Genomic DNA, 55,715 nt, shown 5'->3' on the forward strand with positions numbered 1-55,715 from the left:
GTAAAACGGGCCGAAACGGCCCGAATTTTTCACCCTTGGCATCTTCGCGCGGAATTTAGGAGCCGCGCTCGTCAGTGCGGTGGATCAGACGCTCGTATCAGCATTGCAGCGAATTCGTCGTGCGCGTCAGATCAAAAACAGCAATAGAATCATATTGATGCTATTGTCCCGTTGTTTCCAGCGTTCGTATAAGCGCCCGCTGCGATGGAATACGAATGTTGGAAACGGGACACTAGTCAGGCGACAGTCAGGCGACGGCGCGGGCGCCGAAATCGGTGAACAGGGGAGCCAATGCCCTCGCCAGCGCTGGCGACGGACGGGCGCCGGAGGTGAAGATGAAGCGGGCCGGGCGGCGCGGCTGGCTGCCGCCGCGGGCGAGGTCGGCGGTACGCCGGGCGATGGCCGGCGCCGGGTCGATCCAGTCGACGGGCCAGGGGGCCAGCGTCACAAAGCGCTCGAGCAGCAGCGGATAGTGGGTGCAGGCCAGCACCACCGTGTCGGTTCGCGCCGGCCCATCGAGGAAGCATGGCGCAATCTCCACCGCGATCGCCGCGTCGGCGACATCCTCGCCGTTGAGGGCGGATTCGGCCAGCGCGGCGAGCTTCGCCGAGCCCACCAGGTTGATCTCGCAGCCCTGGCCGAAGTCACGGATCAGGGCCTTGGTATATTCGCGCCGCACGGTGCCGCTGGTGCCCAGCACCGAGACGCGGTGGGTCTTTGAGGCCGAGCATGCCGGCTTGATCGCCGGCACGGTGCCGACAAAGGGGACCTGATAGGTGCTGCGCAGGTTCGGCAGCACCAGGGTCGAAGCGGTGTTGCAGGCGATCACCACGACGTCGGGGGCATGAGCGGCGATCAGTTCGCCCATCAGGGGAACCACCCGCCCGATCACGGTAGCCTCGTCATGCTGGCCGTAGGGGAAGAAGGCGTCGTCGGCCACATAGATGTAGGAGGCGTCGGGACGCGCCTTGACGATCTCGCGAAACACGGTGAGACCGCCGAGACCGGAATCGAACACCAGGATCGTTGGCACGCTGGACACGTCGGTCATTGTAGCGGGCTGATGGTTACGATCCGGTTGCACGTGCCACCCCGGCGCGCAGCCGCGCCGATGGCGACGTTGTCCCTCATGCCTCGCCGAAGACTCGGCGGAAAATCGTGTCGACGTGCTTGAGATGGTAGCCGAGGTCGAATTTCTCGGCAATCTCGGCATCGCTGAGATACTTCGTCACGTCGGGATCGTTCTTGAGCAGCGTCTGGAAATCACCTTCGCCGCGCCAGACCGGCATGGCATTGCGCTGCACCAGGCGATACGCTTCCTCGCGGCTGGCGCCCTTCTGGGTCAGCGCCAGCAGCACGCGCTGCGAATGGACGAGGCCACCCAGCCGATCGAGGTTCTTCTGCATGTTCTGCGGATAGACCAGGAGCTTGTCGACGACACCGGCGAGGCGGTTGAGGGCAAAATCCAGCGTCACGGTGGCATCGGGCGCCATCATGCGCTCGGCGGAGGAGTGCGAAATGTCGCGCTCGTGCCAGAGCACGACGTTCTCCAGCGCCGGGGTCACAAAGGCGCGCACCATGCGCGACAGGCCCGAGAGATTTTCGGTCAGCACCGGGTTGCGCTTGTGGGGCATCGCCGAGGAGCCCTTCTGGCCCTCCGAGAAATACTCTTCCGCCTCGAGCACTTCGGTGCGCTGGAGGTGGCGAATCTCGGTGGCGAGCCGCTCGACCGAAGCCGCAACCACGCCGAGCGTGGCGAAAAACATCGCGTGACGGTCGCGCGGAATCACCTGGGTGGAGATCGGTTCGGGGCTCAGGCCCATGGCCTTGGCGACATGCGCCTCCACCCTGGGATCGATCTGGGCGAAGGTGCCGACCGCACCGGAGATGGCGCAGGTGGCGATTTCCTGGCGGGCTGCGACAAGGCGCTGCCGGGCGCGGGTGAATTCCGCATAGGCATAGGCGAGCTTCAGGCCGAAGGTAATCGGTTCGGCATGGATCCCGTGGGAGCGACCGATGCTCGGGGTCATTTTGTGTTCGAAGGCACGGCGCTTGAGAGCCGCCAGAACCTTGTCGACGTCGGCGATCAAAAGATCCGCGGCACGCACCAGCTGGACACTGAAGCAGGTGTCGAGCACGTCGGAGGAGGTCATGCCCTGGTGGACGAAACGCGCCTCGGGGCCGACGATCTCGGCGAGATGGGTCAGAAAGGCAATGACGTCATGCTTGGTCTCGCGCTCGATCTCGTCGATGCGCTCGACATTGAAGGTCGCGTCCTTCGCCTTCGCCCAGATGGTGCGCGCCGCCTCCTTGGGAATGACGCCGAGTTCGGCCATGGCGTCGGCGGCGTGGGCCTCGATCTCGAACCAGATCCGGAAACGGGTCTGAGGCTCCCAAATCGAAGCCATTTCGGGGCGGGTGTAACGAGGGATCATGCGATTTCTCCGCGCGCTTCGGCCGCGGCGCGGCGGATGGCGGCGATGTTGTTGCGATAGGATTCGATGGTGCCGCCCTTGAAGACGGCAGAGCCGGCGACGAAGGCATTGGCGCCCGCCGCGGCGATGGCCCCAACCGTGTCCGGGGTAACGCCGCCGTCGACCTCGATGTCGATCGGCCGGCCGGCGGTCAGCGCCCGCACCTGGCGCACCTTCTCGATGGCGGCAGGAATGAAGGCCTGGCCGCCGAAGCCCGGATTGACCGACATCACCAGAACGAGGTCGAGGATGTCGACGACATTCTCGATGCTGGAGACCGGCGTCGCCGGATTGAGCGAGACGCCAGCCCTCTTGCCGAGCGCGCGGATCGCCTGCAGCGAGCGGTGCAGGTGCGGGCCGGCTTCGACGTGGACGATGATCTGATCCGAACCGGCCTTGGCGAAGGCCTCGAGATAGGGATCGCAGGGCGAGATCATCAGATGGGTGTCGAAGATCTTCTTCGAATGCGGGCGCATCGCCTTGATGACATCGGAGCCGAAGGAGATGTTCGGGACGAAATGGCCGTCCATCACGTCCATGTGGATCCAGTCGGCGCCGGCCTCATCGATGGCGCGGACCTCTTCGCCGAGCTTGGAGAAATCCGACGCCAGAACGGACGGCGCGATGATCAGCGGGCGCGCTGCGGGTGCAGATGACATTTGGAAATTCCGGGCTCGAGGGCCGACAGCCACCGCCTAACATGTGGACCGGGCAGGGGCAACGCGGACGAACCCGACGTACACAGCCGTGTCGCCCGGTAACCTGCGACCGCGTATGCGGTTTCTGGTGTTTGGAATGCCAGTTGGCATGTGCCTTGCGAAGAGAGGGCCTGATTAACGCTCCGTAAAGAGGCCTCCCATGACTGTGCTAACTCAAACCATCGCGAGTGATCCGCCAAGGACCCGCTGGGGCCAACTCGGCCTCGGCCTCGTGGCGATGATGGCGATCTCCAGCCCCCAATATGTCTGGACGCTTTTTGTCAAACCATTTCAATCCACTACAGGCGCCGACCTGCCGTCCATCCAGATCACTTTCTCGCTGCTGATCGTGCTTCAGACCGGGCTGTCGCCGTTGCAGGGCTGGATGGTCGATCGGTTCGGCTCGAGGCTGCTGATCACCGTGGGCTGCCTGCTCTCGGGACTGGGCTGGATCAGTTCTGCCTATATTAGCGGCATCTGGGGGCTGTACCTGACCTATGGCCTGTTCTGCGGGGTCGGGACCGGCATCGTTTATGTCGGCATCGTCGGGCTGATGGTGCGCTGGTTCCCGGATCGGCGCGGTTTTGCCGCCGGGGTGGTCGCTGCCGGCTACGGCTTCGGCGCCATTCTCACGACCTTCCCCATCGACAGCATGATCGCGAGTGCTGGCTATCAGTCGACGCTGGTGACCTTTGGCGCCATCCTCGGCATCGTCGGCGCGCTCGCAGCGCTGGGCTTGCGCGAACCCGCCGCCGGCGAGGTCGAGAGCGCGCGTCCGCTCGCCGCGGCGCCGTCCGTCAAGGACGTTGCGCCCACCGCGATGCTCAAGACGCCGGTGTTCTGGCTGCTGTTCGTGATGATGACCATGATGTCGACCGGCGGGCTGATGGTGATCTCGCAATTCGCCAGTTTCGCCAAGTCGTTCGGCGTTGCCGATACCGTGGTATTCGGGCTTGCGGCGCTGCCCTTCGCCCTGACGTTCGACCGCGTGACCAATGGCCTGACCCGGCCGTTCTTCGGCTGGGTCTCCGATCGCATCGGCCGCGAATACACCATGCTGATCGCCTTCATGCTCGAGGCGGCGTCGATCTGGATGCTGCTGCAGTTCCGCGACAACGCGGCGCTGTTCGTCTTGCTCTCAGGCGTCGTTTTCTTCGGTTGGGGCGAGATCTTCTCGCTCTTTCCCTCGACCCTCACCGACACCTTCGGCACCCGCAACGCCACCACCAATTACGGTTTTCTCTACATGGCCCAGGGCATCGGCTCGGTGCTCGGTGGTCCGGTGGCCGCGATGGTCTACGGTTCCACGGGCAGCTGGCTGCCGGTGTTCGGCCTGATCATCGCCATGGACGCCATCACGGCGCTGCTTGCAGTGTTCGTGCTCAAGCCGATGCGGGCGAACTACCTCGCCCGGCGCTGACGGGACCGTCAGTAAGCTGTGTACATCCCGATCCGCCGGCGTCCACGCCGGCGGATTTTTCTCAGCCTTAGGTCCGGCAGATGTTGCCGGGAAGGGCAGGAATTGCCGGGCCGGATCTGCCTCCGACATCATGCGCTCCTTCATTTCATTGAGTTTTTTGTGCGCTTTTGAGCGGCACGCCCCTTGCTCTCATCCCCATGGGATCGCGTTGCGGCCGCGCGCCGCCGAATGCTTGGGAGTTGCGAGATGTTGTGGGCCTTGGGGGCTGCGTCGGGCGCAATCGACCTGATTTCGTCGCTGACGAAATCGGGCAGCAGCAATCAATCCACCGGATTCAATATCGGCCAGACCAATGGCAGCGGCACTGGCGCATCGGCCGCCGGCTTGCTCGGCGGCTCTGGCCAGAGCGGCGCCTTGTCGTCCGACACCTATGCAGCCCTGCTGCAGACCCAGAGCGACAGCCAGAGCTCGGGTTCGAATGCCCAAGGTAGTTCGGCGGCGCTGCAGGATCTCTTCAAGCTCATCGACGGCAATAGCGACGGTTCGATCAGCAAGTCGGAATTCGAGTCCGCCCTCGGCGCCGGCGGCACCAATACCGCCGCGGCCGACAGCGTGTTCGGCAAGCTCGACAGCAATGGTGACGGCTCGGTCAGCATCAACGAACTCGCCTCGGCGCTCAAGAGCCGCCATCATGGGCAGCAGGCGCAGGGCACGGGTGACGCGGACGGTGATGGCGACGGCAGCAGCAGCACCTCGCAAGCCGGAGGCGCGGGATCGTCGCAGGGCGCCACGACCTCGACGACCACCAACAGCGATGGCTCGACGACCACCACCATCAGCTATGCCGATGGGTCCAAGGTGACGATGACCTCGCCGGCATCATCGTCCTCGTCGTCAGGCTCGGGCGGCAATAGCGCAGCCTCGTCCTACGGCGCGATCGAGCGGATGATCCAGCGCGAGGCGGACATGCTGTCGAAGAGCGCCAGCCAGACGGTTTCGATGAGCGCCTGAACACGCTCTCTCTGATCAGGCCGCGCCGAAGCGGTCGCGCCACGCCGGCAGGCTGCCAGGGAAGGGCAGTGCTGTCGCTTCATAAACGCTGCGGGCCAGCGCGCGCGACATGACATTGGCCGCCACTGCGCCGAGTTCGGTCAGCCCATAAAGCGGATCGACTGGCTTGCGACCGGTCGCCGCCGCGAACACCACGTCGCCATCGAGCGGCGCATGGACCGGATAGATTGCGCGCGCGAAGCCGGTTTGGGCGATCACCGCGAGGCGCCGGGCCTGCGTCTTGGTCAGGTCGGCGTCGGTGACGACCACCGCCAGGGTAGTGTTCTCTCCCGCCCGTGCCGTTGCCGCTCCCTTGAGCCGCAGTTTCAGCATGTCGGGGGTGAAGCTCGGCGGCAGGCCACGGCCGCCGAATTCGCCATCCTGTTCGAACGGCGCCGCCCAGAACCATGGGCCGTCGCCGATCGTGACACTGCCGACGGCATTGACCACCGTCAGTGCCGCCACGGTGATGCCCCCCGCCGTGACGGCCGACGCCGAGCCGACGCCGCCCTTGAGCGTTGCCGTCGTGGCGCCGAGACCCGCGCCGACGCTGCCGAGCGCAAACTCGGTCGCCGCGGCGGCGGCCGCCGCATAGCCGAGTTCGCGATAGGGCGCGAACCGGCCCCAGAGCTTGTCGCCGCCGTTGAGCAGGTCGAAGACGATGGCGCCGGGCACGATGGGCACACGGGCATCGCCAATCGCGAAGCCGCGGCCGTGTTCGGCAAGAAAACCCTGAATGCCGCCACTGGCGTCGAGGCCGAAGCCGGAGCCGCCGGACAGCGCCAGCGCGTCGATGCGTTCGACCGTGTTGCCGAGTTCGAGCAGGCTGGCATCGCGGGTGCCAGGCCCGCCGCCACGGACGTCGATGGCGGCGACCGCCGCTTCGTCGAAGACCACCGCAGTAACGCCAGAGGCGAGGCGGGGATCGTGGGCATGGCCGACCCGCACGCCGGCGACATCGGTGAGGCTGTTGCGCATCGCTTGCATCCGAATTCAAACACCGCTGGCCGCCGGACCATGGGCCTCGCTTCAGCCTGCGTCAACGCCAGGAGCGGCGGCGGGCATTGCCGGGGCCGTGCGCAAACCGCCAGGCGCTGATCACATCGGCCGGAGCGGCGGGGATTAAGGGTTGCGCCGTCCCGGCCCGGCGGTGCATCAAGGCCGCCAGCGCGCCCCGCCGGGCTGTTCGGCGGCGGCAATGCCTTCTCCCTGGGCGGCTCCATCCGTCCTGCTCCTGTTCCTCCGGTGCCCGGCAACGCATGATCACCGATGTCACGTATCCGGCGGCCCTGCTCGCCGGTCTGATCAGCTTCCTGTCGCCTTGCGTGCTGCCGCTGGTGCCGCCCTATCTCGTCTATCTGACCGGGGCGACCATCGAGCATGTGGCCAACGAGGAGCTCGAGGCCAGCAAGCGCGCAGTGATGCTGTCGGCGCTGGTGTTCGTGCTGGGGTTCTCCACGGTCTTCGTCGCGCTTGGCGCCAGCGCCAGCCTGATCGGCGCGGCCCTGCGCGCCTGGTCTTCGGAGCTGTCGATTCTCGCCGGCATCATCATCATCGTCATGGGACTGCATTTTCTCGGCCTGACCCGGATCAGCCTGTTGATGCGCGAGCGTCGGCTGCCGATACCCCACCCGGTCGGATTGTGGGGGGCCTATGCCATGGGGCTGGCCTTCGCCTTCGGCTGGACGCCGTGCATTGGTCCGATCCTGGCGGCAATCCTTTCAGTTGCAGCTTCGGCCGAGACGGTGCGCAAGGGCGCGCTGCTGCTGGCGACCTATTCGGCCGGACTAGGCATCCCGTTTCTGATTGCGGCGCTGGCCATCGAGCAGTTTTCCGCGGCCTTCGCCCGCATGAAGCGACATTTGGCCGTGGTCGAGCACACCATGGGTATTCTGATGGTCCTCACCGGCATCGGCTTCCTGACCGGTGCGGTGTCCGGCGTCAGCATCTGGCTGCTGGAGAATTTTCCGATCCTCGGCCGGATCGGTTGAGCTCTGCAGGATTGTTCCCGTTCTGATGCGGCCGTAAGCTCCTGCGGGGCATGAGGGGATAGGACGATGAAGGACGGACTCTACAAGGTCCAGTTTCATACCAGCGAGGGGCGGGGTCGCGGCGTCGTCTATGCAACGGCCGGCAAATTCCGCGGCGGCAATTCGGCATTCGCCTTCGTCGGCAGCTACACGCTCGAGGACGGCGAGATCATGGCGCGCATTTCCACGTTGCGTCACACCGACGACCCTCAGTTCCTGCCGCTGTTCGGAACCGATCGGGTGACGCTGGTGCTACGCGGATCGTCCAATGGTGAGATCGTCGATCTCGAAGGCACCGCTTTGCAGCGCCCCGGGCTGCCGCTGAAGGTCGTACTGACGCCGCTGAGCGATTGAAAAGCGATTGAAGGGGGGCTTCCGGCGGGAAGCCCCGATGAGATCGAGGCCCACAGAATGGGCTAAAGATTTATCGCCATGCCCGCGCTTGTCGCGGGCATCTTCGTCTTGGCAGCGTCGCTGTTCGCAATCCCGAGGGCCCGCCGAAGGCGGGCCTCTCGATGGATGCGGCCGTCTGCTACGAGCCCTTGCCGGGCTTGAGCTCGGTGTAGTTGCCCTTGTCGTCGAACTTGTAGACGACATAGTCGATCGCCTTGATGTCGCCCTTGGCATCGAACGCGACCTTGCCCAGCACCGTATCCCACTCGCCGGCCTTGGCGGTGGCGGCGACCTTCTTCGGGTCGGTGGTGCCGGCCTTGGTGGCCGCCTGCGCCCAGACCTGCATCGCGGCATAGGTGTAGAGCGTGTAGCCCTCCGGATCGATGCCCTTGGCCTTGAACTTCTCTACGATCACCTTGGCGGTCGGCTTGTTGCGCGGATCGGGGCCGAAGGTGAACAGGGTGCCGGCACCGGCCGGGCCGGTCACCGAGGCGAATTCCTTGTCGTTGAGGGCATCGCCGCCCATCAGCGTCGTCTGCAGCCCCTGATCGCGCATCTGGCGGACCAGCAGCCCGCTCTCCTGATGGTAGCCGCCGACATAGACGAGATCGATATTGTCCCGCTTGAGGCGCGAGACGATCGCCGTGAAATCCTTGTCGCCCTTGTTGTAGGACTCGAACATCTTCTCCTGGACGCCGGCCTTGTTCAGCGCCTTCTTGGTCTCGTCCGCGAGGCCTTTGCCGTAGGTCGATTTGTCGTTGAGGATGGCGATGTTCTTGCCTTTGAAATTCTTGACGAGAAAGTCGGCGGCGACCACGCCCTGCTGATCATCCCGGCCGCACAGCCGCAGCACGTTCCACAGCTTGCGCTCGGTGAACAGCGGATTGGTGGACGCCGGCGTGATCTGCAGCACGTTGCCTTCGGCATAGGCTTCCGATGCGGGGACCGATGACGACGAGCAGAAATGCCCGGCAACGAACGGAATCTTCATGCCCGCGAGTTTTTCGGCAATGGATCGCGCCTGTTTGGGATCACAGGCGTCGTCGCCGACCTCCAGCTTGAGCTGCTTGCCCAGCACGCCGCCGGCGGCATTGAGGTCGGCCACCGCCAATTCGGCGCCGTTCTTCATCTGACGGCCGAAGGCGGATTCGCCTCCGGTCATCGGACCGGCGACCGCGACGGAGATGTCGTCGGCCCGGGCGGGGGCTGCTGCACCGGCGATGGCCAGCGATACGCCCAAGGTGAGGCCGAGGCTCAGGCCAAGCAGTTTGGAGGGTGTCATGCCGTGTTCCTTGCTTCGTCTTGCGCCATGATCTGCGCCGTTCACGAACCTGCGCGGGACTGATGAGGTAGCCGGCCCGGACCGGCAGCGACTAAACCGCGATTTGACCGCCAACAGGGCTTTGACGTCAAGTCGCGGGCGGCGTCGAGGCGGCATCCCGCGACGATAAGGCATCCTGTCGCAATCGCCAGCCGAGCAATCCGCGGGGCTCGTACAGCCAGTAATACTGCCGAACCATCTGCCGCGCCCGCGTTCGCCGCCACGCGAGCAGTGCCATCGCCAGGATGACGCCGGTTTCGGCGACAAAAGCCGGCACCGCGAGAAGCGGTTCTTCGAACAGGGCGAAATGCAGGAACCTCACTGCGACGCCTATCAGCAGCGCCGCGCCCACCACCATGGCCGCCGGTCGCCAGGTCAGTGCGATGGCGCGGCCGGCAAGCCAGGCGGCGCCGCAGCCGAACACGAGCGTGAGCACGATGACGCGCAGCACGACGTCAACGGGCAGGTCGGTCATGTGGCGTGCCTCCCGCCTTCGAGATAGGCGGCGCGGATCTCCGGCCGCTGGAGCAGCTCCGCGCCGGTCCCGGTCAGGGTGATCAGACCGTTGACCATGACATAGCCGCGATGGGCGAGCCGCAGCGCATGATTGGCGTTCTGCTCGACGATCAGGACGGTCAAGCCGTCCTGTCGGTTGAGCGTGCGGATCGCGTCGAAGATCTGACGGGTGATCAGCGGCGCGAGGCCGAGCGAAGGCTCGTCCAGCATCAACAGCCGGGGCCGCATCATCAGCGCGCGGCCGATGGCCAGCATCTGCTGCTCGCCGCCGGATAATGTGCCGCCGCGCTGGGCAAGTCGCTCCTTGAGCCGCGGAAACAGCGTCAGCACCCGCTCGAGATCGGCGGCGCGCTCCGTCTCGCTGGCTTCGGCCGCGTCCGCCCCCATGCGCAGATTTTCGGCCACCGTCATACGCGGAAAGATGCGGCGGCCTTCCGGTGACTGGGCGACGCGCAGCCGCGCCAGATGATGGGTCGGTAGCTGGGTGATGTCCTGGCCGTCGAATGCGATGCGGCCACTTCGGGCTCGTGGCCGGCCGAAGACCGACATCATCAGCGTCGACTTGCCGGCGCCGTTGGCCCCGATCAGCGCCACGATCTCGCCGCGTCGGACCTCGAGGTCGACCCCCTTGAGCGCGACGATCTTGCCATAGGCGGCGATCAGGCCACGGATCGCGAGCATGGGCGCGGTCACGATGAGGCCTCCATCACCTCGATCGCGGCATCCTCGTCGGCGCCGAGATAGGCGGCGATGACCTTGGGGTCATCGCATACCTGTCGCGGCGTGCCGTCGGCGATCTTGATGCCGTGATCGAGGACGACGATGTGGTCGGAGATCTGCATCACGACGCCCATGTCGTGCTCGATCAGCAGCACCGACGTGCCGTGCTCCTTGCGGATGGCGAGCAGCAGCTCGCTGAGCGCTTCGCCTTCGCGGGCGTTGAGGCCGGCGGCCGGCTCGTCGAGACAGAGCAGCACCGGATCCGTGCACATGGCGCGAGCAATTTCGAGGCGGCGCTGATCGCCATAGGCGAGATTGCCGGCGGCTTCATCGGCCCGTTCAATCAGGCCCACGCGATCGAGCCAGTGGCGGGCCAGCTCGATGGCGGCGCGCTCGGCGGCGCGATAGGACGGGACGCCGAACAGGCCGAGGAAAGTCAGACCCGACGCGCGCATCAGGGGATTGTGCTGCGCGACCATGAGGTTTTCCAGAAGCGTCATGCCCGGGAACAGGCGGATGTTCTGGAAGGTGCGGGCGACGCGGGCGAGCTTGGCGATGCGGAAATCGAACAGCCGCTCCAGCAGGAATTCGCCGCCGTCACCATGGATCAGCCGGATCATGCCCGTGGTCGGCTTGTAGAAGCCGGTGATGCAGTTGAACACCGTGGTCTTGCCGGCGCCGTTCGGGCCGATCAAGGCGGTGATCTCGCCGCTCGTCGCCGTGAAGGAGAGATCGTTGACGGCGAGAATGCCGCCGAAGCGCATCGACAGGTGACTGACCTGCAGGATATCGGCGCCGCTCATCCGTGGCCTTCCTTGACGAGGTCGGCCGCGATCGCCTGGCGAGTCTTGAGATAGATTGTCGGCGAGCGGTGTCCGATCAGCCCGCGCGGGCGCCAGATCATCAGGAACACCATGGCGCCGCCGAACACCAGCATGCGGTACTGGTCGAAGCCGCGGAAGAGTTCGAAGCCGCCGATCAGGGCGGCAGCGGCGAGCGCCACGCCGAGCTGCGAGCCCATGCCGCCGAGCACGACGATGGCGAGCACCAGCGCCGATTCCTGGAACGAGAAGCTCTCCGGGCTGATGAACCCCTGGCGCGTGGCGAAGAAGGCGCCGGCGAAGCCGCCGAACATGGCGCCGAGGGCGAAGGCGGTGAGCTTCGTCGTGACGGTGTTGATGCCGAGCGAGCGGCACGCGACCTCGTCCTCGCGCAGCGCCTCCCAGGCGCGGCCGATGGGCAGGCGCCGCAGCCGGATGGTCGCCCAGTTGGTGATCAGCGCCAGCGCGAGAATGACATAGAAGAGGAAGACCACGCGGTGGGTCGGGGAGAATTCGATGCCGAGCAGTGCTGCGAGGCCGTCATCGTCCGCGTTGAGCGGAATGCCGAACAGCGTCGGGCGCGGGATTCCGCTGATGCCGTTGGGGCCGCCGGTGACGTCCTGCCAGTTGAGCAGCACCAGGCGGATGATTTCGCCGAATGCCAGCGTGACGATGGCGAGGTAGTCGCCGCGCAGCCGCAGCACCGGGAAGCCGAGCAGCATGCCCCAGAAGGAGGCGAGAATGCCGGCGAGCGGCAGACAGACCCAGAACGACAGGCCGAAGGTGGTGGAGAGCAGAGCGTAGGAATAGGCGCCGACGGCGTAGAACGCGACATAGCCGAGGTCGAGCAGCCCGGCGAGGCCGACCACGATATTCAGTCCCCAGCCGAGCATCACGTAAGTGAGGACCAGGATGGAGAGGTCGAGCAGGTAGCGCTGCTGGTAGAAGATCACCGGGATCAGCACGGTGAAGATCAGGAGGGCCGGCACCAGGATGCGTTGCGCCAGGCTGCGGATTCCGGCTGCCCATCGCGGCGTCGGGCCGGTTTCGCGCGCGCTCAGCCACAGCCGCACCAGTTCGACGACAATCGAGCCGATGAAGACCGCGGCGACGGTGAGCGCGAGCTCGGGAAAGCGTGTCCAGTAGATCAGTGTACCGGTCGGGCCGGCTTCGGTCCGCACGCCGATCATCAGCGAGAACAGGATCAGGGCGACGAAGGCGCTGGCTAGCGCCCGTTTCGCGACGAATGGGATGATGCGGTCCGGGCCTGTCGCGGTGGCGTCGTCAACGGATCCGGGCACGAACGGCTCAGACCTTTTCGACTTCCGGCCGGCCGAGGAGGCCGGTCGGAAGGAAGATGAGGACGACGATCAGGATCGAGAAGGCGGCGACGTCCTTGTATTGGGAGGAGAAATAGGCGGCCCAGAAGGTCTCGATCAGTCCGATGGCGAGGCCGCCCAGCATGGCGCCGGGCAGCGAGCCAATGCCGCCGAGGACGGCGGCGGTGAAGGCCTTGATGCCGGCGACGAAGCCCATGAAGAAATCAACCACTCCGTAATAGAGCAGGTACATCAGACCGGCGACCGCGGCGAGCGCGGCGCCGATGACGAAGGTCATGGAGATCGTGCGGTCGACGTCGACGCCGAGTAGCGCGGCCATGGTCTGGTCCTGCTCGCAAGCGCGCATGTCGCGGCCGAGGCGCGTCTTCGCCACCAGCCAGGAGAACAGCCCGAGCAGCGCCAGTGTCGTCACGACGATGAAGATCTGGATATTGGAGAGCTGCACGGCGAAGCCATCACGCTCGAACAGCGTGTAGCCGCCCGTAATGATCGGCGCGATCGATTTGATCCGCGCGCCCTGGGACACCTGGGCGAAATTCGACAGGACGAAGGACATGCCGATCGCGGAGAGCATCGGCGCGAGGCGGAAGGAGTGGCGCAGCGGTCGATAGGCGATGCGCTCGATCGTCCAGCCGTAGAGCGCGGTGGTGGCCATGGCGACCACCAGGACCAGGAGCAGGACAACAGGTACCGCGCTGATCCCGATCGACACCAGCACCAGGAACGAGATCAGGGCGATGAAGCCGCCGATCATGAAGATGTCGCCATGGGCGAAATTGATCATCCCGACGATGCCGTAGACCATCGTGTAGCCGATCGCGATCAGGCCGTAGATCGAGCCGAGCGCGATGCCGTTGATGAGCTGCTGGGCGAAATAATCCATCTGCTGCCGCGGCGGGGCCCTTTGGGACAATTTGGAAACGGTGAAGGGTCGGCAGGTATGCCGACGGATGCGCTGGCGAGACCTCCAGCAACCGGACCGGCGCATCCCGAAATCGTTTCTAACAGCGCCCCGGCGGGCGGGCAACAGCGGCGCAAGCCTTCTAACCCATTGTCCACGGCCGGATTTTTGAGCATGCCGCAACTTGTTTGGGCGACCTTGTCCACAGCTCGCAGTGGATCTCCCGGTTCCGCGTTAAGGTAAACAAAGGGTTTACGTTGCCCGTTCGAGTTTACCGGCGTTACCTCGGTACGTCCGGCGTGAAACCCGGACAGCGGGGGCGGCGGAGCCGTGTGCTCCAGGCGCAGGATGCGAGGATGGTGTTCAAGAACTGGAAGGTCAGCACCTTCAATGGCGCCCTGCTGGCGTCGTATTTCATCCCCGCCTGGGCAATCCCGGCGGCCAAGATCGTGATCTCGCCGGTCCACGGCCTGTTCTACGAACGGGCCAACATCGCCGCCGCGATGTATGTCAGCGATTATCTGCAGTTCGGCGCGGTGGCCACGGTGCGCTTCGCCTGGCTGCTGGCGCTGGCCAAGCTGACGGTGGTCGGCTTCTTTGCGGTCTTCGTCGCCAAGATCCTGCGGGAGCCGGGCCGCAATCGCGGCGCTGCCGACGAGGCACTCGGCCTGGCGCTCGTGCTCGGTGGCGTGGTCAGCTTCGCCAGCATGCTGCTGGCCGACAAGGTCGGGGAGCCTGCCGCGCTGCGGCTGCACGCCACCGAATTGCTGCTGATGCTGTCGATCGGCATCGTGGCGCTGGTCGAGACGCCGTCGGCGGCACCGAAGCAGGTGCCGGCCGATGCCTCGGCGCAGGCCGATGCCGCCGCCGCTCATGCGCTGCAGGCGGCGGAATAGATCTCAGCGCTGGGTGAGGAAGCCGACCACGGCCTCGGTAAAGGCGTGGGGCTGCTCGACATTGGACAGGTGCGCCGCATCGAGGATGGTGAGGTTGGCGCGGGGGATCCGGCTGCGGATGAACTCGCCGGCGGCCAGCGTCGTCGATGGGTCGTGTCGCCCGGCGATCACCAGCGTCTCCTTGCCGATACGCGGCAGCAGGTCGCGCTGGTCGAGTGTGCGCAGGCTTTCGCAGCAGGCGAGATAGCCGTCCAGCGGCGTCGCCAGCAGCATGGCGCGGATCTTTGCCACGACATCAGGTGCGCGCTCGCGGAAGTCCGCGGTGAACCAGGCGTTCATCACCGTATCGGCAATCGTGGCGAGGCCGCCCTCGCGCACCGTCTTGATCCGGGCGTCCCAATTGCTCGGGTCCGGATAATGGCAGGTGGTGTTGGCGAGGATCAGCTTGTCGATGCGATCCGGCGCGTGGGCGCCGAGCCACTGGCCGACCATGCCGCCCATGGACAGTCCGCACCAGTGCACCTTTTCGATGTTGAGGTCGTCGAGAACGGCGATGACGTCGCGGCCGAAGCGCTCCATGGTGTAGGGCCGCGCGCCGATATCCGATCGGCCGTGGCCACGACGATCGTAACGAATCACTCGGAACAGTTTCGTGAGCGCCGGCATCTGCGGCTCCCACATCTGCAGCGTGCTGCCGAGCGAATTCGACAGCATCAGGGTGGGGCCGCCGTCGCGGCCCTCGACCGATACGTTGATCCGGCAGCCGTCGGCGTCGACCATGGGCATTGTGCAATCTCCTCGCCTTCGACCGTCGATGATCATCTTCAATCGCCGCAACGATCGAAGGGAAATTCGGAAGTCCAAAGACTAGTGTGGCGTCTCGCAATTGCCTATGCCTTCGCGGCAAGCCCCTGTAGGCAATTGCGAGACATAAGCCGCACTAGCTTTTTGATTTTGCTAGTGTCCTGATGTCTCCGAATTACCGTGCGAGGGTGAGGCAAATGAAGCGGTAATTCGGAGACAGGACACTAGATGATTTGGCGCGGGTGAGGGAAGCGCCGGCCGCCCAGTTGGTCCGATCCCAACAATCGCTTCCCGTGAGAATTTACCGCCGCCCTGTTTCATTTGCGCGGGAACGAGGCTATTTCTTGCAGCCTTGTGCGGATCGATCACGGAGTGCAGCAATGGCGATGACGATGAACGGGGAAGTTCAGCTTCCTGCCTCGCGGGACGTGGTCTGGAGCAAGCTCAACGACCCCGAAGTGCTCAAGGCATGTATCCCCGGTTGCGAGGAGCTTGAGAAGACGTCGGATAACGAATTCCGCGCCACCGCCAAGATGAAGGTCGGTCCGGTTTCGGCGCGCTTTAAGGGCAGGGTCACGTTGAGCGATTTCGATCCGCCCAACGGCTACAAGATTTCCGGCGAAGGCGAGGGTGGTGTCGCTGGCTTTGCCAAGGGCGGCGCCTCGGTGCACCTCGCCGACAAGGACGGCGGCACGCTGCTGACCTATGACGTCGAGGCCCAGATCGGCGGCAAGCTCGCCCAGCTCGGTCAGCGCCTGATCAACGGTTCGGCCAAGAAACTCGCGGACGAGTTCTTCGCCAAATTTGCCGAGGCGGTGAAGGCGCAGGCTTAGCATCGCGCAGCCGCAAAACGCCTGGCCGGCCCCGGATGGCGGCGGCGCCGTCGAATCGGGGGGGCGCCGGGCGGGAAAGCGCATGCCGCTCAGTCGGTTGCCCCGGTTGCCGATTTTCGTATGGGCACCTATGATGCATGCCCAATTCCAATCCCGACAGACCCGTGGCAGGGACCTGTTTCAGGCGAGAGTGGCGCCGTGCAATGCGGCGTGAGCGAGGAGACCCCCTGTGGCCAAGATTTCCCTGATCGTGAACGGCACTCCAGTGACAGGCAATGTCGACCCGCGCACCCTGCTGGTCCAGTTCCTGCGTGAGCATCTGCACCTCACCGGCACCCATGTCGGCTGCGACACGTCACAATGCGGTGCCTGCGTCGTACATGTCGACGGCAAGGCGGTGAAGTCCTGCACCACGCTCGCCGTGATGGTGGACGGCCAGAACGTCACCACCATCGAAGGCCTTGCCCCGGAAGGAGGACCGCTGCATCCGATGCAGGAGGCCTTCCGTGAGCATCACGGTCTGCAGTGCGGCTTCTGCACCCCCGGCATGATCATGACCGCGGTCGATATGGTGCAGCGCAAGGGCAATGACCTCGACGACCATACCATCCGCGAGGAACTCGAAGGCAACCTCTGCCGGTGCACGGGGTACCACAACATCGTCGAATCGATCGCGGCCGGCGCCAAGGCGATGGCGAAGTCGGCTTGACGATCGAGGTCGCTTCGCCGCGACCACGCGTCTGCTTCAAGCCCGATTAGGTTTTCGGTCCCGGTGTTTCGAAATAAGGCTGGGTCCAGGCACTTCTGATCAAGACATCTGTTCAGGCCATCTGATTCAAGTCGTCTGATTCAAGGCATTCCAATGTATGAATTCAAATTCCATCGTCCCACGACCGTGCGCCAGGCCGCCAATCTTCTGGCCAAGAACGAAGATGCCAAACTGGTTGCCGGCGGCCATACTCTGATCCCGGTGATGAAGCAGCGGCTGGCGAGCCCGCCGCATCTCGTCGACCTCTCCAAAGTCGACAATCTCGCCGGCATCGAACTGAAGGGGCGGGCGCTGGTAATTGGCGCGATGACCACCCATGCCGAGGTCGCCAATTCGGCGACGGTGCGCGAAGCGATACCGGCATTGGCCGAGCTCGCGGGGATGATCGGCGATCCAGCGGTGCGTCACCGCGGCACCATCGGCGGCTCGCTCGCCAATAACGATCCGACCGCCGACTATCCGGCGGCGGTGCTGGCGCTAGGCGCCACGGTCGTCACCAACAAGCGCAAGCTGAAGCCCGAGGACTACTTCCAGGGCCTGTTCACCACTGCGCTGGAGGCCGACGAGATCATCACCAAGGTGTCCTTCCCGCTGGCGAAGAAGGCTGCCTATGTCAAGTTCCGCAACCAGGCGTCCCGCTATGCGCTGGTCGGCGTGTTCGTGGCGCGGCGTCCGTCGGACGTCAGGGTGGCCGTGACCGGCGCCGGCAGTGAGGGCGTCTTCCGCGTCACCGCGTTCGAGGACGTGCTCAAGAAACGCTTCTCGCCGAAGGTGCTGGACGGTCTGGTGGTCCCGGCCGAAGGGCTCAACAGCGATATCCATGGCAGCGCCGAATATCGTGCCCATCTCATCGGTGTGCTGACCCGTCGTGCCGTCGAGGCCGCCAACGCCCGTTGAGGGGCGGGGCGGACTGCGGCGATGCCGGCAGATGACGAGGTCACAGTTTGAAAGCGACAGGCGGATGAACGTACCCACGGCTTTGCCGACATCGGTCGATGCGACGCTGGAGCTTCTGACCCGGCAGGGTTATCTCGCCGAACGCTCGCTCGCCACCGTCACCTATCTGTCCTTGCGCATGGGCCGGCCGCTGTTTCTCGAGGGCGAGGCCGGCGTTGGCAAGACCGAAATCGCCAAGGCCTTGTCGACAGCGCTCGGGCGCAGCCTGATCCGCCTGCAATGCTATGAGGGACTCGACGTCTCGTCGGCTGTCTACGAGTGGAACAGCGCGGCGCAGATGATCGCGATCCGGCTCGCCGAGGCTACCGGCGAAAATGATCGCGAGCGGCTCTCCCACGACATCTTCGCCGAGCAATATCTGATCAAGCGGCCGCTGCTGCGGGCGCTGGAGCCCGATCCGGCGGGCCCTCCGGTGCTGCTGATCGACGAGCTCGACCGCGCCGACGAGGCTTTCGAAGCCTACCTGCTCGAGATACTCAGCGACTTCCAGGTCACGATCCCGGAATTCGGCACGGTGCGCGCCGTCGCTCCGCCGATCGTCATTCTGACCTCGAACCGTACCCGCGAGATCCATGACGCGCTGAAGCGCCGGTGCCTCTATCACTGGGTGGACTACCCCTCCGCCGAGCGCGAGCTCACGATCGTCAAGTCGCGCGTGCCGGGGATCTCGGCCAGGCTGTCGGAGCAGGTGGTGACGTTCGTCCAGGCGTTGCGCGACCAGGACCTGTTCAAGGTGCCCGGGGTCGCCGAGACCATCGACTGGGCGACGGCGCTCACACAGCTGGACGCCAAGAGCCTGACGCCGCAGGTGGTGGGCGACACCCTGGGGGCTTTGTTGAAGTATCAGGATGATATCGGCCGGATGCAGGGCGAGACGCTGGACAGGGCAGTGCGCCAGGCAGTGACCGGGCCGGCGGCCTGATCGAGGGCCATCGAGCCAAGCGGAGGCGGAATGTCCGCGAGCGAAACGGCGCCGGGCGGCGGGCTGATTGCCGACAACATCGTGGGCTTCGCCCGCGCGCTGCGTGCGGCCGGAATTCCGGTCGGTCCCGGCGCGGTGATCGACGCCGTGGCGGCGCTGCGGCTTATTGACATCGGCAACCGCGCCGACGTCTTCGCCACCCTTCAGGCAATTTTCGTCACCCGCCGCGAGCACATGCTGGTGTTTGCCCAGGCCTTCGCGCTGTTCTTTCGCGTCGACCAGGGTTGGCAGCACCTGCTGGATTCGGTGCCGCTGCCCGACGAGGCGAAGAAGCCGCCGCCGCCGGCTTCACGTCGCGTGCAAGAGGCGATGATGGCGGCCGAATCGCGTGAAGCCAAGGAGCAGGTCGAGCAGGATGTCCGCCTGTCGGTGTCGGACCAGGAGATCCTGCAGAAGAAGGACTTCGCCCAGATGAGTGCGGCGGAGATCGCCGAGGCGAGTCGCGCCATTGCCGCCATGAAGCTGCCCCAGGCGGAATTGCGCACCCGTCGCTTCCGGCCCGAGGCCAAGGGCGAGCGCCTCGACCTGCGGCGTACCTTGCGCGGCAGCCTGCGAACGGGCGGAGACATCGTCGCGCTGCATCGGCTCGGTCGCATCGACAAGCCAGCGCCGATTGTGGCCTTGCTCGATATCTCAGGTTCGATGAGCGACTATACCCGGCTGTTCCTTCAGTTCCTCCACGCCGTCGCCGACGCCCGCAAGCGCGTCTCGGTCTTCCTGTTCGGTACCCGCCTGACCAATGTGACCCGGGCGCTGCGGGCGCGCGACCCCGATGAGGCGCTGGTGTCGTGTACGGCGGCAGTGGAGGATTGGTCCGGCGGCACTCGGATCGCCACCTCGCTGCACCTGTTCAACAAGCTGTGGGGGCGGCGGGTGCTGTCCCAGGGCGCCATCGTGCTCCTGATCTCCGACGGGCTGGAACGCGACGTCGACGACCGCCTGACCTTCGAGATGGACCGGCTGCACCGATCCTGCCGTCGCCTCATCTGGCTCAATCCACTGCTGCGTTTCGAGGGCTTCCAGGCCAAGGCACAAGGGATCAAAATGATGCTGCCCCATGTTGACGAATTCCGCCCTGTGCACAATCTAGAATCCATGCAGGGGCTGGTGTCCGCGCTCACCGACATGCCCGAAAAGGGGCATCGCGCCGGTCCGCGGGCGGCAGCGTGAAGGAGACCACCATGCTGAGCCGCGACGACGACATCCTCAAGACCGCCGAAGCTTGGCGCCGCGCCGGCCACGGCGTCGCGCTCGCCACCGTCATGGAAACCTGGGGATCGGCGCCGCGTCCGACCGGCTCGCATCTCGTCATCAACGATGACGGCACCTTCCTCGGCTCGGTGTCGGGCGGTTGCGTCGAAGGCGCCGTGGTGACCGAGGCGCTCGACGTCATCGAGGCCGGCAAGCCGCGCATGCTGGAGTTCGGCGTTGCTGACGAGACCGCCTGGAACGTCGGGCTGTCCTGCGGCGGCCGCATCCGCGTCTTCGTCGAAAAGATCGCCTGAGCGGTCGGCGCTCACCGCGCTCCACCTTCTATCTTTGCTTGTCATCGCATCCGGGATTGCCGCCGTGAAACTCGAACTCCTCGCCGCCTTGAATGCCGAGCGTGCCGCGCGTCGGCCGGTTGTGGTCGTCACCGACGTCGATCGTGGCGATCAGCGCCTCGTCAAGGCGGCAGAATTCGCATCCGATGCGCTGCACGAGGAACTCGACAGGCATCTGCGCATGGGCAAGAGCGGCATGATCGATGTCGCCGGCCGTCAGCTGTTTCTGACCGTGCATGCGCCGGTGGCCCGTCTCGTCATCACCGGAGCGGTGCATATCAGTCAGGCGCTGGCGCCGCTCGCCACCAGCCTCGACTACGACGTCACCGTTGTCGATCCCCGCACCGCCTTTGCCTCGCCGGAGCGCTTCGAGGGCATCAAGGTGATCGCGGCCTGGCCCGACGAGGCGCTGCCTCCGCTCGGCATCGACCGCTACACCGCCTTCGTGGCGCTGACCCACGATCCCAAGATCGACGATCCGGCGCTGCTGCACGCGCTGTCGCGCGACTGCTTCTATATCGGCGCGCTCGGTTCGCGGAAAACCCATGCCAAGCGGCTGGATCGCCTCAAGGGCCAGGGCGCAACCGACGCCCAGCTCGGCCGCATCCATGCCCCGATCGGATTGCCGATCGGGGCGGTCTCGCCTGCCGAGATCGCAGTGGCGATCATGGCCCAGATTACCGCCGAATTGCGGCTGCCGAGGCGCGCGGCCGTCAGCGAGAATGCCGCATGAAATTTGGTCCTGTCGCCCCGGCGGATGCGATCGGCGGCGTCACCGTCCATACCATCCGCAAGAACGGCTTTGTTCTGAAGAAGGGCACCACGGTCGGTGCCGCCGAAGCCGAGGCGCTCGGGTGCGCCGGGATCACGTCGATCGTGGTCGCGCGGCTCGAGGACGGCGACGTCTCCGAGGATGTCGGGGCCGCGGACATTGCTCGTGGGGTGGCCGGGCCAGGGGTGAGCGTCGAGCGCGCGGTCACCGGACGTGCCAACCTGTTCGCCGCCCATGCCGGCGTACTGGTGGTCGACCGCGCCGCAGTCGACCGCATCAACCGGGTCGATGAGGCAATCACGCTGGCGACGCTGCCGGCCTTCAAGCCGGTGGTCGCCGGCGAGATGCTGGCGACCGTCAAGATCATTCCCTTCGGCATGCCGGGACAGCTGCGCGATGCGGCCGTTGCCGCTGTCGCGCCGGACATGCTGCGGGTCGCGCCCTATCGGGTAAAGCGGGTCGGCGTCATTTCGACGATGCTGCCGGGCCTCGCGCCGAAGGTGATCGACAAGACCTTGCGTGTCACCGCCGAGCGCCTCGCCCCGGCCGGCGCCGCAATCATCTTCGAGAAGCGCATCGAGCATGACGAGGCTGCCCTGGTCGCAGCGCTCGACCAGGCGATCACGGCCGGCGCCGAACTCGTCATCGTGTTCGGCGCGTCCGCCATCGCCGACCGGCGCGACGTGATCCCGGCGGCGATCACGCGCAGCGGCGGCCGCATCGAACATTTCGGCATGCCGGTCGATCCGGGCAACCTGTTGCTGATCGGTCGTGCCGGCGGGGCAGCAGTGCTCGGTGCGCCTGGCTGTGCGCGCTCGTCGACCGAGAACGGCTTCGACTGGGTGCTGATGCGCCTCCTCGCCGGCCTGCCGGTGTCGCGCGAAGACATCACCGGCCTCGGCGTCGGCGGGTTGCTGATGGAGATCGTGACGCGACCGCAACCGCGTGTCGCCCATGGCGGCGAAAGCGGCCGTCATGTCGCTGCGGTGGTGCTGGCGGCGGGACGCGCGACCCGGATGGGTGGTCCCAACAAGCTCTTGGCGACGCTGAGCGGCAAGCCGCTCGTGCGCATTGTCGTCGAGCAGGCGCTGGCCTCCCGCGCCGCGCCGGTGATCGTCGTCACCGGTCATCAGGAGGACGAAGTGCGCCACGCTCTCGATGGCCTCGATGTCCGCTTCGCACACAATGCCGACTTCGCCGAAGGGCTTGCCGGTTCAGTCAAGGCGGGCATCAAGGCTGTCCCGACGGAGGCCGACGGCGCCGTGATCTGTCTTGGCGACATGCCGCTGGTCGACGCCGCGCTGATCGATCGACTGATCGACGCTTTCGACCCCAACCGTGGTGCACTGATCGCCATGCCGGCGAGCGATGGTCGTCGCGGCAATCCGGTTCTGTGGTCCTGCCGTTTTTTCCCGGAACTGCTGACGCTCGAAGGCGATGTCGGCGCACGTCACCTGGTGGCGCGCCACGGCGATGCTGTGGCGGAAGTGCCGATTGACGGTGACAGCGCCTTTCTCGATATCGATACGCCGGAGGCACTCGAGTTCGCGCGCCGCGGCTGACGTCGCACTCTATCGTTCACCAAGTTGAAACGACCCCCCTTCCTAAATTACGCGCCATTGACCTTCGGGGGAGGGGATTCGTGCCGTCGTACGTCGCGCGTTTCTGCGCGCTCACCATTTTTCTGTCGCTCACCATCGCGTGCGGTCCGTTGGCGACCGCAGCCCGTGCCGCCGGAGCGCTCGCCATTGGCCAGTGCGGTGCCTTCGGTCAGGCCTATGATTTCGCCAAGTCGTCGGAGGCGGTCGCCGCCGCGCTGCGCCAGTGCAAAGGGCAGTGTTCGACCGTGACCATGAAGCGGGCCTGCGCCGCGCTCGCCATCGATCTCCACAATCCGTGCGGCGCCTACGGCCAGGCGGTGGCGCCACGGATTTCCGCCGCGCTGAATGCGGCGACGCGGTTCTGTTATCAGTATGGCGGCAAGGATTGCGTGATCCGGGCCTGGGCCTGCGACGCCCGGGGCTGAGAACCCTGCATCGGATGCATCGCCGGTACCTGCCACAGCAATTTGGCAGGACGGATCACGCGATCGTCGATTGATTTTGACTGACTGGTCAGTCATATTTATCCGATGATGAAGGCTCGGTCCGCCCCATCGGGGGCAAGCCGCCCGTCGGCGAAAGCGAGCGCACACAGTCCGGAGGCCGCATCGGGCCAATCGGCGGATGCGGCGTCTCCGGTGGTGTCCAAGCGCAGCCTGCGTGCCCAGGAGCGCCGGGCCGCCATTGTCGCGGCGGCTTTCGAGGAGTTCGTTGCCCGCGGCTTCGCCGCGACGCGCATGGAAGACGTTGCCCGTCGCGCCAGAGTCGGCAAGGGAACGATCTATCTGCACTTCAAGGACAAGGAGGCACTGTTCCAGGAGCTGGTCCGGACCGAGCTGGTGCCTGTGATCAGCCGCTTCGCCGTTTCGCCGGATGGGGTGACGTCGGCGCGGGACCTGCTGGAACGCTTTACCGCGATCTTCGCCAATGAGATCGCCGGCACCCGACGCGGCGATATCCTGCGGCTGATGGTGGCGGAGGGCTCGCGCTTTCCGCAGCTTGCCGAGTTTTATTATCGCGAGGTGGTGGAACGCGGGCTCGCCATGATGCGCCAGGTGATTGCCTACGGCATTGCCCGCGGCGAGATCAGCGATCCCGATCTTGCACGCTTTCCGCAGATTGTGCCCGCGCCGGCGCTGCTGGCGATCGTCTGGCAGGGCCTGTTCGGCCGGTTCGCACCGCTCGATGTCGCCGCCATGCTGAAAGTTCATTTCGATCTGATCTTTGGACCCAGGAGGACGCAATGACGCCGTCAGCTCTGTCGCGGCGAGCGGCTTGCGGGCTGCTCGCCGCGGCGCTCGCGCTGACATTGGCTGGTTGCGGCGAGCGCAAGCGCATTGGTTATCAAGGCTGGGTCGAGGCCGACCTGATCTTCGTCAGTCCCGACGAGGCCGGCCGGGTCACCAGGCTGAATGTGCGAGAGGGCGATGAGGTCACGCCGGGCATGGTGCTCTACACCCTTGATGATGATCTGCAGCAGGCCGACCTCAACCAGAACAACGCGACGCTCGCCAACGCCAAGCAGAGCTTCGATCGCGCGCAATCCTTGAGCCGCACCGGCGCCGGCACCCAGGCGAGCCTTGATGCGGCGGTTTCGGCGATGCGGGTCGCAGAGGCGCGGGTCAACACGTCGCAGACCCGCCTTGCCCGGCGCACCGGCTATGCTCCGATCGCCGGGACCGTGCAGCAGATCTATTTTCGCGAGGGCGAAACCGTCGGCGCCCAGCGGCCTGTGCTGTCGATCCTGCCGCCTGGAAACATGAAGATCCGCTTTTTCGTGCCGGAGGCGAGCCTGCCGTCGCTCAAGCTTGGCGATGAGGTGCGCGTCACCTGCGACGGCTGCGTGCCGGATCTCACCGCCAAGATCTATTTCATCGCCACCAGCGCCGAATATACTCCGCCGGTGATCTACAGCCTCGAGGAACGCGCCAAGCTCGTCTATCTGTTCCAGGCGCGGCCGGCGCGACCGACCAGCCTGAAGGTCGGTCAGCCGGTGACGGTGATCCCGATCAAGTCGGCCGATGGCGCGCCGGCGCCTGGCGGGCCGATGGCCCAACAGGCGAAGTGAATGCCGGGATGGATGTGATGACCGACGGAACGGCTGCACAACCGCATCCGACGCATCCGAAGGCGCAGCCGGCATCGGCTGACATCGCCATCGACGTGCACGATCTGTCGAAGTCCTTCAACGGCCGGCTCGTCGTCCAGAACCTATCGATGCAGGTGCGGCGCGGCTCGATCTACGGCTTCCTCGGCCCGAACGGGTCGGGCAAGACCACCACCATCCGCATGTTGTGCGGACTGCTGACACCCGATAGCGGCGAGGGCACCTGTCTCGGCTTCGACATTCGCCGCGACACCGACAAGATCAAGCGCCGGGTCGGTTACATGACCCAGCATTTCAGCCTGTACCAGGATCTGTCGGTGCGGGAGAACCTGGAGTTCGTCGCGCGCCTTTACGCCATGCGCGATCCGCGTGGCGCCGCGCGCGACATGGTCCGGCGATTGGGCCTGACGGGACGGGAGGAGCAACTCGCCGGCGAGCTGTCCGGCGGCTGGAAGCAGCGCCTCGCGCTTGGCGCTTGTACGCTACCGGAGCCGCAGCTTCTCCTGCTCGATGAGCCCACAGCGGGCGTTGATCCGAAGGCGCGCCGCGACTTCTGGAACGAGATCCATGGCCTGGCCGCCGAAGGCCTGACCGTGCTGGTCTCGACCCATTACATGGACGAGGCGGAGCGATGCCACGAGATCGCCTATATCGCCTACGGCCACCTCCTGGCGCGTGGCGCCGTCGAAGAGGTGATCGCGAAGTCGGCTCTGACCACCTACACCGTTTCTGGGGCAAGCGTCGGTTCTGGGGCGAGCGTCGGTGCGATCGCCGGTGAACTGGCCGAACGGAAAGGCGTCGACATGGTGGCGCCGTTCGGCAACACCTTGCACGTCTCCGGCCGCGACGCCGGCGCGTTGGAGGCTGCCATCGCGCCCTACCGCCAGCGCGATGACCTCGTTTGGCGTCGCGACAGTCCATCACTCGAAGACGTCTTCATCGACCTCATGGGGCGCTCGCGGGATAATTTCCAATGAGCATGCCAGAAGCGAGCGCGCCAGAGGTCAACAGCGCGCCCGATCCGCGCGATCGAGCCGGGTTCTGGCGTCGCACCTATGCGATGCTGGTCAAGGAATTCATCCAGCTTCGCCGCGACCGCGTTTCCTTCGTCATGATCGTGGCGATTCCGATCATGCAGCTGATCCTGTTCGGCTATGCGATCAATACCACGCCGCGCCATCTGCCGACCGCGGTGCTGCTCCAGGAGGACAGCGATCTCGCCCGTTCGGTGATGAAGGCGATGGAGAACACCGCCTACTTCGCCTTCACCCGCGAGGTGCACACAGTTCAGGAGTTCGACGACCTGCTGCAGTCCGGCAAGGTGCTGTTCGGCCTCGAGATCCCGCGCGGCTTCGAGCGCGCGGTACGCCGCGGCGACAAGCCGGCGCTGCTGGTCGCCGCCGACGCCACCGATCCGGTTGCCGCGGGCTCGGCGCTGTCGGCACTGGGCCAGCTTGCGGTGACCGCGCTCGAGCACGATCGCGTCGCCGGCTCGCCGCCGGAGCCGGCCTTCGAGATTCGTACCCATGCCCGCTACAATCCGGCGGCATCGTCGCAGCTCAACATCGTGCCGGGGCTGGTCGGCACCATCCTGACCATGACCATGCTGATCTTCACCGCGCTGTCGGTGACGCGGGAGATCGAGCGGGGCACCATGGAAAGCCTGCTGTCGATGCCGATCACGCCGATCGAGATCATGCTCGGCAAGATCGCGCCCTACATCATCGTCGGCTTTCTCCAGGCCAGCCTGATCATCGGCATCGGCCTGCTGCTGTTCGGAGTTCCCGTCTATGGCAGCCTGCTGCTGCTCGCCGGCCTGAGTACGCTGTTCATCGCCGCCAATCTCGCCATCGGCTACACCTTTTCCACCGTGGCGCAGAACCAGTTGCAGGCGATGCAGATGTCGATCATGTTCTTTCTGCCCAATATCCTGCTGTCCGGTTTCATGTTCCCATTCTCGGGCATGCCGTCCTGGGCGCAATGGGTCGGCGAATGCCTGCCGCTCACCCATTACATGCGGATCGTGCGCGCCATCATGCTGAAAGGCTCGACACTGCAGAATCTGGAATACGATGCGATCGCGCTTTTCGGGCTGATGATGCTGGCGATGACGATCGCGGTCGCCAGATTCCGCCGCACGTTGGATTGAGCGGTGATTGCTTGATGCCGTGCCAGGCGAGAACGGGCTGTACCCACGCGGAAATCGTGGTTGCCGCCGTGCAATCTGGCGACGAAAGACAGAAGAAAAGCATCAGGGGAGGAAGTGGATGACGGCTATCACCGAGCGGCTAGTGTCCTGTCTCCGAATTACCGCTTCATTTGCCTCACCCTCGCACGGTAATTCGGAGACATAAGGACACTAGCAAAATCAAAGCGCTAGTGTGGCTTATGTCTCGCAATTGCCTACGAGAGACTCGCCGCAAAGGCGGTAGGCAATTGCGAGACGCCACACTAGTCGCTCGCTTCAAATAATTTGAAAGGATGGAGAATTTGTGATTCGATTCGATCGTCTCGACGCGAGCGCCGGAGAGGATCATGGCTGCGACGGAAATTTCGGTAAAGAAGTATGTTGTGCGGCTGAGCGGCGAGGAACGCGAACAGCTTGAAACGCTGATACGGAAGGGCAAGAGCGCAGCTCAAAAACTGCTGAAGGCGCGAATATTGTTGAAGGCCGATGTCTCGGAAGCCGGCGAAGGTTGGAGTGACAGCCGGATCATTAAGGCGTTCGATACAAGCGTTTCCATGGTTTACCGAGTGCGGAAGCAACTGGTGGAAGAAGGCTTCGAGGCGGTATTGAGCCGTAAGCAGCGCGCAACACCGGGGGTTGCGCGGATTTTTGACGGTGAGAAGGAAGCCAAACTGATTGCCCTGGCTTGTTCCAAACCTCCCAAGGGACGCACACGCTGGACCCTGCGGCTACTGGAGCAAAAAGTCGTAGAACTCCATATTGTTGATCGTGCCAGCGACTCGACGATCGGGCGGGCACTAAAAAAAACACTCTCCAGCCCCATCGCCGACAGTGCTGGGTCATCCCGCCGAAAGCCAATAGTGCGTTCGTAGCCGCCATGGAGGACGTGCTGGCCGTCTACACCCGGCCACGCGATCCCGACTACCCGCTGGTTTGCCTGGACGAGAGCTCAAAGCAACTCCTCGCCGAGACGCGCATGCCGATTCCGATGAAGCGTGGGCGCCCGGCTCGTTGCGATTACGAGTACAAACGCAACGGCACCGCCAATCTCTTCATGATGTTTGCTCCGCTCGAAGGCTGGCGCCATGTCAAAGTCACCGATCGCCATACCGCCGTGGATTATGCTCACGTCCTGAAGGACTTGGCCGATGTCCACTTCGCCGGCGCCAAGACCATCGTTCTGATCCAGGACAATCTCAACATCCACAGCAAGGCGTCACTCTATGAAGCCTTTCCGGCCCCTGAGGCCAGGCGGCTGGTCGAGCGCTTTGAATGGCATTACACACCAAAGCACGGCAGTTGGCTTGATCTCGCCGAGTCCGAACTCGGCGTCCTATCGTCCCAATGCCTCGATCGACGGATTCCCGACAAACAGACCCTCGCCGAGGAAATCGCCGCCTGGGAGAAAGACCGCAATGCCAACCACACCAAGGCAAACTGGCACTTCACAACTCCCAATGCTCGCATCAAACTCAAGCACCTTTACCCTTCAATCTGAATGAATCGGGCGACTAGTGTCCTGACTCTCAATTGCCTTGCAATAACTCACGCTGCCTCGATTTTGTCGAGGGCGGCGCGGGCGCGGTTGATTTTTTCGAGGATGGCCGCGCCCTCGGCCCTCCACGTGTAGGGCTTCGGGGCGGCATTGCGATCGGAGAGATAGGCTTCGATGTCGCGGACGAGTTCGCCGATGGAAGCGAAGCTGCCCGAGCGTATCACGTCGGCGGTTAAATCAGCGAAGAAGCGTTCGACGAGGTTCATCCAGGACGAAGATGTCGGCGTGAAGTGCGACTTGAAGCGCGGGTGACGGGCGAGCCAAGCCTTGACCTTTGGATGCTTATGCGTGGCATAGTTGTCCTGGATCAGATGGATGTCGAGTTCCTCGGGCGTTTCGCGATTGATCTGTTTCAGGAACCTGAGCCATTCGATGTGAGTGTGACGCGCCTCGGTGCGCGCGATCAACTTGCCTTTCATCGCATCGAGGGCAGCAAACAACGTAATCGTGCCATGCCGGGTGTAATCGTGAGTCATTGTCCGGGGACGCTTCGGGGCAAGCGGCAAGCCAAGTTGAGTGCGTTCCAGAGCCTGGCATTGGCTCTTCTCGTCGCAGCATAACACCAGCGCCTTCGCTGGCGGATCGAGGTAGAGCCCGATCACGTCCCAGAACTTTTTCTCAAACTCCGGATCATTCGAGAGCTTGAACGTCTTTACAATGTGGGGCTTCAAGTCATTCTTTGACCAGATCCGCTGCACAGTACTGTGCGATACTCCGGCATGGCGGCCCATGCTGCGCACGCTCCAACGCTTGCGGTTCTTCGGCGGACGCGTGGCATCGGTGATGACACGCTCGATTTTCTTCTCTGTAATCGAGGGCTTGCGTCCGCGTCCGCCCTTGTCGTCGAGGCCGTCGAGCCCGTGTGCCTCGAACCGGCTGGACCATGTCGACACCGTTGGCATCGATGTATCCATCTGCTCGGCGACGAGCTCGATTTTCACCCCCTCCAGACGCAGCAGAATAATTTTTGCTCGAAAACGATCGCGATGCGCACTGGTCGGAGCATTGGCCCTCCGTTGGAGTTCAGCCCGTGTCTCCGCATCGGCGGTAAGTACCTTGACGGGACGCGCCATCCTCTCAGCTCCTGCTTGCCCGAAGCAACCAAGATTATTTAAACTGATTTGCGAGACGGAACACTAGAGGCCTGCTATACTGGCGTGATCCACGACGTTATGCGCGGCATGGGACTGCGCGACTTCGTCTTGCCGCCGGAGTTGCGGCCGATCCTGCCGGAACGGACCATGGCCGGACCCGCCTTCACCGTACTCGGCAAGGTCGATCCGGCCGCTGACGCCCACGAAACCCTGCTGCGATGGACCGGCCTTTTGTCGCAGGCGCCGACTGGCAGCGTCTGGGTGTCGCAACCCAATGACCGCGTCGTCGCCCATATGGGCGAGTTGTCGGCGGAGACGCTGAAGCACAAGGGCCTGCGCGGCAGCGTTGCCGACGGTTTCGTCCGTGACGCGCGCTTTCTGCTCGAAATCGGTTTCCAGTGCTGGTGCCGCGGCTTCACGCCGCGCGACATCGTCGGCTACTGGCTGCCGGCGGCGACCAATGTCGAGATCAGGATCGGCGAGGTGATCATTGCGCCGGGGGACTACATGATCGGTGACCGCGACGGACTGATCCGGATTCTCGCCGGCACGGCCGAGGAGGTGGTTGCCGCCGCCGAAAAAGCAATGGCCACCGAGAGCATGGTGCGCAAGGCGATTCTTGCCGGGCTCGACCCGCAACAGGCCTATCGGCGTTACGGCAAGTTCTAGTGTCCCGTCTCCGAATGACCGCTTCATTTGCCGTTGCGGCATCGTCCGGACACGAACTTCGGAAGGCGGGCGCGAGTGTCCCGATTCTAACGTTCGTATCCCATTGCAGCAGGCGCTCATACGAATGTTGGAAACGAGGGGGCGCTTGCATCATTATGATTCTAATGCGGTTTTGGATCTGACGCCCGTACGGCGAATTCGCTCCAATATTGATACGAGCGTCAGATCCACCGCACTTGGGTCCGGGTCCGGATCTTCCGTTCAGACCTGCGGCGCCACCAGGTTTTCCACCGTCACGTGTTCGCGATCTTCGATGATCTCGGCGATGAAGTGGCGGTGGCAGTGGTGATGGTCGCGCTCGTAGCAGAGCAGGCAGACCGGCCCGGCGTCTCGCACCAGCGCGGCTAGTTGGTCCATCTCCTCGCGCGCCTGTGCCGTCTTGAGGTGGTCGTGATAGATCTTCGACATCTTGGCGACGTCGCCGCTGCGCACGGCTTCGCGACCTTCTTTCGGCGTGCCGAGTCCGCGCAGATGGATATAGCCGATGCCACGTTCGTCTAGTCCGGCGGCGAGCTGGCGCTTGGAAAACCCCGCTCGCCGTGACGCTGCGATGGCGCGCACGTCGACCAGCAGCTTGACCCCGGCATGCTCCAATTCGTCGAGCACGGCCTTGGCGGGAGTCTGTTCGTATCCGATGGTGAAGAGGTGGGGCTTGGCTTTGGCCATGCGTTCAGCTCCGTAAGGGCCTCAGGCGAGGCGCTCGATCAGCGCCATGGCGGCGGCTGGCGCGCGGATCTTGCCCTCATGGATGACATAGGCGAAGACATCGCGCTGCCTGCCTGGTGCCGCGGCGTCGTCGACCTTGGGCAGGTCGTCCGGCTCGCCGCCCGCGGCCCACAGCGCCAGCCGTCGCGCCCAGGCATCGAGGTCCTTGGACGGATAGCCGGTCGCGATGCTGTCCTTGCCCTTCTGTAGTCGTGCATAGACGAAGTCGCCGGTGAGGTCTGCGATCTGCGGATAGCTGGCGTGCTCGGCATAGACCACGGGAATATTGAAGCGGCGCAGCAGCGCGATGAAGGCGGGCGTGCGGAAGCTGTCATGGCGCACCTCGACGACGTGGCGCAGCGTGATCCCGTCCTGCGCCTGCGGGAGCAGTTCGAGGAAATGGCCGAAGTCCGCCTCGTCGAACTTCTTGGTCGGCGCGAATTGCCACAGTACCGGGCCGAGGCGATCGCCGAGTTCGGTGACGCCGCTGTCGTAGAAGCGCCGGATGGAATCTCCGGCCTCGGCCAGCAGGCGGCGGTTGGTGGCGAATCGCGGCCCCTTCACCGAGAACTTGAAGCCGTCGGGCACCTCGCTGGCCCATTTGCGGAAGCTCTCCGGCTTCTGGCTTCCGTAATAGGTGCCATTGATCTCGATCGAGGTGAGCTTGGTGGCCGCATAGGCGAGTTCCTGCGCGTGCGGCAGCTTGTCGGGATAGAACACGCCGCGCCAGGGCGGGAAGGTCCAGCCGCCGACGCCGAGATAGACACGACCGGCGCCCACGCTGGCCCGGGCTGCGGCAGCAGGCCTGACGCCGGCGTCGGGCGCCGCACGCGCGGCGACAGGCTTGGCGACAGACGTAGAGGCGGGGCCGGGGACGGTCTTCGCTGCCTTGGTAACGGTTTTGGTCTTGGTTCCGGTCGTGCCGGTGCGCGGAGGGCTCGCGCGCCCGGCCTTGGCCTTGGTGGTCGTTGTCGTTGCCGTCGCGGCTTTGGCTTTTCTGACCATCGGGTGCCCCTTGCAGATCGGCGGACGCACACCATATTGCCTCTAACGGCGATGTCGATGCTTTCCCCCGAAGCTCCATGGCCGGGACGACCACGAGATGGTTTGGCTGCGCCGGATGTACGCGCGCCACATCTTTCGTGGTCGTTGGCGTTTTAGGGGCTCGCTTCGGCAAGGCGAGTTGCGGCAATGATCGCAAGCCTTGAGCCCTGGCACATATCCCCCGGATCCTGTCCGGTCTCGTTCCAGCCTCATCGGCGGACTTTGTTCCAAGTCCTGTTCCAAGTCCTGCTCCAGGCTCGTTCCATGCCCTGTTCCGTGTCTTGGCACGGTGGGGCCACCCCGCTATATGCTGCCGCCATGATCGAATCGGCGACCCCGGCCGCGCCCGCGGCCCATTCACCGGCCGGTGCCGGGGCGCCGCGCCCGCAGCGCGCCCTGCAATTGTCGGTGATCATTCCGACCTTCAATGAACGCGGCAACGTGGCGGTGCTGTTCCGTCGCCTGCAGACGACGCTTGCTGGCATCGCCTGGGAGGTGGTGTTCGTCGACGACAACTCACCGGACGGCACCTGGCAGGCGGTGCGGGAGCTTGCGGCTGGCGACGGCCGGGTGCGCTGCCTGCGCCGCATCGGTCGTCGCGGCCTGTCGGGGGCCTGTATCGAGGGCATTCTCGCCTCCAGCGCGCCGGTGGTGGCGGTGATGGATGCCGACCTGCAGCATGACGAGACCCAGTTGCCACGGATGCTGAAACTGATCGAGGACGGCGCCGCCGAGCTCGTGGTCGGCAGCCGCTATGTCGAGGGCGGCAGCGCCCACGGCCTCGCGGACAAGCGGCGCGTCGGCTTCAGCGTCGCTGCGACCATGATGGCGAAGAAGCTGCTGGGGGTCGCCATCGCCGACCCAATGAGCGGCTTCTTCATGATCCGCCGCGACTGCTTCGAGGACCTGGCGCCTTCATTGTCGATTCAGGGGTTCAAGATCCTCCTCGACATCGTCGCGACCGGCCATGGCCGGCTGCGCACGGTCGAGGTGCCGTTCAAGTTCGGCGCCCGCCAGCATGGCGAGAGCAAGCTCGACTCCATGGTGGCCATGGACTTCTTCGGCCTCGTGCTCGCCAAGCTCACCCGTGACCTCGTCTCGCTGCGCTTTCTGCTGTTCGCCCTGGTCGGCGGCTTCGGCCTGATCGTCCATATGTTGACGCTCGATCTCCTGCTGGTCGCCGGAGTGGCGTCGTTCGCGACCGCCCAGACCGTTGCCGCGCTGGTCGCCATGACCAGCAACTTCCTCCTCAACAACGCGCTGACCTATCGCGACCAGCGGCTCAAGGCCTTCGCCCTGCTGCGCGGCTTATTGGTGTTCTACATCGTCTGCGCGGTCGGGCTCCTCGCCAATGTCGGTGTCGCCTTCTCGATCTATGACCAGGAACAGAACTGGTGGCTTGCCGGCGTTTCTGGCGCCCTGATGGGCGTGGTCTGGAATTACGCGGTGTCGAGCCTGTTCGTCTGGCGCCGCCGATGACGCCGCATGACTGGAAGGCCGGGCGAGGGGTCGTCCTTGCGGTCGGCGCCATGGTGCTGCTGCGGCTGATCGGCGCCGCCGTGACCCCGCTGACGTTCGACGAGGCCTATTACTGGACCTGGTCGAAGCATCTCGCCGGCGGCTACTACGATCACCCGCCGATGGTTGCGCTCGTCATCCGGCTCGGCACCATGTTCGCGGGCGACACGCAATTGGGTGTCCGGCTCGCTTCGGTGCTGTTGGCGCTGCCCATGAGCTGGGCGGTGTACCGCGCCACGGAAATCCTGTTCGGCAGCGCTCTGATCGCCGGCCGGGCCACATTGCTGCTCAATGCCACTTTGATGGTGGCCGTCGGTACCCTGATCGTCACGCCCGATGCGCCGCTGATGGTCGCGTCGAGCTTCGTGCTGTTCTGCCTCGCCAAGGTGCTTCAGACCGGCCGCGGCCCATGGTGGCTCGCGGTCGGAGCTGCGGTCGGCGCGGCGCTGCTGTCGAAATACACGGCGCTGCTGTTCGGCGTCGGCATTCTCGCTTGGCTGCTTGCGGTGCCGAAGCTGCGGTCCTGGCTGCGCTCACCCTGGCCCTATGCCGGCGGCGTCGTCGCCTTCGCCGTGTTTGCGCCGGTGATCGCCTGGAATGCCCAGCACCAGTGGGTGTCGTTCATCAAGCAGTTCGGCCGCGCCCGGGTCGATGGCCTGACGCTGCGTTTTCTCGTCGAATTGATCCCGGCGCAGTTCGGCTTCGCCACGCCGCTCGTCTTCATTCTCGGCGCCATGGGCCTCATCGTGCTGATGCGCCGCGGCCCGGGCGACGCGCCGGCCCGGGCGCTGGTTAACGCGCTGTTCTGGCCCATTGTGCTCTATTTCGTCTGGCATTCGCTGCACAGCCGGGTCGAGGCCAACTGGCTGGGCCCCGTCTACCCGACTTTCGCCATCGCTGCCGCGCTCGCCCTCGATGGGCAATGGAACGCCCGCAATCGGCGCACCGTTGAATTTTGCGCGCGCTGGGCCGTGCCCGGCGCGGTGGCGCTGCTGATCGTGCTGATGGTCCAGGCCAATACCGGATGGTTCACCGGCTATCGCCGGGATCCCAGCGTCAAGCATGTCGGTGTCGGCTGGCGCGAGCTCGCCGCGGCAATCGAGGTGGAGCGGCAGCGTGTCGGCGCTTCCTGCGTGCTCGGCTCCGACTATGGCACCGTCGGCTGGCTGACCTTCTACCTGCCGCCGGGGACCTGCGTGCAGCAGCGCAGCCAGCGCATCCGCTGGGTCAATATGACCGAGCCAGATCCCGCGCTTCTGCAGGGCCGGCTGCTGTATGTCGATGAGGTGCGGCCGGACGGCCCGGCAGCGCTCAAGCCGCTGTTCGTGCGTGTGGAGAAGCTGATCGAGCTGCCGCGCAGGCGCGGGCCATTGGTCATCGAGACCTACGAGATCGACTTGCTGGAAGGGGCGAAGGGAGGGGCGCTGGACCGCTCACCACCGCCGGAGCTCGGTGGGCCACCGGACTAGTGCGGCGTCTCGCAATTGCCTATGCCCTTTGTGGCAAGCCCCTGGAGGCAATTGCGAGACATAAGCCACACTAGCTTTTTGATTTTGCTAGTGTCCCGTTTCCAACGTTCGTATTCCTTTGCAGCAGGCGCTTCTACGAACGTTGGAAACAAAGGGACACTAGCATCATTATGATTCTAGTGTGGTTTTGGATCTGACGCTCGTTCGAAGAACTCGCTGCAATACTGAAACGAGCGTCAGATCCACCACACTAGTGTCCCGATGTCTCCGAATGACCGTGCGAGGGTGAGGCAAACGAAGCGGTCCTTCGGAGACAGGACACTGGAGAGGGCGGCTCAATTCCGTTCAAGGCCGGATCCGAATGCATGGGAGGCCGCGATCGCGGTTGGCGGTTGCGGGGATCGCGTGACGAGGCCCCATTCTGCGACACGCCTGACGAGGCCGTGCAAGCAAAAAGCCCGGCATCGCTGCCGGGCTTTCGCATTTTTCGCTGGTGGCGAGACTTAGAAGTCCATGCCGCCCATGCCGCCGCCCGGAGGCATCGCGGGGCCGCCGGACGACTTCTTCGGCAGCTCGGCGACCATGGCCTCGGTGGTGATCAGGAGGCCCGCAACCGAAGCTGCGTTCTGGATCGCCGCACGCACCACCTTGGTCGGGTCGATGATGCCCTTGGTGACCAGGTTGACGTATTCGCCGCTCTGCGAGTCGAAGCCGTAGGCATACTGCTCCTTCTCCAGGATCTTGCCGATGATCACCGAGCCGTCCTCGCCGGCGTTCATGGCGATCTGGCGGGCCGGAGCGGAGAGGGCCTTGCGGACGATCTCGACGCCGGTCTTCTGGTCGTCATTGGCGGTCCGGATGCGCTTGAGCTGCTCGGAGGCGCGCAACAGGGCGACGCCGCCGCCCGGCAGAATGCCTTCCTCGACAGCCGCCCGGGTTGCATGCATCGCGTCATCAACGCGGTCCTTGCGCTCCTTGACCTCGACCTCGGTGGCGCCGCCGACGCGGATCACCGCGACGCCGCCGGCCAGCTTGGCGAGACGCTCCTGGAGCTTCTCACGGTCGTAGTCCGAGGTGGTTTCCTCGATCTGCGCCTTGATCTGGGCGACGCGCGCTTCGATGTCGGCCTTCTTGCCGGCGCCGTTGACGATCGTGGTGTTCTCCTTGTCGATCATCACCTTCTTGGCGCGGCCGAGCATCTGCAGGGTCACGTTCTCAAGCTTGATGCCGAGATCTTCCGAGATCGCGGTGCCGCCGGTCAGGATCGCGATGTCCTGCAGCATGGCCTTGCGGCGATCGCCGAAGCCCGGAGCTTTGACGGCAGCAACCTTGAGGCCGCCGCGCAGGCGGTTGACGACGAGGGTGGCGAGGGCTTCGCCTTCGACGTCTTCAGCAACGATCACCAGCGGCTTGCCGGTCTGTACCACGGCCTCGAGCAGCGGCAGCAGTTCGTTGAGCGAGGAGAGCTTCTTCTCGTTGATCAGGATGTAGGCGTCGTCGAATTCGACGCGCATCTTGTCGGCATTGGTGACGAAGTAGGGGGAGATGTAGCCGCGGTCGAACTGCATGCCCTCGACGACATCGAGCTCGGTTTCGAGCGACTTGGCTTCCTCGACGGTGATGACGCCTTCGTTGCCGACCTTCTTCATCGCGTCGGCGAGGAACTTGCCGATTTCGGAGTCGCCGTTGGCTGAAATGGTGCCGACCTGGGCGATTTCCTCGTTCGAAGTGACCTTCTTGGAGTTCTTCACGAGGTCCGCAACGACGGCTTCGACAGCAAGGTCGATGCCGCGCTTCAGATCCATTGGGTTCATGCCGGCGGCAACCGACTTGGCGCCTTCCTTGACGATGGCCTGGGCCAGCACGGTCGCGGTGGTGGTGCCGTCGCCGGCGATGTCGGCCGACTTGGATGCCACTTCGCGCACCATTTGCGCGCCCATGTTCTCGAACTTGTCTTCGAGCTCGATCTCCTTGGCGACGGTGACGCCGTCCTTGGTGATGCGCGGAGCGCCGAACGACTTGTCGAGAACGACGTTGCGGCCCTTCGGACCCAGCGTCACCTTGACGGCGTTGGCGAGAATGTCGACGCCGCGCAGCATCTTGTCGCGCGCATCTACGCCGAATTTGACTTCTTTAGCTGACATTGTGTGTTTTCCCTTGGATTCGGTTGTCGAGAAGAGACGGCGCTTACGCAGCCTTCTTGCCGGCGCTGTGGCCTTCCAGTACGCCGAGGATGTCGCTTTCCTTCATGATCAGCACTTCGGTGCCGTCGATCTTGACCTCGGTGCCCGACCACTTGCCGAACAGAACGATGTCGCCGACCTTGAGGTCGATCGGGATCAGCTTCCCGGCTTCGTCGCGGCCACCCGGGCCGACGGCGACGATCTCGCCCTGGGAAGGCTTTTCCTTCGCGCTGTCGGGGATGATGATGCCACCGGCCGTCTTGGTTTCCGCGTCGATGCGCTTGACCACAACACGATCGTGAAGCGGACGGAATTTCATCGCGTTTCTCCTAAGCCTATGAAAAAGCTGATTTTATATGATGTTGGCAGTCGCTGGTAGCGAGTGCTACCGCATGGCCGACATAGGCGGCAGACAAGGTGCAATCAAGACCGCCTGGAGATTTTTTTGGCACTCGGGCGAACAGAGTGCCACGATGGTTATCGGCAGCCTTAGCGGCGCACTGCGCTGATGATCCGGGCTGCTAGCAATATTCTTTGTTTGCTGCTAATGCCTTGATTATAAACACTTTATTGAACATTTGAGCTTGAGATGACTTGCCGCTTTGCGTCACATTTTTGATGTGAGCGCATTGCGCGCTCCGGAGTTGGAGCCAGGCATGACCGTGAAAGCCCCCATTGCGCCGTCCCGCAGTACCGTGTCCGAAGGGTTCAAGAAGCAACTCGCCGGTTACGGGCTGACGACGGCCGAGATCCTCTACCGTCGTCCTGACCGCCGCTGGCTACTGCAGAGCTTCGTTTGGCAGGATTACGACATGTTCCCGGAATTCCCGGCATTGCAGGACTTTCTCAGCTTTTGGCAGCAGAAGCTCGACGGGCCGTTATTCTCAGTTACCGTCGTCCATTCGCGGCTGATCAAGCCGGCCGAATTCAAGGCGGTGGACGGGGTGTTCCGGCTGCACTGAGGCCTCGAGAGTTTGGGCCGGGGTGCCGTGGCCGTGCGCCTTCCTGTGAATGGTGCACGGATTGACGCCACGAGCCCCAAGGCCCACAGAGGCGGCGTGTGGAGCGGGGCATGGCGGCACGATGGTCGCGGCTTTTGCCCGCGCTGTTATTCGCCTGCGGATGCCCCCGAATGCTCGACCGTCCCATCACCGGACCGGCACCAGCGACCGCGCCCGCGGTCGAGCCGGCCTCACCCGATTTCGTGCTCAGCCGTCTCACCATGTTCGGCTGGGCCGGCGGCCTCGCCGCGATCCTCGCCGGCATCGTGCTGTCGTTCTTCCTGTTCGGCTATTTTGCCATCTACTGGCGCAACGCCGACATGGATTTCATGGTGGTCTACAACGCCTTGGTGCTGAACGAGGGACTCCCCAAGGAGTTCTTCGACCATCCGAGCTTCTTCACCATCCTGTCGGTGAAGTTCGCGTTTCAGGTGCTGCACGGCCTCGGACTGCTCGATGCCTACAGGCTCTCGGCCATTCCTTCGGCGGCCGATCCCGACGCCTTCGGCGCCGCCATGACTGCTGCGGTGAGGGCGGGACGCCTCGTCGCCCTCATCACTGCCTGTACGTCAGTGGTGGTCTTCGCCATGCTGTCGCGTCGCGCCCTGCGCGACCGACGCATTGCGCTGCTCGCCACCTTCGCCTTTGCCTTCTCCGGCGGCGTCGCGGTGCATCTTCGCATCCTGCGCAGTGAAATGATCGCCGCCTCGTTCGTCGTCTTCGCGCTGCTCATCGTCATCGCTGCCGCACGGCGGCCCGGGCTGTGGCGGCCGGTCGCGCTGGGCGCCGCGGCCATGCTCTGCGTTATGGCGCTCGAGAACAAGGTGCATGCGATCTTCGTGATCGCTGCGCTGCCGCCGCTCAGCCTGTTCTTCGGCCAATCGGCTGCACCGAGCGATCTGTTCTGGCGAGAGTCGCCACGCGCCTGGCCTGCGGTCGGTCTGCTCGGCGCCGCCGCCGTGCTGTTGTGCTGGTGGGCGGCCCCGATCGTCGCTGCGGGATATGATCCGGCTGCCATCGCCGTCGCAGGACTGAAGCCGATGCTGTTCGGCCGCTTCGGCGTCTACCAATGGGCGCTCGCGGCTGAGGTCGTTTTGGCAGTCGTCGTCTACGCGCTGATCTGGCGCGTCGCCACGGCGGAAGCCGCGGCGACGCTGCCGGCGCTGCTGGCAGGCGCGGCGCTCGGGCTCTTGGCGCTCGATCTGCAGTTCAACGTCAACGACGCCGTCGCCGTCCTCAATCCGATCGAGAAGATGCTGGCCTTTGCACCGATAGGCGAGGACAACGTCAAGAGCCTGGGCGGGATCATCGCCGAGCTCAACGCTCTTTTCGTCTGGGTTTTACGTCGCTACAGCTTCGTCCTCTACCCTTCGTCCCGACCGACGCTCGTCGTGCTGTGGCTGGTGGTGCCGGGCATCCTCTATGCCCTGGTCCGCGGCAAGCCGCAGTTGGCGCTTCAGGCGATCTTGCTGGTCGCGATCGCTGCCGGGATCGACACGCTCGGCATCACGCGCGGTCTCAAGTCGGAATATTTCGTCCTCAGTGATCCGTTCATCATCATCGCCGGCGCGCTGCTGCTCGACGGCATGCCGCAGCTGTTGGCGCCGCGCTGGACGCTGCCCTTCGGCATGGTGCTGATAGTGATCCATGTGGTGGCGGCGCATCCCGAGCCGGTCAAGATGATGACCAAACGCAGCGGTCCGGAATACATCTGCGAGTGGAACCAGATCTATCAGCCGCTGTTGCCGATGCCCTGGTGCGCGTTGCCGGCGGTGAAATCGTAACTGGCCGCGCCGCGGCCTCGTCTCGAGCGGCACAGTCCCTCATGGTTCGAGAAGCCTGCGCGGCAGCCGTCTCGAACCATGAGGCCCGGTTGCGTGAGCTCAGCTCAGCCCCGGCCGACGAACGGCATCTTGGTCGCCATCACTGTCATGAACAGGACGTTGGCGTCGAGCGGCAGGCTCGCCATGTACACGACCGCGTTGGCGACCGCTTCGACGTCCATGCGCGGTTCGGGGATCCTGCGACCGTCGGGCTGCAATACGCCTTCGACCATGCGGCTGGTCATGTCGGTTGCGGCATTGCCGATGTCGATCTGGCCGCAGGCGATGTCATAGGCGCGGCCGTCCAGTGCGGTGGACTTGGTCAGGCCGGTGATCGCGTGCTTGGTCGAGGTATAGGCCGCCGAAAACGGCCGAGGCGCGTGGGCCGAGATCGATCCGTTGTTGATGATGCGGCCGCCGCGCGGGGTCTGGTCCTTCATGATCCGGAAGGCGTGCTGGGTGCACAGGAAGGGCGCGGTCAGGTTGGTGTCGACCACCGCCTTCCACTGCTCGACGCTGACGTCTTCGAAGGGGACCGTCGGCGCGCCGATGCCGGCATTGTTGAACAGCAGATCCAATCGGCCGAAGGCTTCCTTGGTCTTGGCGAACAGCGCCGCGATCGAGGCGGGATTGGTCATGTCGGCGGGCACCGGCAGGCTCCTGCCGCCGAGGCTCTCGCCGGCCCTGGCGGTCTCGGCCAGCGCCTCGGCGCGCCGTCCGGTCAGCACCACGGCGAAACCCGCTTTCATCAGCGCGAGCGATGTCGCTCGCCCCACGCCCGAGCCCGCACCCGTGACGATTGCTACCTTCTCTCCGGCCATGTTTCCTCACCTGTTTTCTTGTCGATCCCCCGTCGCGATCCAGATCCGCCCGGGACCTTGCGACGGGTCGAAGCGAATGTCCGCTGGTCGCGCCTGGTGGTTTCAGGAAATTCGAAGCGAATTTCGGTTTCGGGACTTTAGCGGGTCTTGGCGGTCGGGGCCACGGCGTCGAGATAGGGCGGCCGTGGAATGCCCTGATGCGCAGCGCGCAGAGCCGCCGACCAGCGTGCGCGCAGATCGTGGAAATAGGGCTCGTCGGCCTCGATCCGGTAGTTCAGTTCCGGCTGCAGCACGTCGGGACGCGCGATCAGCACGTCGATCGGCAGTCCGACGCCGAGATTGGAGCGCATGGTCGAATCCATCGACACCAGGCCGACCTTGAGGGCATCGTGCAGGTCGACGTCATAGGTGACAGCGCGGTCGAGCACCGGTTTGCCGTATTTGTGTTCTCCGATCTGGAGATAGGGCGTGTCGGTGGTGCATTCGATGAAGTTGCCCGCCGGATAGACCATGAACAGGCGCATCCGGCCGCCCTTGATCTGTCCGCCGAACAGGAAGGAAACGTCGAAATTGATGTCTTCGGCGCGCGGCGCCGTACCTTCGGTCTCAAGGACATGGCGGATCGCGCGGCCGATGCGCTGCGCCGCCTGGAACATGGTCGGCGCATTCGTCAGCGTCTCGAGTTCCCCGGTGTCGGGGTTCTCGACGCCCTCGGTCAGCGTGCTCAGCACCGACTGGCTGATCGACAGGTTGCCGGCGCTGGCGACCGCCATCACGCGCTCGCCCGGCTTGGTGAAGACGTGGAGCTTGCGGAAGGTCGAGATGTTGTCGAGCCCGGCATTGGTGCGGGTGTCGGCGATCATCACCAGGCCGTCGCGCACCAGAATTCCGCAGCAATAAGTCATGACGCTCGCAGTCCTGCCCGATGGAGTGGATTTGACAGTCGCGACCCGCCTGGAGGCGGGCCTGTGAAGCGAATGTACGGATGCTCTTACCCGTTGAGGGCGATCGCGGCAACGGCGGCGGCGGTGTTCACGACTGGCTCTGGCGTCCGGCCTGCTGGATCCTGACCGCCACTTCAAGGCTTTCCGAGCCGCCACCGTAGCGAGTGCCGCGCACCGGGGCTGCGCCGAGATGATCGAGCGCGACCGCGACGCGAACATGGGCGTCGGTGGTGGAAACGGTGTTGGCCGGGTCGAAGCCGACCCAGCCGAGTTTCGGCACGTAGGCTTCGGCCCAGGCATGACCGGTCTGGCGGGACGGGGCGACGTCGCTGCGCAGGAAGTGGCCCGAGACGAATCGGGCAGGCACGCCGGCATTGCGTGCGCAGGCGACAAAGATGTGAGCGTAATCCTGGCATACTCCGCGGCCGAGCGCGAAGGCTTCGGCGGCATTGCTGCCGGAAGCGGTCGGATCATTCTCGTAGCTCATGTGAGCCTCGATCTGCAGCATCAGCGCGTGCAGGAAACCGAGCACGTCCTCGCCGCTCTGGCGGCGCAGGTCGTGGGCGAGGATGCGCATCTCCTCGCTCGTTTCGGTGAGCGGCGTCGTGCGCAGGAACAGGCTCGGAGGAAACCGTTCTTCGGTGCCGCGCACCACACCGCTGGCGTCGCTGGTTTCGACGACGCCCTCGACATGGATGGTGAGGTCGGCCAGAGGCCCGTGGCTGAGCAGGTGGGTGATGTTGCCGAATGCGTCTTGGTGCATCTGCAGCCGCGAGTCGGTCGACACGAAGATCTGCCAGTCCACCACATACTGGCTCTCGAAGCTGCGCGGGGTCATGCGCAGGACCTGGATCACGCCGCCGGCCGGCGGCTCGTAACGATAGGTGGTGGTATGGTCGATGCGCAGGCGCATGCGTCAGATGCCGGTGCCGGTTTTCGTTGTCAGGTCAGGTACTGCTTGGTGACGATCTCGCCGAGGCGGTTGTTGTCGGCGATGAATTCCTCGATGAATTCGTGCAGCCCGTGCTGGAAGATGTCGTCGATGTGGCTGTGCTCGAGACGGTTGCGGACGCCGCGGGCGTGACGCTGGGACGGGCCCTGGCGGCCGTAGGCGACGCCGATATTGTCGAGATTGCGCACCAGATTGCCGTAGCAGCTCGACAGCGAGCGCGGCAAGCTGTCGTTGAGGATCAGGAGATCGGCGATCAGCCAGGGCTTGAGGGTCTCGCGATAGACCCAGTGATAGGCGGTGAGCGCCGAGACCGAGCGCAGGATCGAGGTCCACTGATAGTAGTCGAGCGGACCGCCGACATGCTCCTCCTCGGGGAGCAGCATGTGGTATTTGACGTCGAGGATGCGTGCGGTGTTGTCGGCGCGTTCGAGGTGCAGGCCGAGCCGCGAGAACCAGTAGGCATCGTTGCGCAGCATGGTGCGGTAGGCCGAGCCGTCGAAGCGGAGCGAGGTTTCCTGGACGAAGCGCAGGAATTTGGCGAGGTGCTCGCGCGATTTGACACCGTGCTGCCAGGATTGCTGCAATTCGATCCAGGCGCTGTTGAGCGTGTCCCACATCTCACCGGTCAGGGCGGTGCGCACCGAGCGGGCGTTGAGCCGCGCCGCCTCGATGCAATTGCGGATCGAAGAGGGATTGTCGAGGGAGAAGGCGAGGTAGTCGACCACGCTGCGCTCGTTGGCGGTCTCGTGCGTCTCGTAGAAGGCGCTGCCGATGCCGGCGGTGAGCAGCGCTGATTCCCATTCGTTGGTTTTGCCGACATAGGCAGCCGGCAACGATGTGGCGCGCAGGGTCGCGTCGATGGTGCGCGCGAGATATTCGGCGCGTTCGACGTAGCGGGCCAGCCAGAACAGATTTTCAGCGGTGCGCGACAGCATGCGTCAGGGGTGCTCGTTGGGAGGAGGCGAGGGGCGGCAGGGCTCGGTCGGCCGGCGAAGGCGATGTCCTATTCATCGAGGATCCAGGTGTCTTTGGTGCCGCCTCCCTGACTGGAATTGACCACCAGCGAGCCTTCCTTGAGCGCGACGCGAGTGAGGCCGCCGGGCACGACGGTGACGTGGTCGCGGCCGGTGAGGATGAACGGCCGCAGGTCGACGTGCCGCGGCGCAAGGCCTACCTTGGTGGCCGTCGGACAGGTCGACAGCGCCAGCGTCGGCTGGGCGATGAAGCCTTCCGGGTCATGGACCAGCTTGGCGCGGAACGCGCTGATCTGTTCCTTGGTCGCCGCCGGTCCGATCAGCATGCCGTAGCCGCCCGAACCGTGGACCTCCTTGACGACCAGGTCGCCCAGGTTGTCGAGCACGTAGGCGAGATCGTCCTTTTCGCGGCAGCGCCAGGTCGGCACATTCTTCAGGATCGGCGCTTCGCCGAGATAGAACCGCACGATCTCCGGCATGTAGCTGTAGACCGCCTTGTCGTCGGCAATGCCGGTGCCGACCGCATTGGCCAGCGTCACATTGCCGGCCATATAGGCCGACATCAGTCCGGGCACGCCAAGCACCGAATCGGGCCGGAAGGTCAGGGGGTCGATGAAGTCGTCGTCGAGGCGTCGATAGATGACGTCGACCCGTTTGAGCCCCTCGGTGGTGCGCATGAACACCTCATCGTCCTTGACGATGAGGTCGCGGCCTTCCACCAGCTCGATGCCGAGCTTGTCGGCCAGGAAGGAATGTTCGTAATAGGCCGAATTGTAGACACCGGGGGTGAGCAGGGCCACGTTCGGCTCGGCCGCGGCGGTGGCCGGGGCCACCGAACGCAACGTGGCGAGGAGTTCGTCGGGATAGCTCTCGACCGGCGCCACGCGGTGGCGGGCGAACAGATCCGGGAAGAGCCGCATCATGATTTCGCGGTTCTCAAGCATGTAGGAGACGCCGGACGGGGTCCGGGCATTGTCCTCGAGCACGTAGAAGTCGTCGGGGCCGACGCGGACGATGTCGATGCCGGCGATATGGACATAGACATCGTGCGGGACATCCTGGCCGTTCATCTCCGGTCGGAAGACCGGGTTCTGGAAGATCAGGTCATCGGGGACGATCCCCGCCCGCAGGATGTCCCGGCCGTGATAGATGTCCCGCAGGAACATGTTGAGGGCGCGAACCCGCTGCTTGAGGCCGAGCTCCAGATGGCTCCATTCCCGTCCCGACAGAATGCGCGGAATGACGTCGAAGGGGATCAGCCGTTCCTGGGCCTCGGCCTCGCCGTAAACCGCGAAGGTGATACCGATCCGGCGGAACAGCAGCTCGGCTTCCTGCCGGCGATATTCCAGGGCCTCCGGGGGTGTTTCCTTGAGCCAGTCGGAGAGGGCCGCATAGGCGGGGCGAAGCGAGCCATTGGGCCCATTCATTTCGTCGAAGGCAATAGCCATGAAACCTGAGTGCCGTTTGGACGCCATGCGCGAGCATGCATGACTAAAACGGGTGGTAGCAAGGGTTGGGCCAGCGCAATATGCACGGTTGTCGGGCAAACCGTGCTGTGCTGGAAATACGGTGCCCGAAAAAAAGGCGGGGAAATGCTCAGCGACCGGGCAGCTTGTGCTGGTCCGAGCCCTGCGCATGACGCAAGACTTTCGCGGGTTGGGACGCGCCTGGAAGGAGAATTGGATGACCGAGATCGTCACCGCGGCAATTCTGGTGATCGGCGATGAAATCCTGTCCGGCCGGACCAAGGACAAGAACATCGGCTACATCGCGGAGTACCTCACCAATATTGGCATCGACCTCAAGGAGGTGCGGGTGGTGGCCGACGACGAGACCGCCATCATTGAGGCTCTCGACGCGCTGCGCAGTCGCTACACTTACGTCTTTACCACCGGGGGCATTGGCCCGACCCATGACGACATCACCGCCGACAGCATCGCCAAGGCCTTCGGCGTCGGCATCGACCATCATCCCGAAGTCGTGGCCCGCTTCCGCCAGCGCTTCTCCGCGGCGGAGCTCAACGAGGCGCGGCTGCGGATGGCGCGAATTCCCGACGGCGCCGAGCTGATCCAGAGCGCCACGATCCTGGCGCCGGGGTTCAAGATCGGCAATGTCATCGTCATGGCCGGGGTGCCCTCGATCATGCAGGCGATGCTCGACATCGTCTCGCCCAAGCTCAAATCCGGCGTCCGCATGCTGTCGGATACCGTGCGCGCCAATGCCCGCGAGGGCGACATCGGCAGCCCGTTGCGGACGATCGCCGAAGCCCATCCCGACACCAGTATCGGCAGCTATCCTTTCATCGACGAGAACGGTAAGCCGAATACCAATATTGTGGTGCGATCGCGCGATGCCGAGAAACTCAAGGCGGCGATGATCGCGGTTACCGAAATGCTGGCCAAGTCGCCGCCGTTGCGACCGGCCTGAGCCGTCGCCATTTCTGAAGTTGCTGGAGATCCGAATGAGTTCACAGGAAGGCCCCCGTCCCGACAAGATGTTCCCGGTGTCATGGGATCAGTTTCACCGTGATTCGCGGGCTCTGGCCTGGCGCCTCAACGGCGCCGGTCCGTTCGAGGCGATCGTCGCCATTACGCGCGGCGGCCTGGTCGCCGCCGCCATCGTCGCCCGCGAGCTCGGGGTGCGCGTGATCGATACCGTCGGGGTGGCGAGCTACAATCACCAGGACCGGGGCGAGATCCGCATCCTCAAACACGTCTCCGAAGACGTGCTCAAGCTCGGCGGAGAGGGGGGGGGCGGCCTCCTGATCGTCGATGACCTCGTCGATACCGGCAAGACCGCCCGGGTGGTGCGGGAGATGATGCCGAAGGCGCATTTCGCCACGGTCTACGCCAAGCCCATGGGCCGGCCACTGGTCGACAGCTTTATTACCGAAGTGTCGCAGGATACCTGGATATTCTTCCCCTGGGACACCGGCCTGTCGTTCCAGCCGCCGATCCGCGACGGCGCGGCCTAGCCGCCGAGGAGGGTGAGGGCGCCGGTGCCGCTGCAGAACCGCGTCACGCCGCTCGGCGACATCATCGCCACACCGCACCGTGGCCTGTTCACCGGCAACCGCGGCATCATCCATGATCCGGCGACCCGCAGCCTGACGGCGCGGCGCTGGACCAGCCCGGCCTGGATCGTCTGCCTGTGCGACTTTCGCGGCCGGCGGCGCGAGGTCATGGGCACGCGAAGCTGGACCGAACTGTTCTTTCTGGATGAGGCGACCGCACTCGCCGCCGGCCATCGGCCCTGTTTCTATTGCCGGCGTTCCGACGCCGAGGCGTTCCGCGCCGCCTGGGCGCGCGGTCGCGGGCTGGCGGCGGGTGAGCGGCCCCGCGCCGCGGAGATCGACCGGGTGCTTCACGGCGAGCGCCTCGACGGCCGCAGCCGGCGGCTGCACCCGCTGGCTATGGAGGCAACGGCGCTGCCGGACGGTGCCTTTGTGCAATCGGGGGCACAGAGCCTGCTGGTGGCGCACGGCAGGTTGTGGCCGTGGTCGCCCGGCGGTTATGGCGCCGCCGTCGCGTCGCCGGCGGGGATGATGCTGCTGCTGACGCCGCTCTCGACCGTCGCGGCCCTCGCGTCCGGCTATCGACCGATCCTGCATCCGAGCGTCGGCGGAAAGTGAGACTCGAGGCGCAGGCCTGTCCCGGGCCCACCAGGCGCGGGGAAGCGAAGACGTCAGCCCAAGCGCTGGCGGGCGAGGCGGGCGCCGTCGCCCAGCGCCTTGAGCTTGGCCTCGGCAATGTCACGGCGCATCGGCGCCATGCCGCAATTGGTGGTCGGGATCAACTGGTCGGCGGGGACGAATTTGAGCACCGCCTCGATGGTGGCGGCGACGTCCTCGGCGGTCTCGACGGTGTCACGCGCGACATCGATCACCCCGGCCTGTACCACCTTGCCCGGCAGCAGCCGCAGCAGTTCGAGGGGCACCCGCGAATTGCGGCATTCGATCGCGACCTGCTGGATCGAGCTCGCCGCAATTGCCGGGAAAGTCTCCTCATATTGTCGCCATTCGCCGCCGAGCGTCTCCTTCCAGTCGGTGTTGGCCTTGATGCCGTAGCCGTAGCAGATGTGGACGGCGGTGGCGCAGGGCAGCCCTTCCGCGGCGCGCTCCAGCGCCTTGATGCCCCAATCGCGGACCTCGGCCATGTAGACGTTGAAGGCCGGTTCATCAAACTGGATGAGGTCGACGCCGTCGGCCGCGAGGGCCCGTGCTTCGGTATTGAGCAGTTCGGCGAAAGCGAAGGCCATTTTGACGCGGTCGCCGTAGTGGTGGTCGGCGATGGTGTCGATGATGGTCATCGGCCCGGGCAACGTGAATTTCAACTTGCGGCCGGTATGGGCCCGTGCCGCCCGGGCCTCGAAGGCGTGGACCCGGCCCTTCAGCCGCAGTGGCGCCACGACCTGCGGCACCATCGCCTTATAGCGGTCGGCGCGGATCCCCATCTCGACCTTGTGGGCGAAGTCGATGCCCTCGACCGCCTCGAGGAAGCCGTGGACGAAATGCTGGCGCGCCTGTTCGCCCTCGGTGACGATGTCGATTCCCGCATCTTCCTGAAGCTTGATGGCGAGCAGCGTGGCATCGCGCTTGGCGCTTGCAAGTTCAGCGCCTTGCGCCCGCCACGGCGCCCACAGGCGGTTCGGCTCGGCGAGCCATCCGGGTTTGGGCAGCGATCCGGCGATGGTGGTGGGAAAGAGCATGGCAGGTTCCGGCGTTGGGTCAGCTAGGATCCCGATTTTAACGTTCGTATCCCTTTGTAGCGAGCACTCATCGTTAGAACCAAAGGGACACCAGTATAGTCATAATTCTAGAGCGTTTTCCCGCGAAGTGGATACCGGTTCGCGCGAAGAAAACGCGTCGAAACAAAAAAAAACTAGAGCAGACTCCGATCAAGGTGGATCATATCCGCATGCGGCGAAGTAGTTTGCGCATTGGGCGGGCTTGAAGATGTCGGCGCAGGTTTCGAGGGCGCGCATCAGGGCGGCGACAGTTCGCTCGGCGATTTTGCGCAAATGCGCTTTCAGCTTGGAAAACGCCTTCTCGATCGGGTTCATGTCGGGGCTATAGGGCGGGAGGTAGAGCAGCTCGGCGCCCGCGGCCTCGATCAACTCCTTGACCCGCGGCCCCTTGTGGGCGGACAGATTGTCCATGACGACAACGTCGCCTTTCGTGAGGGTAGGAACGAGGCAGTGTTCCACCCAGTCCTCGAACAGGGCGGCGGTGATCGGACGATCATAGGTCTTCGCCGCCACGAGCCCGCGAAGGCGGATGCCGGCGACGAGCGTGACCGTCTTGTAATGGCCGTGCGGCACGCCGACGCGCAGCCGCCGCCCACGCCGGCAACGCCCGCCTTTGCGCGCCAAATTGGTCGAGGCGCCCGTTTCGTCGATGAAGACGAGCTTCTCGGGATCGAGATCGAGCTGTCGCTCGAACCATTCGAGGCGTTGCTTCAGGACGTCCGGCCGCTGCTGCTCCGAGGCGTGTGCGGTCTTTTTTTAAACGTGACGCCATGACGGTCGAAGAAGCGCCACAGCACGGAACTCGAAAAATGCTCGCCGCAATTCCTGATCAGACGTTCCTGGATCTCCAGCAGGGTGACGTCCGGCGTGCGCCGGATCAGACCCATCAGATAGCCGTGATGGGCTTCGATGCGGCCGGAGCGGCGATCGCCTCCAGTCGGCTTCGGCGACATTTCTCCCGTCGTCTCGAATTGCTTGACCCAGCGCACGGCGCTCGCAATGCTGACTTCGAAACGCTTCGCCGCCGCATTGCGCGACAGCCCGCCCGAGACGACAGCCTCCACCACTCGTTTGCGAAGATCGTCGGAAAGCGCCATTCCAGCCGCCTCCATTCTGCGGCAGGAATCATGAATCAGATGTCAGCCGATTCGGGAATCCTGATTCGATTCACATCGCTCGGAGCCTGCTCTAGTGCGGTGGATCTGACGCTCGTTTCAGTATTGCAGCGAGCTCTTCATACGAGCGTCCGATCCAAAACCGCACTAGAATCATATTGATGCTAGTGTGGCGTCTCGCAATTGCCTATGCCCTTTGCGGCAAGCCCCTGTAGGCAATTGCGAGACATAAGCCACACTAGCTTTTTGATTTTGCTAGTGTCCCGATGTCTCCGAATGACCGTGCGAGGGTGAGGCAAACGAAGCGGTAATTCGGAGACGGGACACTAAGGCCTGTCCTCAATTGAGCCAGATGATAACCGCCGCGAGGTGGATTGCGGCGAGGAAATTTCTGGCGGTTTTGTCGTAGCGGGTAGCGATGGCGCGGTATTGCTTGAGCTTGCAGAAGAAATTCTCGATGAGATGGCGTGCCTTATAGGCGTGCTTGTCGAAATCGCGCTGGAGCTGCCGGTGGCGCCTGGGCGGGATCACGACCGACTTTCCCCGTGCCAGCAACGGGGCAATCACCCGTTCGTCGGCGTCGAAGGCCTTGTCTGCCAATAAGGCGTCGGCCGCCATGTCGGGCAGCAGTGCATCGGCGCCCTCCAGATCATGGGCTTGGCCGGGCGTCAGGATGAAGTCCAGCGGATTGCCCAGGGCATCGACAAGCGCATGGATCTTGGTGCTCAGCCCGCCTTTGCTGCGCCCGATAGCTTGGTTTTCGCCGTCTTTTTTTGTGCGCCGGCACTGTGCTGATGCGCCCGCACGATCGTGCTGTCGATCATCGCGTACTCATTGTCGGCATCGCTCGCCAGCATCTTAAACAGCTTCTTCCACACCCCGCTCTTCGTCCAGCGCGAAAAACGCGTATGTATCTTGATCGGATCGCCGAAGCGTTCGGGCAAATCTCGCCAAGGGATCCCGGCTCGATAGCGGTAGATCACCGCTTCTACAAACAGCCGATTGTCTTTGGCCGTGCCCCCTTGAGGTGGTCCCGGTTGTCTGAACAGATTTTCCGCGTCGATAAGTGGAGGCTCTGCCGGGGTTAGGCCGCCGCGCGGAGCGGAGGAAGATCGAAGTAGGCTTGATCCGGGGTGCGGTCGTCAAGGCTCGAATGCGGGCGGCGGCCATTGTAAAAGTCGAGATACCGACCAATCGAGCTTCGCGCCTCGCCGACGGTCTCATAGGCTCGCAGATAGACCTCCTCGTATTTGACGCTTTTCCACAGCCTCTCAACGAACACGTTGTCCCGCCAAGCTCCTTTGCCGTCCATGCTGATGGCGATGCCGTTATCGGCGAGCACGCCGGTGAAGGCCGCGCCAGTGAACTGCGAGCCCTGGTCGGTGTTGAATATGTCCGGCTTGCCGTGACGCGCGAGAGCATCCTCCAATGTCTCGACACAGAAGGACGCCTCCATCGTAATCGACAATCGCCAGGACAGAACACGACGCGTCGCCCAATCGAGCACGGCGGCGAGATAGACGAAGCCGTGGGCCATCGGGATATAGGTGATGTCCATGGCCCAGACCTGGTTCGGTCGCGTGATCTCCATGCCGTGCAGCAGATACGGATAGATCTTGTGGCCGGGTTCAGGCTTCGTCGTGCGCGGCCGGCGATAGAGCGCCTCTATCCCCATCCGCCGCATCAGCGTCTTCACATGCCGGCGGCCGACCTTGCACCCCCGCAAGGCCAGCAGGCCTCGCAACATACGCGAACCGGCGAAGGGGTATTCCAGGTGCAGCCGATCGATCTGTTGCATGATCTCGAGGTCGGCGGGCGATACTGGGCGGGGCAGATAATAAACGCTGCCCCGGCTGATCTTCAAAACCTCTGCCTGCTTGGTGATCGACAGATCGTGCTCACGGTCGATCATCGCTTTGCGCTCAGCAATCCCGCCTTGGTGAGCGCGCCTTCTAAAAAATCGTTCTCCAGCGTCAGCTCCCCGATCTTGGCATGGAGCGACTTCACATCGATCGCGGGGATGGCCGGCGCTCCGCCTCCCGATCCGAAAACCTCAGACGCGCTGCCCTCGAGCTGCGATTTCCATGCGGTGATCTGATTGGGGTGAACGTCGAAATGCTCGGCCAGTTGGACGATCGTCCGATCGCCCTTGATGGCGGCCAGAGCCACCTTCGCCTTGAAGGCCGGTGAGTGGTTCCGGCGGGGTCGTCTCTTCATGGTCTCTCCTGTTCGCGGCGATTATCGCCGTTGTCAGGCAGAAATTCCACTTATCGTCCTGTCCAGATTTCCGGGACCAGCTCACCTACATGCCCTTCACGTCCGGGCAAAATATCCTTGATCCTATCCCATTGATCGTCCCGAAGGGCGTAGCGGCGCATTTGGTCAGCTCCGAATCAGCTGACCGCCTATGAATCATGCGATAATCTGCTTGGGAATCCTCTAATTGAGGACAGGCTCTAGTGTCCCTTTGTTTCCAACGTTCGTAGAAGCGCCGGCTGTAAAGGAATGCGAACGTTGGAAATGGGACACTAGAGCCTTCGCTCCGATTCCATCGGTGCGGAGAAAGCTCTAGCCAACAAGAACGAACCGCCGACGCGCTCCTGCGCGACCAAGACGTGAGAGGCGTTCGGCCTGTTCGACAGGTCTTCAATGCGTGGTTGTGTTTCACCATGGCTTACGCCATGTTTTCGACTGCGACAATGATGGATCAGATTCCATGAACGACATGAGCCCTGTCCGGCCTGCATCGGTCTCCGCGGTGCTGTTCTCCGGTGAGCGCCGCGACTTCGGCCGGCTGGTCCGGCGCGGTGCCCTGCTCGAACTCGCCACCCTCGGCTTCTATCGCTTCTGGCTGGCCACCGATATGCGCCGGCATCTGTGGTCGCACATCAGCATCGACGGCGACGGCGCCGAGTACACCGGCACGGGAAGGGAGCTCCTGGTCGGCTTCCTGTTCGCGCTCGCCATCCTGCTGCCGATCTATATCCTCTACTTCTTTGTCGGCATCGAAGCCGAGCGCGCCAAGGCCTTCGCCAGCATTCCGTTGTTCGTCTTCTTCTATCTGTTCGGCCAGTTCGCCATCTTCCGCGCCCGGCGCTATCGCGTCACGCGCACGGTGTTTCGCGGCATCCGCTTCTGGATGACCGGTTCGGGGCTCGCCTATGCCGGCCGCGCCTCCTTGTGGGGGCTGCTGGTAATCGTCTCCCTCGGCTTCGCGCTGCCCTGGCGCGAGGCGTCGCTCGAGCGCTACAAGATGCGGCACACTCTTTACGGCGATCTGCAGGGCAGTTTCGAAGGCACCGGCCTCGATCTGTTCAAGCGCGGCTGGTGGCTGTGGCTGCTGACGCCGGTGGCGCTGGTGGTCTTTCCGGCCTTGCCGTTCCTCTATGCTGCCTTCAAGGCCGTGGAGTGGCGCTGGTGGCTGTCGGGATTGCGCTTTGGCGGCGTCAGCGTCGAGGCGCGCCTGTCGCGCACCGCCCTGGTCGGCCTCTATTGGAAGGTCATCGGCTGGTACTTCCTGGTGATGGTCGCGCTGGTCGCCTACGTCGTCGCCGCCACATTCGCCGTCGGCCAGGCCTCGGGCACCGACATGGATGAACTGTTCGCGCCTGGCGGCGGGCATCTGGGCCTGCTGGCGTCGTGGACGGTCGGCTATCTGCTTGCCATTGTCGTCCTCAACATCGTGGTCCGGGTCTACCTGATCCGCGATCTTTGGGCGCTGCTCTGCGCATCTGTGACGGTGCAGGGCATCGAGGCGGCGGGCGCGGTCTCGGCCAAGGGGCTGCCGTCGAGTGCGCTCGGCGAAGGGCTCGCCGACGGTCTCGATGTGGCAGGGTTTTGATGGAGACGGCGAGCGCGCAGCCGCAGCCTGATGCGCCGGCGGCGGTGTTCTTCGATGGCCTGTCGAGCCGCCGTCACGTCGTGATGCTGTCGATCGTCGACAAGCTGATCATCGCCGCCGACGGCAGCGAACTGGTGGCATGGAATTTCGCGGCGATCCGCCGCGCCGATGGTCGGCCTGGCGTCTTGCGCCTGAGCAGTACTGAGGCGCCGGCGCTGGCCAGGCTCGAGATCCACGACGGCGCGCTCGCTGCCGAGGTGCTCGCCCGCTGCCCGCAGGCGGAAGCGGGGGCCGATCGGCGCGGCTACGGCGCCATCATCGGCTGGTCGCTGGCGGCAGCGGCCTCGATCATGGCCGTCGTGGTGTTCGGGCTGCCGATCATCGCAGATCGCCTGGCGCCGCTCATTCCCGCCGCCGTGGAACGGCGGCTCGGCGACGTCGCCGAGAAGCAGACCCGCGCCATCTTCGGCGGCAAGGCCTGCGAGGGCGCGGCCGGGCAAGAGGCGCTCGCCGTGCTGGTCGGCCGGCTTCACGACGCCGCGGGGCTGGCCGGGCCGATCGACGCGTCGGTGCTGAAGACCTCCGTCCCCAACGCCTTTGCCTTGCCGGGCGGCAAGGTCGTCGTGTTGCGCGGTCTGCTCGACAAGGCCGAGGATGCCGACGAGCTCGCCGGCGTGCTGGCCCACGAGCTCGGCCATCTCGACCACCGCGACAGCCTGCGTCATGTGATCCACGCCGGCGGCACGTCCTTCCTGGTCGGCCTGCTGTTCGGCGACATGTCGGGCTCGGGCGCACTGGTGATCGCCTCGCGCTCGCTGATCGACGCCTCCTATTCCCGCGAGGTGGAGGACAGTGCCGACAGCTTCGCCATCAGTACGATGCATCGCCTCGGCCGCTCGCCGCGCGGCATGGGCGAACTGATGTTCCGGATCACCGGCAGCCAGAAGAAGGACAAGCTGTCGATCCTGGCGAGCCATCCGGTGACCGACGACCGGCTCAACCGCATGCGCGCGGAGGATGGACCCGCCAACGGCGAGCCCCTGCTGACCGCGTCGCAATGGGCCGCGCTGAAGGCGATCTGCGACTGAGCGGTACGGCTCGGGATTTCACTTGTACGGCCGCTCCTGCCACCACGGGAAATAGGACGGCATGTCCGTCGAGACCTTGTCGGTGAAGCGTGCCGGCCGCTTCTCCAGGAAGGCCGTGACGCCCTCGCGCACGTCCGCCGAGGCGCCACGGGAATAGATGCCGCGGCTATCGATCTTGTGGGCTTCCATCGGATCATCCGCCCCCAGCATCCGCCACATCATCTGCCGGATCAGCGCCACCGCCACCGGCGCGGTATTGTCGGCGATCTCGCGCGCTAGCGCCTGCGCGACCGGCAGCAACTCGGCGGGCGGTACCACCTTGGAGACGAGGCGGCCGGCGAGGGCTTCGGAGGCCTCGAACACCCGGCCCGAACAGGTCCATTCCAGGGCCTGAGAAATGCCGACGATGCGCGGCAGGAACCAGCTCGAGCAGGCCTCGGGCACGATGCCGCGCCGGGCGAAGACGAAGCCGAAGCGGGCCGCCTCCGAGGCGAGGCGGATATCCATGGCGAGCTGCATGGTGGCGCCGATGCCGACCGCCGGGCCGTTGACCGCGGCGATCACCGGCTTGAGGCATTTGAAGATCCGCAAGGTGAGCCGGCCGCCGCCGTCGCGCACCGCCTCGTCGCTCCAATCGACCTCGCCGCTCTCCTTCACCGGCGCGGTCTTGCGGTCGGATCGCGCCTTGGCGTCGAAGGTCGTGCCGCCGGCGGAGAGGTCGGCGCCGGCGCAGAAGGCGCGGCCGGCGCCGGTGACGATGACGGCGCGGACGTCGTCGTCACGATCGGCGAGGTCGAAGGCGTCGATCAGCTCCGCCTGCATGGTGCGGGTATAGGCGTTGAGCTTGTCGGGCCGGTTGAGGGTGATGGTGAGGATGTTGTCGGCCACCTCGGTGGCGATCTCCTGATAGCTGCTGGTGCCGCCGGCCATTGGTTTCCCCCCTCGTCTTGCTCGCTGCTGTGCGCTTGTTCGGGGC

Annotated in this window: 55 protein-coding genes and 1 pseudogene; 29 read left to right on the plus strand and 27 right to left on the minus strand. The window is 64.6% G+C overall.

Translation table 11 applies throughout. The features are described from left to right. Positions 1-247 precede the first annotated feature (247 nt). From murI to rpe, 3 genes are all read right to left on the minus strand, one after another. Positions 248-1,042, minus strand: a complete 795-nt coding sequence (gene murI / locus DB459_RS18305; protein WP_253713621.1) for a glutamate racemase — start codon at positions 1,040-1,042, stop codon at positions 248-250. Positions 1,043-1,127: 85 nt separating this feature from the next. Continuing rightward, on the minus strand, positions 1,128-2,435 hold the full coding sequence (gene purB / locus DB459_RS18310; protein WP_253706696.1) for an adenylosuccinate lyase: 1,308 nt from the start codon (positions 2,433-2,435) through the stop codon (positions 1,128-1,130). After that, on the minus strand, positions 2,432-3,133 hold the full coding sequence (gene rpe / locus DB459_RS18315) for a ribulose-phosphate 3-epimerase (protein WP_253706697.1): 702 nt from the start codon (positions 3,131-3,133) through the stop codon (positions 2,432-2,434). The genes purB and rpe overlap by 4 nt, the downstream gene beginning before the upstream one ends. Before the next feature lie 199 nt (positions 3,134-3,332). On the opposite strand from rpe, the gene oxlT reads away from it, so the two are divergent. Next, positions 3,333-4,592, plus strand: coding sequence for an oxalate/formate MFS antiporter (oxlT, locus tag DB459_RS18320; protein WP_253706698.1), 1,260 nt, complete (start codon positions 3,333-3,335; stop codon positions 4,590-4,592). A gap of 246 nt (positions 4,593-4,838) precedes the next feature. Next, the gene (locus DB459_RS18325) at positions 4,839-5,603 is read left to right on the plus strand and encodes an EF-hand domain-containing protein (RefSeq protein WP_253706699.1); all 765 of its coding nucleotides are present in this window, start codon (positions 4,839-4,841) and stop codon (positions 5,601-5,603) included. A 15-nt stretch (positions 5,604-5,618) separates the two neighbouring features. On the opposite strand, the gene DB459_RS18330 is transcribed toward DB459_RS18325, so the two are convergent. Continuing rightward, positions 5,619-6,620, minus strand: a complete 1,002-nt coding sequence (locus DB459_RS18330) for a P1 family peptidase (RefSeq protein ID WP_253706700.1) — start codon at positions 6,618-6,620, stop codon at positions 5,619-5,621. Between the two features lie 281 nt (positions 6,621-6,901). On the opposite strand from DB459_RS18330, the gene DB459_RS18335 reads away from it, so the two are divergent. Further along, complete coding sequence (locus DB459_RS18335; RefSeq protein WP_253706701.1) at positions 6,902-7,633, plus strand: cytochrome c biogenesis CcdA family protein; 732 nt, start codon at positions 6,902-6,904, stop codon at positions 7,631-7,633. Between the two features lie 66 nt (positions 7,634-7,699). After that, entirely contained in the window at positions 7,700-8,026 is a 327-nt protein-coding gene (locus DB459_RS18340) for a GrlR family regulatory protein (protein WP_253706702.1), read from the plus strand. A 178-nt stretch (positions 8,027-8,204) separates the two neighbouring features. Here DB459_RS18340 and DB459_RS18345 read toward each other — a convergent pair whose 3' ends face one another. The 6 genes from DB459_RS18345 to DB459_RS18370 all read right to left on the minus strand — a co-directional run bounded on the left by DB459_RS18345 (position 8,205) and on the right by DB459_RS18370 (position 13,666). Continuing rightward, positions 8,205-9,347 (minus strand): branched-chain amino acid ABC transporter substrate-binding protein, encoded by a 1,143-nt coding sequence (locus tag DB459_RS18345; RefSeq protein ID WP_253706703.1) that lies wholly within the window; start codon positions 9,345-9,347, stop codon positions 8,205-8,207. Between the two features lie 127 nt (positions 9,348-9,474). After that, the gene (locus tag DB459_RS18350; RefSeq protein ID WP_253706704.1) at positions 9,475-9,861 is read right to left on the minus strand and encodes a DUF6867 family protein; all 387 of its coding nucleotides are present in this window, start codon (positions 9,859-9,861) and stop codon (positions 9,475-9,477) included. Beyond that, a complete protein-coding gene (locus DB459_RS18355; RefSeq protein WP_253706705.1) occupies positions 9,858-10,595 on the minus strand; it encodes an ABC transporter ATP-binding protein in 738 nt (245 codons plus the stop codon). Before DB459_RS18355 ends, DB459_RS18350 begins: the two co-directional genes overlap by 4 nt. Then, on the minus strand, positions 10,592-11,425 hold the full coding sequence (locus DB459_RS18360) for an ABC transporter ATP-binding protein (protein ID WP_253706706.1): 834 nt from the start codon (positions 11,423-11,425) through the stop codon (positions 10,592-10,594). The genes DB459_RS18355 and DB459_RS18360 overlap by 4 nt, the downstream gene beginning before the upstream one ends. Next, positions 11,422-12,699, minus strand: a complete 1,278-nt coding sequence (gene livM, locus DB459_RS18365; protein ID WP_253713622.1) for a high-affinity branched-chain amino acid ABC transporter permease LivM — start codon at positions 12,697-12,699, stop codon at positions 11,422-11,424. Before livM ends, DB459_RS18360 begins: the two co-directional genes overlap by 4 nt. A 52-nt stretch (positions 12,700-12,751) precedes the next feature. Beyond that, the gene (locus DB459_RS18370; RefSeq protein WP_253706707.1) at positions 12,752-13,666 is read right to left on the minus strand and encodes a branched-chain amino acid ABC transporter permease LivH; all 915 of its coding nucleotides are present in this window, start codon (positions 13,664-13,666) and stop codon (positions 12,752-12,754) included. Positions 13,667-14,043: 377 nt separating this feature from the next. Here DB459_RS18370 and DB459_RS18375 point away from each other — a divergent pair, with 377 nt between their 5' ends. Further along, on the plus strand, positions 14,044-14,580 hold the full coding sequence (locus DB459_RS18375) for a hypothetical protein (RefSeq protein ID WP_253713623.1): 537 nt from the start codon (positions 14,044-14,046) through the stop codon (positions 14,578-14,580). Positions 14,581-14,583: 3 nt separating this feature from the next. On the opposite strand, the gene pcaD is transcribed toward DB459_RS18375, so the two are convergent. Beyond that, entirely contained in the window at positions 14,584-15,366 is a 783-nt protein-coding gene (pcaD, locus tag DB459_RS18380; protein WP_253706708.1) for a 3-oxoadipate enol-lactonase, read from the minus strand. Positions 15,367-15,764: 398 nt separating this feature from the next. On the opposite strand from pcaD, the gene DB459_RS18385 reads away from it, so the two are divergent. From DB459_RS18385 to DB459_RS18450, 14 genes are all read left to right on the plus strand, one after another. After that, positions 15,765-16,217, plus strand: coding sequence for a carbon monoxide dehydrogenase subunit G (locus DB459_RS18385; RefSeq protein WP_253706709.1), 453 nt, complete (start codon positions 15,765-15,767; stop codon positions 16,215-16,217). A gap of 229 nt (positions 16,218-16,446) precedes the next feature. Further along, entirely contained in the window at positions 16,447-16,926 is a 480-nt protein-coding gene (locus DB459_RS18390) for a (2Fe-2S)-binding protein (RefSeq protein WP_253706710.1), read from the plus strand. Between the two features lie 153 nt (positions 16,927-17,079). Next, a complete protein-coding gene (locus DB459_RS18395) occupies positions 17,080-17,883 on the plus strand; it encodes a xanthine dehydrogenase family protein subunit M (protein ID WP_253706711.1) in 804 nt (267 codons plus the stop codon). 64 nt (positions 17,884-17,947) lie between these two features. Beyond that, complete coding sequence (locus tag DB459_RS18400) at positions 17,948-18,865, plus strand: MoxR family ATPase (protein WP_253706712.1); 918 nt, start codon at positions 17,948-17,950, stop codon at positions 18,863-18,865. A gap of 30 nt (positions 18,866-18,895) precedes the next feature. Continuing rightward, entirely contained in the window at positions 18,896-20,095 is a 1,200-nt protein-coding gene (locus tag DB459_RS18405; RefSeq protein WP_253706713.1) for a VWA domain-containing protein, read from the plus strand. An 11-nt stretch (positions 20,096-20,106) separates the two neighbouring features. Continuing rightward, a complete protein-coding gene (locus DB459_RS18410) occupies positions 20,107-20,430 on the plus strand; it encodes an XdhC family protein (RefSeq protein ID WP_253706714.1) in 324 nt (107 codons plus the stop codon). Positions 20,431-20,494: 64 nt separating this feature from the next. Further along, on the plus strand, positions 20,495-21,202 hold the full coding sequence (locus DB459_RS18415) for an XdhC family protein (protein ID WP_253706715.1): 708 nt from the start codon (positions 20,495-20,497) through the stop codon (positions 21,200-21,202). Continuing rightward, a complete protein-coding gene (locus DB459_RS18420; RefSeq protein WP_253706716.1) occupies positions 21,199-22,803 on the plus strand; it encodes an NTP transferase domain-containing protein in 1,605 nt (534 codons plus the stop codon). Before DB459_RS18415 ends, DB459_RS18420 begins: the two co-directional genes overlap by 4 nt. An 80-nt stretch (positions 22,804-22,883) precedes the next feature. Further along, entirely contained in the window at positions 22,884-23,267 is a 384-nt protein-coding gene (locus DB459_RS18425) for a DUF4189 domain-containing protein (protein WP_253706717.1), read from the plus strand. Positions 23,268-23,372: 105 nt separating this feature from the next. Beyond that, positions 23,373-24,089 (plus strand): TetR/AcrR family transcriptional regulator, encoded by a 717-nt coding sequence (locus DB459_RS18430; protein WP_253706718.1) that lies wholly within the window; start codon positions 23,373-23,375, stop codon positions 24,087-24,089. Then, on the plus strand, positions 24,086-24,910 hold the full coding sequence (locus tag DB459_RS18435) for an HlyD family secretion protein (RefSeq protein WP_253706719.1): 825 nt from the start codon (positions 24,086-24,088) through the stop codon (positions 24,908-24,910). Before DB459_RS18430 ends, DB459_RS18435 begins: the two co-directional genes overlap by 4 nt. Positions 24,911-24,927: 17 nt before the next feature. Continuing rightward, the gene (locus tag DB459_RS18440; protein ID WP_253706720.1) at positions 24,928-25,926 is read left to right on the plus strand and encodes an ABC transporter ATP-binding protein; all 999 of its coding nucleotides are present in this window, start codon (positions 24,928-24,930) and stop codon (positions 25,924-25,926) included. Further along, entirely contained in the window at positions 25,923-27,098 is a 1,176-nt protein-coding gene (locus tag DB459_RS18445) for an ABC transporter permease (protein ID WP_371926774.1), read from the plus strand. The genes DB459_RS18440 and DB459_RS18445 overlap by 4 nt, the downstream gene beginning before the upstream one ends. Positions 27,099-27,484: 386 nt before the next feature. Then, a protein-coding gene (locus tag DB459_RS18450) for an IS630 family transposase (RefSeq protein WP_253706721.1) occupies positions 27,485-28,635 on the plus strand; the annotation gives its coding sequence in 2 pieces (ribosomal slippage) (positions 27,485-27,935 and positions 27,935-28,635; 1,152 coding nt in all). Positions 28,636-28,682: 47 nt separating this feature from the next. Here the strand turns inward: DB459_RS18450 and DB459_RS18455 are convergent. Beyond that, on the minus strand, positions 28,683-29,765 hold the full coding sequence (locus tag DB459_RS18455) for an IS630 family transposase (protein ID WP_253706553.1): 1,083 nt from the start codon (positions 29,763-29,765) through the stop codon (positions 28,683-28,685). 84 nt (positions 29,766-29,849) lie between these two features. Between DB459_RS18455 and DB459_RS18460 the strand changes: the two genes are divergently transcribed. Beyond that, positions 29,850-30,455, plus strand: coding sequence for an RraA family protein (locus DB459_RS18460; RefSeq protein ID WP_253706722.1), 606 nt, complete (start codon positions 29,850-29,852; stop codon positions 30,453-30,455). Positions 30,456-30,716: 261 nt separating this feature from the next. On the opposite strand, the gene DB459_RS18465 is transcribed toward DB459_RS18460, so the two are convergent. Both DB459_RS18465 and DB459_RS18470 read right to left on the minus strand, forming a co-directional pair. Further along, positions 30,717-31,181 carry a DUF488 family protein gene (locus tag DB459_RS18465; RefSeq protein WP_253706723.1) on the minus strand — a complete coding sequence of 155 codons (465 nt, stop codon included), beginning with the start codon at positions 31,179-31,181 and terminating at the stop codon, positions 30,717-30,719. A 21-nt stretch (positions 31,182-31,202) separates the two neighbouring features. Continuing rightward, positions 31,203-32,000: a DUF72 domain-containing protein gene (locus tag DB459_RS18470; RefSeq protein WP_253713625.1), complete on the minus strand. Its 798-nt coding sequence runs from the start codon at positions 31,998-32,000 to the stop codon at positions 31,203-31,205. Positions 32,001-32,582: 582 nt separating this feature from the next. Between DB459_RS18470 and DB459_RS18475 the strand changes: the two genes are divergently transcribed. Together DB459_RS18475 and DB459_RS18480 are read left to right on the plus strand one after the other, a co-directional pair. Then, positions 32,583-33,743: a glycosyltransferase family 2 protein gene (locus DB459_RS18475; protein ID WP_253706724.1), complete on the plus strand. Its 1,161-nt coding sequence runs from the start codon at positions 32,583-32,585 to the stop codon at positions 33,741-33,743. Further along, positions 33,740-35,251, plus strand: a complete 1,512-nt coding sequence (locus DB459_RS18480) for a glycosyltransferase family 39 protein (protein ID WP_253706725.1) — start codon at positions 33,740-33,742, stop codon at positions 35,249-35,251. Before DB459_RS18475 ends, DB459_RS18480 begins: the two co-directional genes overlap by 4 nt. Positions 35,252-35,754: 503 nt before the next feature. On the opposite strand, the gene groL is transcribed toward DB459_RS18480, so the two are convergent. Continuing rightward, positions 35,755-37,395 (minus strand): chaperonin GroEL, encoded by a 1,641-nt coding sequence (gene groL / locus DB459_RS18485; RefSeq protein WP_253706726.1) that lies wholly within the window; start codon positions 37,393-37,395, stop codon positions 35,755-35,757. A 43-nt stretch (positions 37,396-37,438) separates the two neighbouring features. After that, positions 37,439-37,753, minus strand: a complete 315-nt coding sequence (locus DB459_RS18490) for a co-chaperone GroES (RefSeq protein ID WP_253706727.1) — start codon at positions 37,751-37,753, stop codon at positions 37,439-37,441. A 337-nt stretch (positions 37,754-38,090) separates the two neighbouring features. Here DB459_RS18490 and DB459_RS18495 point away from each other — a divergent pair, with 337 nt between their 5' ends. Next, positions 38,091-38,396, plus strand: coding sequence for an usg protein (locus DB459_RS18495; RefSeq protein WP_253706728.1), 306 nt, complete (start codon positions 38,091-38,093; stop codon positions 38,394-38,396). 170 nt (positions 38,397-38,566) lie between these two features. Further along, positions 38,567-40,219 (plus strand): glycosyltransferase family 39 protein, encoded by a 1,653-nt coding sequence (locus tag DB459_RS18500; protein WP_253706729.1) that lies wholly within the window; start codon positions 38,567-38,569, stop codon positions 40,217-40,219. A 104-nt stretch (positions 40,220-40,323) separates the two neighbouring features. Here DB459_RS18500 and DB459_RS18505 read toward each other — a convergent pair whose 3' ends face one another. From DB459_RS18505 to DB459_RS18525, 5 genes are all read right to left on the minus strand, one after another. Further along, positions 40,324-41,079 (minus strand): SDR family oxidoreductase, encoded by a 756-nt coding sequence (locus DB459_RS18505; RefSeq protein ID WP_253706730.1) that lies wholly within the window; start codon positions 41,077-41,079, stop codon positions 40,324-40,326. A 137-nt stretch (positions 41,080-41,216) separates the two neighbouring features. Then, positions 41,217-41,984: a proteasome-type protease gene (locus DB459_RS18510; protein WP_253706731.1), complete on the minus strand. Its 768-nt coding sequence runs from the start codon at positions 41,982-41,984 to the stop codon at positions 41,217-41,219. Positions 41,985-42,111: 127 nt separating this feature from the next. Then, a complete protein-coding gene (locus tag DB459_RS18515) occupies positions 42,112-42,936 on the minus strand; it encodes a transglutaminase family protein (protein ID WP_253706732.1) in 825 nt (274 codons plus the stop codon). A gap of 29 nt (positions 42,937-42,965) precedes the next feature. Then, a complete protein-coding gene (locus DB459_RS18520; protein WP_253706733.1) occupies positions 42,966-43,910 on the minus strand; it encodes an alpha-E domain-containing protein in 945 nt (314 codons plus the stop codon). A 68-nt stretch (positions 43,911-43,978) separates the two neighbouring features. Beyond that, positions 43,979-45,397 carry a circularly permuted type 2 ATP-grasp protein gene (locus DB459_RS18525; protein ID WP_253706734.1) on the minus strand — a complete coding sequence of 473 codons (1,419 nt, stop codon included), beginning with the start codon at positions 45,395-45,397 and terminating at the stop codon, positions 43,979-43,981. Between the two features lie 235 nt (positions 45,398-45,632). Between DB459_RS18525 and DB459_RS18530 the strand changes: the two genes are divergently transcribed. From DB459_RS18530 to DB459_RS18540, 3 genes are read left to right on the plus strand one after another with little or no spacing between them, the layout of a single operon-like run. Continuing rightward, the gene (locus tag DB459_RS18530; RefSeq protein WP_253706735.1) at positions 45,633-46,376 is read left to right on the plus strand and encodes a molybdopterin-binding protein; all 744 of its coding nucleotides are present in this window, start codon (positions 45,633-45,635) and stop codon (positions 46,374-46,376) included. 34 nt (positions 46,377-46,410) lie between these two features. Next, complete coding sequence (gene gpt, locus DB459_RS18535) at positions 46,411-46,923, plus strand: xanthine phosphoribosyltransferase (protein ID WP_253706736.1); 513 nt, start codon at positions 46,411-46,413, stop codon at positions 46,921-46,923. A gap of 24 nt (positions 46,924-46,947) precedes the next feature. Next, positions 46,948-47,580: a hypothetical protein gene (locus DB459_RS18540; protein WP_253706737.1), complete on the plus strand. Its 633-nt coding sequence runs from the start codon at positions 46,948-46,950 to the stop codon at positions 47,578-47,580. A gap of 53 nt (positions 47,581-47,633) precedes the next feature. Here the strand turns inward: DB459_RS18540 and DB459_RS18545 are convergent, their stop codons facing one another. The 5 genes and pseudogenes from DB459_RS18545 to DB459_RS18565 form a co-directional block, all read right to left on the minus strand. Further along, positions 47,634-48,656 carry a methionine synthase gene (locus DB459_RS18545; protein ID WP_253706738.1) on the minus strand — a complete coding sequence of 341 codons (1,023 nt, stop codon included), beginning with the start codon at positions 48,654-48,656 and terminating at the stop codon, positions 47,634-47,636. 189 nt (positions 48,657-48,845) lie between these two features. After that, positions 48,846-49,792, minus strand: a protein-coding gene (locus DB459_RS18550) for an IS630 family transposase (protein WP_253706644.1) whose coding sequence is annotated in 2 segments (ribosomal slippage) — positions 48,846-49,453 and positions 49,453-49,792 — 948 coding nt in all. Because the reading frame shifts where the segments join, the coding sequence is not laid out codon by codon here. Positions 49,793-50,149: 357 nt separating this feature from the next. Next, positions 50,150-50,874 (minus strand): IS5 family transposase gene (locus tag DB459_RS18555; protein WP_371926993.1). Its coding sequence is split into 2 segments (ribosomal slippage): positions 50,150-50,568 and positions 50,568-50,874, totalling 726 coding nucleotides; the frame shifts between segments, so codons are not numbered across the junction. Positions 50,875-50,894: 20 nt separating this feature from the next. Beyond that, positions 50,895-52,027 (minus strand): IS3 family transposase gene (locus tag DB459_RS18560; RefSeq protein WP_253706739.1). Its coding sequence is split into 2 segments (ribosomal slippage): positions 50,895-51,772 and positions 51,772-52,027, totalling 1,134 coding nucleotides; the frame shifts between segments, so codons are not numbered across the junction. Between the two features lie 83 nt (positions 52,028-52,110). Continuing rightward, positions 52,111-52,188 (minus strand): annotated as a pseudogene (locus DB459_RS18565) (IS5/IS1182 family transposase); the annotation flags it as partial. A gap of 338 nt (positions 52,189-52,526) precedes the next feature. Here DB459_RS18565 and DB459_RS18570 point away from each other — a divergent pair. Then, positions 52,527-53,651: a DUF898 family protein gene (locus DB459_RS18570; protein WP_253706740.1), complete on the plus strand. Its 1,125-nt coding sequence runs from the start codon at positions 52,527-52,529 to the stop codon at positions 53,649-53,651. Then, entirely contained in the window at positions 53,648-54,739 is a 1,092-nt protein-coding gene (locus DB459_RS18575; protein WP_371926775.1) for a M48 family metallopeptidase, read from the plus strand. The genes DB459_RS18570 and DB459_RS18575 overlap by 4 nt, the downstream gene beginning before the upstream one ends. Before the next feature lie 18 nt (positions 54,740-54,757). On the opposite strand, the gene DB459_RS18580 is transcribed toward DB459_RS18575, so the two are convergent. Next, the gene (locus DB459_RS18580) at positions 54,758-55,669 is read right to left on the minus strand and encodes a crotonase/enoyl-CoA hydratase family protein (protein ID WP_253706742.1); all 912 of its coding nucleotides are present in this window, start codon (positions 55,667-55,669) and stop codon (positions 54,758-54,760) included. Positions 55,670-55,715: the final 46 nt, after the last annotated feature.

It is taken from the genome of Bradyrhizobium sp. WD16, assembly GCF_024181725.1.
Taxonomy (GTDB): domain Bacteria; phylum Pseudomonadota; class Alphaproteobacteria; order Rhizobiales; family Xanthobacteraceae; genus Bradyrhizobium_A.

What these genes read in the sequence shown, in the direction of transcription:
- purB (WP_253706696.1), bottom strand. Translation starts at nt 2,435, where the DNA reads ATGATCCCTCGTTACACCCGCCCCGAAATGGCTTCGATTTGGGAGCCT.
- rpe (WP_253706697.1), bottom strand. Translation starts at nt 3,133, where the DNA reads ATGTCATCTGCACCCGCAGCGCGCCCGCTGATCATCGCGCCGTCCGTT.
- oxlT (WP_253706698.1), top strand. Translation starts at nt 3,333, where the DNA reads ATGACTGTGCTAACTCAAACCATCGCGAGTGATCCGCCAAGGACCCGC.
- DB459_RS18325 (WP_253706699.1), top strand. Translation starts at nt 4,839, where the DNA reads ATGTTGTGGGCCTTGGGGGCTGCGTCGGGCGCAATCGACCTGATTTCG.
- DB459_RS18330 (WP_253706700.1), bottom strand. Translation starts at nt 6,620, where the DNA reads ATGCGCAACAGCCTCACCGATGTCGCCGGCGTGCGGGTCGGCCATGCC.
- DB459_RS18335 (WP_253706701.1), top strand. Translation starts at nt 6,902, where the DNA reads ATGATCACCGATGTCACGTATCCGGCGGCCCTGCTCGCCGGTCTGATC.
- DB459_RS18340 (WP_253706702.1), top strand. Translation starts at nt 7,700, where the DNA reads ATGAAGGACGGACTCTACAAGGTCCAGTTTCATACCAGCGAGGGGCGG.
- DB459_RS18345 (WP_253706703.1), bottom strand. Translation starts at nt 9,347, where the DNA reads ATGACACCCTCCAAACTGCTTGGCCTGAGCCTCGGCCTCACCTTGGGC.
- DB459_RS18350 (WP_253706704.1), bottom strand. Translation starts at nt 9,861, where the DNA reads ATGACCGACCTGCCCGTTGACGTCGTGCTGCGCGTCATCGTGCTCACG.
- DB459_RS18360 (WP_253706706.1), bottom strand. Translation starts at nt 11,425, where the DNA reads ATGAGCGGCGCCGATATCCTGCAGGTCAGTCACCTGTCGATGCGCTTC.
- DB459_RS18370 (WP_253706707.1), bottom strand. Translation starts at nt 13,666, where the DNA reads ATGGATTATTTCGCCCAGCAGCTCATCAACGGCATCGCGCTCGGCTCG.
- pcaD (WP_253706708.1), bottom strand. Translation starts at nt 15,366, where the DNA reads ATGCCCATGGTCGACGCCGACGGCTGCCGGATCAACGTATCGGTCGAG.
- DB459_RS18385 (WP_253706709.1), top strand. Translation starts at nt 15,765, where the DNA reads ATGGCGATGACGATGAACGGGGAAGTTCAGCTTCCTGCCTCGCGGGAC.
- DB459_RS18395 (WP_253706711.1), top strand. Translation starts at nt 17,080, where the DNA reads ATGTATGAATTCAAATTCCATCGTCCCACGACCGTGCGCCAGGCCGCC.
- DB459_RS18400 (WP_253706712.1), top strand. Translation starts at nt 17,948, where the DNA reads ATGAACGTACCCACGGCTTTGCCGACATCGGTCGATGCGACGCTGGAG.
- DB459_RS18405 (WP_253706713.1), top strand. Translation starts at nt 18,896, where the DNA reads ATGTCCGCGAGCGAAACGGCGCCGGGCGGCGGGCTGATTGCCGACAAC.
- DB459_RS18410 (WP_253706714.1), top strand. Translation starts at nt 20,107, where the DNA reads ATGCTGAGCCGCGACGACGACATCCTCAAGACCGCCGAAGCTTGGCGC.
- DB459_RS18420 (WP_253706716.1), top strand. Translation starts at nt 21,199, where the DNA reads ATGAAATTTGGTCCTGTCGCCCCGGCGGATGCGATCGGCGGCGTCACC.
- DB459_RS18430 (WP_253706718.1), top strand. Translation starts at nt 23,373, where the DNA reads ATGATGAAGGCTCGGTCCGCCCCATCGGGGGCAAGCCGCCCGTCGGCG.
- DB459_RS18435 (WP_253706719.1), top strand. Translation starts at nt 24,086, where the DNA reads ATGACGCCGTCAGCTCTGTCGCGGCGAGCGGCTTGCGGGCTGCTCGCC.
- DB459_RS18440 (WP_253706720.1), top strand. Translation starts at nt 24,928, where the DNA reads ATGACCGACGGAACGGCTGCACAACCGCATCCGACGCATCCGAAGGCG.
- DB459_RS18445 (WP_371926774.1), top strand. Translation starts at nt 25,923, where the DNA reads ATGAGCATGCCAGAAGCGAGCGCGCCAGAGGTCAACAGCGCGCCCGAT.
- DB459_RS18455 (WP_253706553.1), bottom strand. Translation starts at nt 29,765, where the DNA reads ATGGCGCGTCCCGTCAAGGTACTTACCGCCGATGCGGAGACACGGGCT.
- DB459_RS18465 (WP_253706723.1), bottom strand. Translation starts at nt 31,181, where the DNA reads ATGGCCAAAGCCAAGCCCCACCTCTTCACCATCGGATACGAACAGACT.
- DB459_RS18475 (WP_253706724.1), top strand. Translation starts at nt 32,583, where the DNA reads ATGATCGAATCGGCGACCCCGGCCGCGCCCGCGGCCCATTCACCGGCC.
- DB459_RS18480 (WP_253706725.1), top strand. Translation starts at nt 33,740, where the DNA reads ATGACGCCGCATGACTGGAAGGCCGGGCGAGGGGTCGTCCTTGCGGTC.
- groL (WP_253706726.1), bottom strand. Translation starts at nt 37,395, where the DNA reads ATGTCAGCTAAAGAAGTCAAATTCGGCGTAGATGCGCGCGACAAGATG.
- DB459_RS18490 (WP_253706727.1), bottom strand. Translation starts at nt 37,753, where the DNA reads ATGAAATTCCGTCCGCTTCACGATCGTGTTGTGGTCAAGCGCATCGAC.
- DB459_RS18495 (WP_253706728.1), top strand. Translation starts at nt 38,091, where the DNA reads ATGACCGTGAAAGCCCCCATTGCGCCGTCCCGCAGTACCGTGTCCGAA.
- DB459_RS18500 (WP_253706729.1), top strand. Translation starts at nt 38,567, where the DNA reads ATGCTCGACCGTCCCATCACCGGACCGGCACCAGCGACCGCGCCCGCG.
- DB459_RS18505 (WP_253706730.1), bottom strand. Translation starts at nt 41,079, where the DNA reads ATGGCCGGAGAGAAGGTAGCAATCGTCACGGGTGCGGGCTCGGGCGTG.
- DB459_RS18510 (WP_253706731.1), bottom strand. Translation starts at nt 41,984, where the DNA reads ATGACTTATTGCTGCGGAATTCTGGTGCGCGACGGCCTGGTGATGATC.
- DB459_RS18515 (WP_253706732.1), bottom strand. Translation starts at nt 42,936, where the DNA reads ATGCGCCTGCGCATCGACCATACCACCACCTATCGTTACGAGCCGCCG.
- DB459_RS18520 (WP_253706733.1), bottom strand. Translation starts at nt 43,910, where the DNA reads ATGCTGTCGCGCACCGCTGAAAATCTGTTCTGGCTGGCCCGCTACGTC.
- DB459_RS18525 (WP_253706734.1), bottom strand. Translation starts at nt 45,397, where the DNA reads ATGGCTATTGCCTTCGACGAAATGAATGGGCCCAATGGCTCGCTTCGC.
- DB459_RS18530 (WP_253706735.1), top strand. Translation starts at nt 45,633, where the DNA reads ATGACCGAGATCGTCACCGCGGCAATTCTGGTGATCGGCGATGAAATC.
- gpt (WP_253706736.1), top strand. Translation starts at nt 46,411, where the DNA reads ATGAGTTCACAGGAAGGCCCCCGTCCCGACAAGATGTTCCCGGTGTCA.
- DB459_RS18545 (WP_253706738.1), bottom strand. Translation starts at nt 48,656, where the DNA reads ATGCTCTTTCCCACCACCATCGCCGGATCGCTGCCCAAACCCGGATGG.
- DB459_RS18570 (WP_253706740.1), top strand. Translation starts at nt 52,527, where the DNA reads ATGAACGACATGAGCCCTGTCCGGCCTGCATCGGTCTCCGCGGTGCTG.
- DB459_RS18580 (WP_253706742.1), bottom strand. Translation starts at nt 55,669, where the DNA reads ATGGCCGGCGGCACCAGCAGCTATCAGGAGATCGCCACCGAGGTGGCC.